Consider the following 57,671-nt stretch of genomic DNA (forward strand, 5'->3'; position numbering starts at 1 on the left):
GCTGGGTGAGGCACCGCTAAGCTATGCCGAAGCCTGTGAAATATCTGGGGTGAAGCCTATCTCAGCCTAGCCGAATAGCGACAAAATTTATGAATAAAACAAGGTTTATAGATAAACAGACGGCTTGCCTATCGGGTATATTGAATAAAAACTAAGAGATAAATAATGATTAAACCGAGTGAAAGATCGAGCGCCTGCCTCTGAAATTTCATGTCATCGTGTTTTATGGTTTTTACCTGATCTACCTGTAGGGGTTGAGTTTGGTGTTTATGATGTGAAGAATGTAAAAAAATTCGCACTCAAATCAGCTAGAGCGTCTGCAAGAATTTGTGGTGACACACAGTTAAAAACTCGGATCAATTAACGACTCGAAGGCAAAGAATAATGACTACTAATCGCTCAGAATATTATTTTTCAGGAATGCTTTCAGTGGAGTTTCAATATCCTGAGAGCTTTATAAAAGCTGTGAATGATGGTGTAGATGTATACCCTTGGTGGTTTATATATAAAAACCAAGAATTCGCAGATTTGTGTTATTCGACCATTAATAAAAAAATGCCAAAGGGAGTTCTAGTGGTTCCTTTTGCCAAGAATGATGATAGTGATGGGATTGCGTGTTTTGATGGGCGTTCCGTTAATATTGGTAATCCTAAAATATTTACATATAAAGGAGAAAGTTCTTTTGATCAGGGAAATATTAGATCCCGATTTAGGGTTGAATCATTTGATTATTGGCTTTCCGTTTTTAGAAGATCTACTTAGATAGGCATGTAAAAAATAAAGAGACACTAAATTTTATTGACCATCGTGTCGCCATGCCAAAATGATCGCTAATAACGTATTAATGCAATAAAAAGCATAACGCCCCCCAAACTAATAACGTGGTGTTATTGGGTTGGGTCGGGCTGATGGTGGGTAATGCGGGAAAAGTTTAGGGTGGTTGGATATTAGGCGGCGCGTTTTGGCTCTTGCCTATATTTAGCGAATAAAGCTGATGTGAAGGGATTCACTAATGTCGCAAACGCCGAGAGCGCTTAATGCCATTAATAAAAAAAACCGCCTAAAAGGCGGTTTTTAAAGCTGTGCAAGCTAAGGTGAGGCTAGCTCTACCTCATAAAGCCACCCACACAATCAGCAGCTTACATTTGCTCCATTACATCAATACCCAATAAGCCTAAGCCGGCTTTGAGTACTTCACTCACCTTTAGGCTTAAGCTTAAGCGGCTGAGCTTGTCTTCTTCGCTAACGCCATCTTTAAGTATGGGGCAGGCTTCGTAAAAGGTCATAAACAAGCTGGCTAGGTCGTAAAGGTAGGTGCATAACAAGTGAGGCAGTGCTTCGGCGGCCACTTGCTCTACGCAGTCGTTAAACTGTAATAGCTTCAGGGCTAGGGCTTTTTCTTGATCGGCTTTAATGTGAATGGTGTTATTGAGTTGGCTGGCCTCTATGTTTTTTTCTATGTTGGCTTTGCGCAAAATGCTGCGTATACGGGTATAAGCGTACTGCAAGTAAGGGCCAGTATTGCCTTCAAAGCTGAGCATGGAGTCCCAGTTGAAGATGTAATCGTTGGTGCGAGTTTTACATAAGTCGGCATATTTAACGGCGCCTATGCCCACTTTATTGGCAATGTTTTGCAGTGTTTGCGCATCGAGATCGGGGTTTTTGGCTTTCACGGTGGTTAGGGCGCGCTCGCAGGCTTCATCGAGTAATGAGGCGAGTTTCACGGTGCCGCCAGTCCGTGTTTTAAACGGTTTGCCGTCTTTGCCCATCATGGTGCCAAAAGAGTGATGCTCTAGGCTAATGTGCTCATCTACAAAGCCGGCCTTTTGAGCCACAATAAACACTTGCTGCATATGCAGTGATTGGCGGGCATCAATAAAGTACAAAATACGATCGGCTTTTAACGTGTTAACACGATAGCGTAAAGCGGCGAGGTCGGTGGTGGCATACAAATAACCGCCATCGGCTTTTTGAATGATAACCGGTGAAGGCTCACCGTCTTTGTTAGCGAGCTCGGGCAAAAATACCACTTGTGCACCGTTGTCGGTAACGGCAAGTTTTTGCTCTTGTAGGCCTTTAACCAATACCGCAAGGTCGTCGTTGTAGGCACTTTCGCCGCGCACATCATCGGCGGTGAGTGACACGTTTAGTTTTTGGTAGATGTCTTGGCTGTGTGTTAGCGAGATTTCTCTAAATTGACGCCACAGCTCAAGTATTTTTGCATCGCCGCCTTGCAGTTTTACCACGTACTCGCGTGCGGTATTGGCAAATTCAGGCTCTTGGTCAAAGCGCACTTTGGCTTGCTGGTAAAACACTTCTAAATCTTTAAGTGCGAGGGTTGGGTTTTCGCCTTTGGCCATTTGGCTTTGAAGATGTGCCAGCAACATACCAAACTGTGTGCCCCAATCGCCCACATGGTTTTGGCGAATCACTTTGTAGCCCAAATACTCTAGAGTTTGTACAACGGCATCGCCAATAATACTCGAACGCAAATGGCCCACGTGCATTTCTTTGGCGAGGTTAGGCGCCGAGTAGTCCACAACAATTGTTTTTTCGCTGTTGGCAGCGATGGCACCTAGGCTGGGTGTTAAGGCTACAGTTTGTGCGCCCAGCCATTGTGGCTCTAGGTGAATATTGATAAAGCCTGGGCCGGCAATTTCAATTTTATGGGCAATACCCTCGAGATCTAAATGCTCAATAATACTTTGGGCAATAGCGCGCGGGTTGCTTTTCATGGCTTTTGCAGCGCCCATGGCGCCGTTAGCTTGATAATCGCCAAAGTTGGCGTTTTTGCTGGGAGCAACATGGGGTTGACACTCAGCAGGAATGCCCGCAGCTTGCATGGCAAGACTCACGCGGTGCGATAATAAATGACGAAGGCTCATATTCACTACACTGTACATTAAGAAAATGGCTCGATTGTAGCGGCCACGTAATGGCATGCAAGCAAAATCATTCAGTTGACGACAAACAGGTATAAAATGACAAAATTATCGGATGTTTCATTAGATTCAGGCTTTATTCAAGCGCAGACTTTGCAAAATAATACAGTGTGGCAGGTAAGCTTTGAGCGTATTGCGAGCAAAAATGCACTCAATTTGGCTATGTATCAAGATTTGGCCAATGTACTGGCGGGCTTTGTTGCGCAGCCTGAAGCGCGTGCTTTGGTGGTCACAGGCAGTGAAGGCTGCTTTACCAGTGGCAACGATTTGGCCGATTTTGCCAGTGCAGGGGCTGATGGCGCACTATCGAGCGAGTCACCTTTGTGGCAATTTATGCTGGCGTTGCGCGATTGCCCAAAACCTGTAGTGATGGCGGTAGAGGGCGTGGCTGTGGGTATTGGCTCGACGATGCTACTACATGCCGATGCGGTATTTGCCGCACCAAGCGCCAGCTTTGCCATGCCTTTTGCCAAGCTAGGGTTGTGCCCTGAGTATGCCAGTAGTTTTATTCTTCCGCGTTTGGCTGGCTACTTGCAGGCTGCGCAGTGGTTAATGCTGGGCGAAACCTTTAGTGCCGAAGAGGCCTTGCACGGCCGGCTGATTAATGCTGTGGTGCAAGAGCCGCTAGCGGCTGCGCTTGAGCATGCGAGCAAATTAGCTGCTATGCCGCCACAGGCGTTAATCAATACTAAGCAATTATTAAAAGCCAGTGACAAGCAGGCGATTGATACTTGTATGACTCAAGAGGCTCAAGTATTTGCTAAGGCGTTATCGGGCAAAGAGTTTGCCGCGGCGATAGCGGCTTTTTTTACCCGTAAATAATCGGTGTGTTAGTATCACTCATTCAATTATTTTATGAATATGTTCATTGGTGATGTCAGTGAAGAGTATTTGTTAATGGCGCTATGCGCTAGCGTTAGGAGTTGACGGTATTGATCAATAGTATTGACGAATTGTGTGATTGAGTCTTGGTATTCAAGTTTTAAATTAAGCGACTTCATTCGGCTCTAGAGCCGGTATTGGAGTGTCGACCTGGGTGCATAAACCGCTTTTCGAATTGCGCGCATCAGTCAATATTCTCCATATGAGAATATTGACTGATAAGGTGCTGAGATAAAAAGCGTCGATAAAGCATATTGACAAAGTGCAGCATGGTTTTGAAGCTATGCTATTTTTACACGTTAAAATAAACCCAATAATCACGGGAACATAAAAATGATAACAATTGATTGCAGTGCATTAAATGTTGTAATAGTGGGTGGTACAAGTGGTATTAACCGTGGTATTGCCGAACTATTTGCAAGCCAAGGTGCCAGTGTTGTAGTAGCTAGCCGCAGCCAAGATAAGGTCGATGATACGGTGGCTGCGCTAACCGAATTAGGCGCTAAGAAGGCCTTAGGTTTTGCTGCCGATGTGCGCGATTACGACGCGCTAGAGCAAGGTTTAAAGGCCACAGCACAAGTTTTAGGTGGGTTTGATGTGGTAGTTTCTGGCGCTGCTGGTAATTTTCCTGCGTTGGTTAATGGCATGTCGCCTAATGCGTTTAAATCGGTGATTGATATTGATTTATTAGGCACCTTTCATGTGATGCGTGCGGTGTACCCGTTGTTGAATAAACCTGGCGCTAGCGTGATTAATATTTCGGCACCGCAGGCACAAATGCCTATGATTGCACAAGCCCATGTGTGTGCGGCCAAAGCCGGTGTTGATATGATTACCCGCAACCTCGCTAATGAGTGGGGCCCTAGTGGTGTGCGTGTTAATAGTATTATTCCTGGCCCTATTGCGGGTACTGAAGGGATGGCGCGTTTAGCGCCTACACCCGCTGCCATAAAGGCATGTGAAAACTCGGTGCCGCTTAAGCGCTTTGGCGAGCCTAGTGATATTGCGAATGCATGTGTGTTTTTATCGTCGCCGTTGGCCGGTTATATTAATGGCGCGATTATCCCTGTTGATGGCGGATGGTTACATGGTGGTATGGCGGTTGTAGCTGATGGTATAGGTAAAATGATGTTTCCTCAGCAGTAAGTGACGGCAGCTAAGCTGTGTATCTTATAGGCCGATAGTCTTTTATAGTCTATCGGCTTTTTTATGTTTGGTGTCTGTATCTTGCGCGATGCTCAAAAGTTGGCACGCATGAATCATTGACTGACTTCAATAGGCTGTAGTGCGTCCTTGTCTCTTCACTGCTTTTCGTATTGTCCCGATGCAGCTTTGTCATGCGTTAAGGGATTGTATTGGGGCGTTTATAGGGCATATTTTATAAAACTGTGAATGTTTAGTGTGCAAGATTAAGGTAGGCTAGCGGCCCTTTACACTCAGGTTATACCCTGCAAAAGTCTAAATATTAACCATTTAAAGAGAGTCATGTGAATTCGCCGTCATCGCCCAATAATTCTGCTGCGCCTGCCTCTGCTAGCGCCCAGCCTAAAGCCACTTCTTTTTTTGAGTTTTGGCCAACATGGCTGATGTATTTACCCGTATTATTTCAGTGGCTGGCTTTGGCTGTGCGTCATCGCTCACTGACACTGCCTTTAATTGCTAATCCGATTATTCCGCTCAGCGGTATGGTGGGTGGCTCCAAGCACGAGCTCATGAATTGTGCGCTTGGGCACTGTAAGGCGGCTATTTTACCTTGGTTGTATTGGGAGGTACGCGACGAGCCGGCAGCGCAGCAAGCCAAAGCGTGTATACAGCGTTCGGCTAAAAAGGGCATTCATTTGCCTTTTGTCTGTAAGCCCGATATTGGCTGTCGAGGCTCAGGCGTTAAGCTGATTCATACCTTGGCTCAGCTAGAAGCTGTGATATCGGTGTATCCGAAAGGGGCGGGTTTGTTATGTCAGCAATTGGCTAGTTATGAACCTGAAGTGGGTGTTTTTTATGTGCGACACCCACAAGCGTCCAAAGGTTATATTGCCTCGCTCACGTTTAAAACTACACCAACAGTCGTCGGCGATGGCGTTAAAACACTTGAGCAGCTAGTCAGTGACGACCCGCGTGCCGCGTTATTGCTTGAATTATATCGCGAGCGCAATCAAGCACGCTGGCAGCATGTGCTTAACGAGGGTGAGCGCCACCGGTTATTGTTTTCGGCCAGCCATTGCCGCGGTGCGATATTTACCGATGCTCGCGAGCATATTACCCCGGCGCTCACCGAGGCGTTAAACCGTATCATGGATGATTTACCCGATTTTTATTACGGTCGTTTAGATGTTAAGTTCTCGACCGTAGAGCGCTTGCGCGAAGGCTTAGATTTAGAAATTGTCGAAATTAATGGCGCCAGTAGCGAATCTATTCAAATATGGGATAAAAGTGCACGGCTACGTGATGCGATTAAAGCGCTATTATGGCAATACAGCACGTTGTTTAAACTCGGTGCTTATCAGCGTAAGCAAGGCGTTAAGCCACCGGGTCTGTTGGCGCTGATACGGGCTTGGCGTAAAGAGCGCGCTCTAACGCGTAATTACCCTGTCACAGATTAGATATAACCTGTGACTGAAATATAGCCTATGACTTTTACTTTAATTTGACGTGAGTACACCCATGACAAACCCTTTAGCGCTAACAGATGTATCGCCGCCTATCCGTTGGGTGATTAATCGATTATCGCGGCTAGACACCTTAAAGCAATGGTATGACGAATGGCTGGCAGGCAATGGCGGCGATGCGGCCGATTTTTTGGACTACACCCTCGACAAAACCGGCATCAATTTTGATGTACTGAATGAATCGCTTCTCAATAATGTTGCACAAGATAAGCCCATCGTGTTTGTTGCTAACCATCCGCTAGGAGGGTTAGAGGGCATGTTGTTAAGTCGTTTATTATTGCGCTACCGGCCAGACCTTAAAGTATTAACTAATCAAATGTTGCTATGTTTTAAGGAGTTTAACGAGTTATTTATTGGTGTTGATGTACTAAACCCCAATAAACAAGCCGAAAACGCGAAAGGCATGCGCTTAATTGCTAAGCACTTGGGGAAAGGCGGGGCTTTACTGGTGTTCCCGTCGGGGACTGTTGGTCATATTCAGGTGCCCCAAGTGTTTACTAAACATTGGATAGTTACTGATGCACCTTGGCAAGATATTGTCGGTCGCTTAGCCATGAAGTACAAGGCCGAATGCGTGCCTATTTATGTGTCAGGTAAAAATACACGCGCTTTTTATTTGACCGGCCTTATTCATGCTAGGCTGCGTACGCTACTGTTACCGCGAGCGATGATTGCCAAGCAAAATGAGAGTATTCAGGCAACGATTGGCGAGCCGATTATTCTCGAGAAAGGTAAAATGACACCCGAAGCGGCCACCGATTATTTGCGCTTAGCGTGTGAATTTTTAGCTGATGATAATGCGGCTTTTACAGTAGAGCAAGCGGCTAAAAAAAAAGTTAAGTCACTAGCCACGAGTACTTCCAGCCCTGAGGCTATTCAAAATCACTTAACCGCTATGGGCGAGTATTGTGTGCTAACACGCGGCGATTTTAAAGTGTATGTAGCACCTTATGCCGCATTGGGCCCTATTGCTCAGCTGCTGGCTGTAGAGCGTGAGCACACCTTTCGAGCTATTGGAGAAGGTACGGGGTTGGTGCGTGATGTTGATCGTTTTGATGAGGACTACGACCATATTTTTATTTGGGATACCCAGCAAAGCGCACTCGTTGGCGGTTATCGGGCGGCCAATGTTAAGCATTTGGTCGATAAAAAAGGTTTAAAAGGTTTATACAGTTATTCGCTATTTGCTTACGATAAACGCTTGCTCGCTACCTTGGGTGGCTCGATTGAGGTGGGTCGCTCATTTATTACACCCGTGTATCAGCGTGACGGTATTGCATTAGATACCTTGTGGTGTGGCTTGGGCCATTATTTATTACAGCACCCGCAGTGCCATACACTATTTGGTTGTGTGAGTATTTCGCAAACCTTTGCGCCTATTGCGCGGGCTGTGTTAGTGGATGCTTTATTAGAGGGGTATGGCGCCGATGATAAAACGCGGGCACTGGTAAAAGCACATAGCCCTTTTACCTTTAAAGCGCGCTTTTGGTCTAAAGAGCTGATCACTACGTTTGCTAATTTTTCGATTATTAATAAACTGCTCGGTCAAGGCGCTTATCAGCAGCGCGTGCCAGCATTGATTCGTCATTATGCGGCTTTAAAAGGCAAATTTATTGATTTCTCGGTGAATCATGGTTTTAGTCAGTCGTTAGATGGTTTGATTTATGTAGATTTAAGGCAAACCCCCGAGCGTTACCTAAAACGGTATTTGGGCGCCGATGGTGCCGAATTATTTAAAACACGTTGGCAGCAAAAAAATGCCGCTTAATTTAGCTCGCTTGAATATTATTGCTCAATGGAACTTAATATAATGTCGTGTAAAACTCTGGGCCAGATAGCTCATCATGGCGATGCCAATCAGGCCGATACTCAAACACCCGAAGTGGTGTTAGCCGCAGGTCTTGTATCGGGTTTATTACAAGTAGATACTATTTTAAAAGCATTGCAGCGCTTACCCCAAGGTCAAGCCCAAACCCATTTTGTCGAGCTGGGTGTGGGAAAGCATTTAAGGCATATTTACGACCATTTTTTAGCGGTGAAAAAAGGTATTGATAGTGGTTGTATTGATTACAATTTACGCAATCGCGGGGGTTTACTGGAAGCGGATATTACGGCTTCGGCTCAACAACTTGCAGTGTTATTAACATGGTGTCATCAATTGCCTCGCTACGCGGCTGTTTTTGATCAAACGCTGCGTGTCGAATCAGAAGTTGACTGCTTACAGCAAGCACTATTGCCTTTTGACTCGACCCTAGCGCGCGAGCTGCTGTATTTAATTAATCATACGATCCATCATGTGGCGTACGTCAAGCTTTTGTTAAGTACTCGGCAAATCGTGTTACCTGCGAGTGTGGGTTTGGCGCCGAGCACGGCAACCTTTGAGCGCGAGGCCGCTAGCGCACCGTAGTTCACGTATCGCATATCGTGGCCACAAGCATAAGCATGGGGAGGCAATAAGACAAAAAGGATAAAACGTGAAGGGCACTATGCTAGAGGCACAATGTTAAGGACACAATGTGAAAAGTATTGATTACACTCAATGTTTCAGTATCACTGGGTTTGTTGTATTTTTATGGTTTGCTGTAGGTTGTGATGGCGTGCGCAGTAATGCACAACCGCCGATCACACCAGCGCGAGTCAAGTTACAAGCATTAGCACTGCCTGCGCCGCAATTGCTGTTGGCTGATCATATATTTGTACACCCTGGGGCTTTAAATAATCAGGCTGATTTGAACTTTGTGAAACAGCAAATTGCCTTAGGGTACGACCCTTGGCTTAGGCAATTGGCACAGCTTAAGCACATGGCAACACCCGGTGTTTTTCATTTCACTTGGATTGATGCTAGCAATAAATACACCGCCGAAGCCGCACAGTACCAGGCCAAAAAAACTTACGCCAATGCTTTAGCATGGGTTTATTCCGGTGATGAAAAATTTGCCCAGCAAGGCGTTGCTCTGTTAGCAAGCTGGCAAAAACTAGAAGGCTTTAGCGCCGGTACCGATCAAGATAAATTACTAGCCGGTTGGCTAGGCGCGTTGATTGCCCCTGCTGCAGAGCTTTTAAGGTTGTACGGCGATTGGCCGCTTGCCGAGCAGGCGCAATTGCAGCAAATGCTGAAGCGTGTTTTTTATCCTCAGCTTTTACCGATGAGTGGCTGGAATGGCAATGTCGATTTAACGCAAATTGATGCGCTCTTAAATATTGCAGTGTTTAATGATGATGTGACAGCCTTTAATGCCGGCTTAAAGCGGCTACACCATCGCAGCGCGGCTTATTTTTATTATACAGCTGAGCCGACTAATGACGGTGCTATTACTGCGCTTGATGGTATTGCTGCGATTGATGGCGATTTTGAAAAGCTAGACATATTTTGGCATCAGCCGCTCACTTGGCAAAATGGCCTGACCCAAGAAACTTGCCGCGACAACAATCACCATGCGCAATATGCCTTAGCTTCGGCATTGCATGCGGCCGAAGTGGCTTGGAACCAAGGCGTAGATGTCTACGCTGAAAATGCACAACGCTACATGGCAGCGATGGAGCTTATGGCGCATCAGTTGCTTGCGCAAACTATGCTAGGGGTGTGCCGTATCGATAAGCCCACGCACAATGTGTTTAGTACTTGGGAAGTGGGTTATAACCATTATCATCATCGACAAGAATACCCCCTACCGAATACCCGCTTGCTGATTAAAGAGCGAGTGCGTCCGCGCGGCCATTCGGAGTGGAATATTTTTTACGAAACACTCAGCTTTGCCAAGTAATGTTGGGTAGTTGCTGTTATCGCAACGAAGGTATTACAGCCACGCGCCCAGTAGATAAACCCAGTAGACAACCCCAGTAGCTGCACGCTTAACGCAAACCAACAGCACCTCACTAATAGACACCTCACTATACGGATCATGATACCTCAATTATACGGAATGCATTAATAGCCTAAAGCGAATGCCTCGCGTCGGCTTCTTGCATTTAAAAGCTCCGATACCGTAACCAGCTCTATGCCTAGCGCTTTTAGCTCGGGTAGGCGCTGTTCGAGTACATCGAGGGTTTCGGGGTAGGGGTGGCCAATACCCAGGGCCATACCGGTTTTTTGGGTGGCGCGAATTAAGCGGTTGAGTTGCTGATTAATGGCTTTTTTGTCGCGGTTGTTGTCGAGAAAAATATCGCGTTGGTAGGTGGGTATGCCTCGTTTTTTGGCGGCCGTGTAAGCGGCGCTTTTGGCGCTGGTGCGGCTATCAATAAAATACAATCCGCGCTGAGGAAGCTCGGCCATTAACCAATCCATTACTTGTGCATTTTCGGTGAGCCCGCTGCCCATATGATTATTGACACCAATTAAATTAGGAATGTCATTGATCATGGCCACAAAGTCATTGCGTAACTCGGTTTCTGTCATAACCGCTGTTAAGCCTTCGCCCCAGTGTTGTAACGCCTTAGGCTCCATAGGTGCGTGGAGCATAACTTCTTTGCCAAGCTTGGGTGCCCGTTTGGCGAGTGTTTGAGCAAATGGGGTAAAAGGTAAAACGGCAATAGTGAGCTTGCCGGGTAAATGCAGCGTGCGCAGGCCTTCGCGACGCTGGTAACCGATATCATCAATTACAATGGCCATAATATTACTGCTTTGCGCTGGCGTGTACGATGAAAACTGCGCGGTGCTAAATACCGGTTGTTTGCGCTGTTGTTTTTTGGGTGGCTGACGCACGATGTCATCTTGAGTGACTGCTGGGGTTTCACGCTGCTCGGTGGCAGGAGGGGTGATATTGGGGGGGCGTGTAAATTGTGTCTGTTGTGCAAGCTTGGGCGCTTGCTCGGTGTGAGTGGGCGATGTGGTGCGGGTAGGTCGCGCCGCACCAGCAGCGGCTTGCGGTGTTTGTTTTGAGCCGGACGATACAGCCTTCTGTGGCGACTGTGTGCGCGCTAGTGCACGTGCTTGTACCTGCTGAGCTTCGCGAAGAGTGGCTTGTTTGGCGCGCTCGGCTGCCCATTGCCGTGCTTCACGCAGTTCTATGGCTTCTAGGTGCAATGTATATGTGCGACTAATCAAAAAGGCTCCCAGTGCAATACCCGCGCAAAAAAGTGCTGCAATACCTAACGCGGGTAGGTATTGCTTTTTGGCGGGGGCTTTTTGGGCGCGCCGCCCGCGGGGTGAGGTGCGCTTTTTTGAGCGTGTATTGGTCGGCCGTTTACGGCGCTGAGTAGTCATTTTAAGGTGTTGTTGATAAAGTTGATGCAGTGGGCTCGGAGCTACTGTGGGTATGCTCTAAGCGATTAAAAATACTCAGGCCTTTTAATAGGTTTAGGGCCTCATATAATTGGTTGTCTTGGTTTTGTAAACTGGTTTCGGTGGTTTTTTGTTCGGCTTGACGATCTTTACGGCTGACTTCGGCACTCTTTTTGTTGTTGAGGTGACCGCTTAATTCAGCTTCGCTTATGTGTACTCGGCCTTTAATGGCAGTGACTCTAACGCGCTCGACAATAATATCGGGCACGATGCCTTGTGCTTGAATACTACGGCCATTAGGTGTGTAGTATAAGGCGGTGGTTAGCTTGATAGCTTTCTCTTGAGTGATGGGCTGTACCGTTTGTACCGAGCCCTTACCAAAACTACGCGTACCTAATAAAACAGCGCGATTGTGATCTTGCAAGGCGCCACCGACAATTTCGCTGGCCGAGGCCGAACCGTCGTTGATCAGTACGACCAAAGGCATACCTTGAGTGACATCACCAGCACTAGCAAAAAGCTCTTCGTTCATGCCGGGGCTGCGGCCTTCGGTGTAGACCACTTTTTTGGCATCTAAAAAGGCGCCGGCCACCTCGACAGAGGCCTGCAGTACGCCGCCTGGATTATTGCGCAAGTCTAAAATCAAACCGTGAATGTCATGCTCTTTTTGCATGTCGTTGATGGCGGTGATCATGTCGGCGCCGGTGCGCGTTTGAAACTGTGCAATGCGAAGGTAACCGTAATGCTCTTCGATAATTTCGTGACGGATTGAGCGTACTTTAATGGTGTCGCGCGTGAGAGTAAGGTTAAAGGGAGCGTCTACGCCTTCGCGCACTAGTGTTAGGTTAATGTCGCTGCCTTTGATACCGCGCATTTTATCGATAGCTTCTTCAAGACTTAGGCCTTTGACTAAAATATCATCGAGTTTAATAATTTTATCGCCAGCTTCGATACCCGCAGCATCAGCGGGTGTACCATCGATGGGTGAAACAACAGTTAGCAGGCCGTCTTCTAGACTGACTTCTATACCGATACCGCCAAACTCACCAGTGGTATGCACTTGTAAGTCATCGAACGATGATTTGTCGAGATAGGCCGAGTGAGGGTCGAGCTTATCGAGCATGCCGCGAATGGCATATTCTAAAAGTGTTTTATCGTCAATCTCGTCGACATAGTTTTGACGAATTTGCTCATAGACTTGGGTAAAAACGCGCAAATCTTCGAGCGGTAGAGCGCCCTTGCTGTGCTCGCTTAGCGGCGGCGTTTGTGCTGGCGCTGTTGACGCTTGAGGGGTTTGCTGTGAAGAGGCCAGCATAATCGGTAATATGCGTGCAGGTGATGAGCGCTGGGGTTGAGTGGCGGGCTCGGCTATCGCAAAAGATAAGAGTTGAGCGGTAAAAATGGTGCTGCACGCAAATAACCAAAACCAAAGGCGTGGCATGGTGGCTCCTCGTTGTTTTTAGGGTAATAGGCTTAAGGCTAAGCCCAGTTAATCTCGCATTGTATGTTAGGCCGACTTTTTGAGCCAGCGGTGCGGATTAGTTGGGTTGCCTTTGTAGCGTAGTTCAAAATATAAACCGGCTTGTGTTTGGCCGCCGGTATTGCCGACAGCGGCAATAACTTCACCTGCATTGACCCACTCGCCCAGCGCTTTGTAGAGTGTTTTGTTGTGCGCGTACAGGCTAAGCATGCTGTGACCGTGATCGACAATCACCAGCAAGCCATGGCCGCGTAAATAATCAGAAAAAACAACGCGACCGTGATGGATGGCCTTGACGGGCGAATCGCTGGGCGCGCCAATAACCATGCCTTGCCAGCGCACTTTGCCACTAATACGCTGGCTGTTGTAGCTGTGGCGAATGGGGCCTTTGGTGGGCCAAGGTAGGCGACCTTTAAGGCTGTTGATGTTTTGGGCTTTGACGGGGTTTTCGAGATCGCCAGAGACCCTGACAACACGCTCGATTAAATGCTGTAAGCGCTTTTGGTTCTTTTCGCTGGCTTTTAATTGTTGGTCTTTGGTGATGATGGTCGCTTGCAGTTTTTTTAAGGTGCTTTGTCGCTCTTTGTATTGTGCGCGCAGTGCTTTTTGTTGGGCGCGCAAGCTGGTGCTGTTGCTGACTAAATTGCGTTGCTCGGCGGCTATTTCGGGTTCTATTTTTTCGATGCGCTCTAGCGTGTGGTTGGCTGCGGCTATTTGCTCGGCGCGGGCGGCAGCTACGTAATCAAAATACTTGAGGTTACGAGCAACCAGCGATGCATCTCGCTGGTTGAGGATTAATTTAAGGTGACTTTGCTGGCCAAGTCTGTAAGCAGTGTTAACCTGCTCGGCGACTTGACGCTGTTGTTGCTTTTTTACGCTGGCAAGGGCCTCCTTTTCCCTTTTTAGCTCAAGAAGCTGCGCTTGGTTGTTGTCAATTTTTGCTTCGAGCTCTTTGGCCTTTTTATTTAATTGGCCAATTTTGCTTTCACTTTCTTCGAGGGCTTTTAGCAGTGCATCGCGGTTGCCTTTTACCCCGTCTAGCTCGCTTTTAAGCTGCTCAATGGTTTGGCGCAGTTCATTGAGTTTGGTTTCGCGTGGGTCAATGTCGTCGTTGGCCCAAAGGGTGTTGGCTGTGCAAAAAAGCATTAGGCTGAGGCTAGCGAGTGCTATTTGCTTAGCGCGCTTCACAGTGGAGTGCATAGGGAAGTTCCTTGAGTGCAGTGGATGAAGGGGCGTTGGCCCGTGGATATGCGTAGCGCGCCTTTGGCGCGCTACAGTGATTTTAGCTGTTATCAGCCGTTATTGGCCATTTAATTAACGGGGATTATTTTAATTGCGCTAAATTTTTACCCGTCATCTCAGCCGGTTGATCAATATCCATTAGAGCTAGCATAGTGGGTGCAATGTCGGCCAAGCTGCCACCGCTTGCTAATGTGAGCGCAATAGGGCCCACATACGCTAAAGGCACAGGCAGTGTGGTGTGTTGGGTGTGTACTTGGTTTGATTGTTCATCAAACATTTCTTCGACGTTGCCGTGGTCGGCTGTCACCAATGCATGCCCCCCTACCTTTTGGAGGCTGGCAAAAATGCGACCCATACAAACATCGACCGTCTCGACGGCTTTAATGGCCGCGTCATAAACACCTGAGTGGCCCACTTGATCGCAATTGGCGTAGTTGCAAATAATGGTATCAAAGGTGTTGCTTTCGATAGCGGCGATAAGTTTATCGGTCACTTCTTCGGCGCTCATTTCGGGCTTGAGATCATAGGTGGCCACGTCGGGTGATGGGATAAGAATACGCTCTTCACCTTCATATAAAGACTCTTGCCCGCCACTAAAAAAGAAAGTGACATGGGCGTACTTTTCGGTTTCGGCAATGCGCAATTGCTTTTTGCCGGTGTTTTGTAGCACTTCGCCGAGGGAGTTAATCACTGGCACAGGCGGAAAGGCACACGGAGTGTTGATTTCGGCAGCGTACTCGGTAGTCATGACATAGTCGGCTAATTGTACTGTGCGCTTGCGCTCAAAGCCTTTAAAATCGGCATCAATAATAGCGTGAGTGATTTCGCGGGCGCGATCGGGGCGGAAGTTCATAAAGATGGCGCTATCGCCGTCTTCCATTTGTACAGCGCTTTGGCCCTGCGGGACAATAGTGGTTGCCGCGACAAATTCGTCATTTTCGTCACGTGCGTAAGCGTTATCAAGGGCTTGCTGGGCGCTGAGTGCGGTGTGCTGAGCTTGCCCATTAACCATCACATCGTAGGCTTGCTCTACACGGTCCCAGCGATTGTCGCGATCAAGTGCGTAAAAGCGACCAATCACAGAGGCTATACGGCCTACACCCAATGTTTCAAAAGTGGCCTCGGCCTTTGCGAGTGCAGTTTTTGCGCTGCGCGGTGGTGTATCGCGGCCATCTAAAAAGGCGTGTAAGTAGAGCTTTTTGGCGCCGCGCTCGGCAGCTAATTTTAAGGCAGCTAATAAATGATCTTCATGGCTATGCACGCCGCCGTCAGATAATAAGCCAAAAATGTGCACGGCTTTATTGTTACTTATGGCTTTATCAACAGCTTGGGTATAGGCGGGGTTGGTAAAAAAATCACCATCGCTAATCGCTTTATTAATGCGGGTAAAATTTTGGTAAATAACACGGCCTGCACCTAGGGTCATATGGCCGACTTCTGAGTTGCCCATTTGGCCCTCGGGCAAGCCCACTGCCAAACCTGATGTGGCAATAGTGGTGTATGGTGATGTCGCGCAGACATCGTTCCAAACGGGTGTGTTTGCATTGGCAATAGCGTTGTATTTGCTGACTTCGGAGTAACCAAAACCATCAAGAATTAATAACACTAAAGGCTTTTTTGTACTGCCAGATAGGGGCTTGTTGATCTCACTCATACTTAAACCTTTTGAATGTTTGTTAATCAGGTGGGTTATTTTAACCTTTTTGTCTTTTTTTGCGAGGCTCGTATCAAACGACGCAATAGCGATAAGCTCGAAGGCGAAACAATCATCGATTGTTCAATGAGAGGCAGGAGTCTGTTTTCTCAGTGAGCGCTTGAAGAGGTGCATGCCTACTATGTTACGCATCAAGTAATGCCGCTGAGGGAGTAGAAAACAAGTCTTATGGAATAAAAGATTGCTGCCTCGTCCCTTGACGTCTTAAATGTGCAGCAATTTCATCAACGGACTCACTATAAGTCGGTGACTCTGATGCCTGTGTTTTAGCAGTGTATATGATAGGCTTGCTGCTATCTTGAGTTTGCTATGCTGAGCTTGCTGTAGTTAAGCTTGCTGTAGTTGAGCTTCCTGTAGTTGTTTGCCTGCGTTGAGGGTGTCTAGTTGTTCTAATCTAAACAAATGATGGCGGTTGTGGCCGTGGGGCGTATCGGCCAATACTGCAATTATCGTACTCCAAGTGCTCAGTGCTTGCATAATATCCTCGTTTTTAACGATGTACGGGGTAATGATAGAAAGAATAATGTGAGCTGGCTACTTGTGATAATGCCAGAAAGGCTCCTTGAGCCATAGTTATTATTACTAAGTTAATCGCTTCTGAGTGAAGTTTGCCGGAGTTATACCTGAGTGTGCGGTGTTATCGCGACGTTGAGAGAATATTAAATGTTAGGTAAGTTTTTTGTGTTGATGATCGGGGTGTTAGGTTTGGTCAGTTGCTCTAACCCCAATACCCCTGCAGGCTTTGAAGGTTATGTTTTTGAAGAGCCGCGTATTTTTGGTGCCGGAGGCTATCGCAGTGCATTGGTTGGGCCCAGTAATTATGGTGTTTCTTTGTGGCGTAATCGTGTGATTAATATCGATACGCGCCCCAATACTTACACCGAGCTGTTTAACATACTGGCTAAGGATGATTTGAAGATTAGTTTTAACTTTCACGCCGTTATTGCTATCAAACCTAATACGGTTAAGGCGGTGGTAGAAAATTACGGCGGTGATCATTGGTATAAACGCTATGTCAAAGAGACCTTCCGCACTTATGTGCGCGATGCCGTGCAGCGCTATGATAGCCGCGCGCTTAAAACGCACCGCGAAGATATTGCTACTGAGGTTACGCAAAAGTTACAGCTGTTATTAGATCAAACCCCTTTTGATGTGACGCAAGTGGTGGTGGGCAATATTCATTACCCTGCAATTGTGGCCACTGCCGTTGAAAAAAAGCTCGCTGCGCAACAGCTTTTGGCCGAAAAAGAAACTCAAAAAGAGATCGCCCGCAAAGATGCTGAAATAAGAGTGGAAGAGGCCAAAGGTATTGCCCAAGCGCAACAGATTATCAACACCACACTCACGCCTAATTATTTACAGCACGAGGCTATTAATGCGCAGCTTAAAATGGCCGAGTCACCTAACCACACCACGGTGTATATTCCCGTCGGTAATAATGGTATTCCTATGGTGAAAGGTACACGCTAACGTTTGAACTATTTGCTGTTATTTTTGAGTGCCTTGGGCGCTGCTACGGTATTGCCCTTTTCATCAGAGGCGACGCTTTTATGGCTGTTGAGCGACGATTACGCGCCAGGGTGGTTATGGGGTATGGCGACTTTGGGCAATACGTTGGGCTCAGTCATTAATGCGCTGCTGGGCCGCTATTGTTTGCATTTTAAAGATCGGCGTTGGTTTCCGGTGAATAAGCGCCAGTTGGTGCGTAGCCAGCAGTGGTTTGCGCGCTATGGGTATTGGAGTTTGTTACTCGCGTGGCTGCCGGTTATAGGTGATGCATTAACACTGGCTGCAGGAGTGATGCGTGTGCGGTGGTGGCCCTTTATTGTTTTAGTCGCAGTGGGTAAGGGCGGGCGTTATGCGGCGGTAATTTTTGCTTGGCAGCAGATGTAATTGGCACCCCTCTGCGCCTATGCTCTTACACCATCGCTTATACAAATGTATGCAGACCCAGTGGTTTCATACATGGTACGCCACCTTGTGATCAGGCATAATGCCGCCTTTATACATTAAAGACCGCTTATTATGAAAAACAACGATATTCTACGCCGCTTGCGTTACACCTTTGACTTTAGTGATGACAAAGTCATGCGCTTATTCGCACTGGGCGGTTTAGAAGTAACGCGTGAGCAAATTAGTAACTGGCTCAAAAAAGACGACGACCCTCAGTACGTTACCCTTAACGATAAGCCTATGGCCACGTTTTTAAATGGCTTAATTATCGATAAGCGCGGTGCCCGCGAAGAGCAACCGCCAAAACCCGAACAGCGCTTAAATAACAATATGGTGTTGGTAAAGCTTAAAATTGCACTGAGCTTTAAAGCTGAAGATGTACTAGAAGTCTTAGCTTTAGCCGGTTTTAAATTGGGTAAACATGAGCTAAGTGCTTTTTTTAGAAAGGCCGGCCACAAGCAATATCGCGAATGTTTAGACCAAGTTTTACGTAATTTTTTACAAGGTATTCAAATCAAATACCGCGATAAAACGCACGAAAAAGCGTTTGATTGGGGTGAGTTTGGAGAGTCATAATTGAGCGTCTTTTAATAGCCTGTATTCAGGCTATGTGAGAGTGTAAACAGCTTGGCGTGAGTGTGGCTGGTTACAATGCCGAGAGCGAATATGTCCTTCTGTTTTTTTGGAGTTGTCTGCCCTTTGCTGCACTGAGTGACTGTCGCCCTCCTTGTGCGTCCATGCTGGGCTGGGCGTTATTTAGCGCTCTTGGTTTCTGCTTTGCTTGCCTTGCTGTTGTTATCGCTCTTAGCGGGTCATGCTGGCCACTTTGCGTTTAACCTTTCGGGCCATGCTAACCATAGGTTTAAACATGGCGTAGTTGTCAAAAAATGAAAGATTGTGTAAATCGGTTTTTGAGGCTCGCTGGTAACCTAAATTTACAGAGTAATAATACGCCTTGATATCACTATTTTGATGCATGATAGTATTGAGCGCGCCGTCATAATGCATGGGGCCGCCATCGGGGTGGCCTGCGGGCCTATTTTTAATGTCTGTCAGGCATTGTATAAATTTACCGATAGCCTTGCCGTTAATGGCATAAAAGTGAGACAGTTGCATAGGTTCGCTAACGGACTTCCACTTTAAATCATTGGGCGTACTTTTGAGCGTGTGGCCAAAGTAAGCAATATCCCAATCCATTTTTTTTAAAGACTCAATCGCCTGATTGCCATAAGTATTAATGTGTTTAGAAAACTGTATGTCATCTTCTAAAATTAACACGTTACTGGCTTTTAAGTGTGCGGCTTCTTGTAATACCGTTAAGTGACTTAAAAAGCACCCTTGTACACCCGGGTTGGGGAACCCGTTAGCTTCTTTAGGTGCAATAGCATCAAAAAACTTTACCGTGTTGGCGTTGATCTGGAAACCTTTTGCGCTGAATTCTGCGAGAGTCTCTTCGCGCCGGTCTTTTCTTGTTAGCATACTGATGATTCTTGCTTGATCAAAGTAGTCAATAACATTCATTGGTATGAGTCCTTATCGATTGCGGGCGTCGCCAAGACGGCGATGGTTTAAGTGCTTAGATTTTAAGTGCTTAGATTCAGGTGATTAGGTTTAGGTACTTAATGTGGTACTAGCGAAAGCGACCTGTAAAACACAAGTCCAGTACGGTGCATGTTATACAATTGTCTACTATCGCTTGTTAATGTGAAGTCGTTTAGTGGCTACACTATAAAGCGACACTCAGTAAACTCCAAGTGACACTCAAAAAACTATTACAGAGTAAAAGTATTTATTGCAATCGCTCGCTTGGAATGGAGGAGCAGGGGTGGCTTATGTTTAACGTGTTTGTCTGCATTGTGGGTCTTGATGAGGTTTTTACGTCGCTTGTTTTATTGTATTCTCCAGCAATTATTCATACACTTGATGGAGCAAGCAGCCGTATGGCCCTTCTTTTATGTCCCCAAAAAATATTTTTAAAACAAGGCTTATTCGCCTTTAAAGCACCGGCGGCTTTGGCGAGCAGGTGATTAGCACCGCGGCCGATGGGGCTTACTCTGTGGCGGTGGCAGATGGTGATGGTAATGGTATTGAGAGGTGTTCTCGGTCTCTAGACTTTTAGTGCAAACACGTGTGGCGATACACACCGTGGCACTAACCGCCGGTGCGCAAAATATGATTCCGAGGTCACGCCTTTCACGACTACTGATAAAACGCCGCTCAATTTATGGTATCTGTCGATTGCACTCATATATTACATCTACATATTCATCTATAGCCCTTAAAGCCGCTAAAGCATCGATGAAATACCTGCCCTGCTACTGTGGCTGTTAGAATGCCTGGGTTTTGGTCTGTGATGATGGTTATACAATGATGGTTATACAATGCAACAACGTCTATTAAACCTACCGGTTAACCTACACATAAGCCCGCGTAGTGTTCAGCAGTATTGGCCTTGGCTGATTGGCTTGGCGTGTGCGCTGCTGGCCATCTTGATATTGCTTGCGTTAACGGTGGGGGCCGTGGCGATTGAGCCTGCTAGTTTGTGGCAGTGGCTGCAAGCGCGTATACGTGGCCTTGCGGTGCAAGATAGTCAAACACAATTAATTGTAGAGTCTTTGCGCTTGCCCAGAGCCCTGCTGGCTGCTGGCGTGGGGGCACTATTGGCTATTTGTGGCGCGGCAGCGCAAGGCTTATTTCGCAACCCTTTGGCCGATCCGGCGTTAATTGGCGTTAGCGCCGGTGCGGCCGCAGGCGCCAGTTTAGTGATTGTGTTTTTAGGCAATACCTTGGTGGCAGGCTGGTTTGGCGTGTCGCTGATTTCGCTGGGAGCGTTTGCGGGGGCCATTGTGGTGGTGGTGGCGGTTTATCGGTTAGCGACCGACCGGCGCGGCGGCGCGACCTCGGTGGCAACAATGCTACTGGCTGGCGTAGCGTTTTCGTATTTGGCTGGCAGTTTATCTAACGTGCTTAAATTTATTTCTAATAATGACCAGCTGCGACAATTAAGCTTGTGGCACATGGGCGGCTTGGAGGCGGCTAATTTTACCCAAGTGGCTTTGGTGGCCAGCGTACTAGCGCTAGTGGGCGTTAGCTTGTACCGGCAGCACAAAGCACTCAATGCTTTATTGCTGGGTGAGTCTGAGGCGCGGCATTTAGGGATCAATGTTAAGCGTGTTAAGAGCCGTATTATTGTGTGTATTGCAGCGGGCGTGGGTGTGGCGGTGGCGCTAAGCGGTGTGGTGGCTTTTATTGGTTTGGTGGTGCCGCATATTGTGCGCATGCTTTTGGGGCCTAATCATAAATATTTGCTGCCGATGAGTGCCTGCGTGGGCGCTATGTTGCTGGTGTTGGCCGATACGCTCGCCAGAACCCTTATTGCCCCCACCGAACTGCCAGTTGGTTTGATGACAGCGGTATTGGGTGCGCCAGTCTTTATCTCACTTTTGCGCCACCGCAAAGATTACCAATAACAGAACACTGCAAGACAAAGGCTAAAGAGGTTGTGTGTTAGAGCTTAAAAATATTAGCGTTAAAAAAGGGGAGGCATTTATTGTCAGTGATGTAAGCCTTACCCTTAAAGCGGGTGAAATACTCAGTATTATTGGGCCCAATGGCGCAGGCAAAAGTACGCTGATAAGTGCGATATTGGGTGATGTGTCGCTTGCGGCAGGGCAGATTCATTTTGCGCGCTCGCCGATACAGCGCTGGCCCTTGCAAACGCGCGCATGCCATATGGCATGCTTGCCGCAAACCAGTGCGTTGAGCTTTCCTTTTACCGTAGAAGAGGTGGTGATGCTAGGCCGTGTACCGCATAGCAGTGGCGCTAAAGCAGACCGTATCATTGTTGAGCAAGCCATGGCACTTATGGATATAGGCTATTTGTATGGCCGCCCTTACACTGCACTGTCGGGGGGCGAAAAGCAACGCACGCAATTGGCGCGTGTTATGACACAAATATGGCGAACAGGCGATGCCGACCCACGGTTACTCATTTTGGATGAGCCGACGAGCAGTTTAGATTTAGGTCACAAGCAGCAGTTGATGGCAGCCGTTAAGTATTTTGCCGAGCAAGGGGTTGCGGTGTTGATGATCGAGCATGATTTAGCGATGGTGGCCAACTACGCGCATCAATTGTTAGCGCTACAGTGCGGCCATACCGTGGCTTATGGTGCTGTAGAGTCACACCTTAGCGCAGCTTTAATTAAAAAACTATTTGATGCCGATACGCAGGTGATTCGCCATGGTGGCGTGCTTAATGTTGTGAATTGTGAATTGTGAATTTTTAAATAAGGAGGCCATGTGTCTTGTGCGTTAATTTTAGGCGGAGCTCGCAGTGGTAAAAGCCGAATTGCCGAGGCGCGTGCCTTGGCTACCGGCGGGCAACCGTGGTATATCGCGACAGCTTGGGGCGCCGATACTCACGATGGCGATATCGAGATGCAGCAGCGGGTCGCTCAGCATAAAAAAGACCGTGGTGACGCGTGGCAGTTAATTGAAGAGCAAACCGCTTTGAGTGGCGCGCTGCGCAGTATTGATCAGCCTGGGCGCATTATTTTGGTCGATTGCTTAACACTGTGGCTAAATAACTGTTTGCATCACAAATGCTGGCTAGAACAGCGGCAGGCGCTACTGGATTGTTTACCAGCGTTAACGGCGGATGTGATTTTTGTGAGCAACGAAGTCGGCTCGGGCATTGTGCCGCTAGGCGCGCTAAGCCGTACATTTGCCGACGAGGCGGGCTGGTTAAATCAGCGGGTTGCCGAGCATTGTGAGCGCGTTGATTTGGTGGTTGCTGGGCTCGAAATGCGATTAAAGTCGCCCTAAAAAAGCACAATATAAAAAGCAGAATTTTGGCGTACGCTGAATGGTTTGAGTGCTAAGGGACAAGGAAAAAATACATTATCCAATAATACTTGTTTTCTGCTTCCTCTGCTCGACATTATGCTCCTGCAATGTCTAGTAAGGGGCTCCTGCCCCGATGCGTTGCTCAAAGCGTTACATGCCCCGGCATGCGCCCCTTCGAGCGCCTTGCCGAGAAAACAGAATCCTACGCCTAATTGGACAAACTATTATTGCCTCGCCCCTAAGGCTTGATACTTTGCCGGCTTGTTAAACGCAATATTGATGATAAAAAAGGTATAACTTTAAAATGAAACGAATGATCTTTTTGCGCGGCATAAGTGCGGTGCTCATACTGGGCTTGAGCTTTTTAGGTATGAGTGTAGCGCTGCAAGCGGCCGAAGCCGATACTGAAGCGAGTACCCCAGCGAGTGCCAAAGTCAGTGCGGGCATATCCGTGGTGGATTATGCCGGCCGCAAGGTAGCCTTAAAAGCACCGGCGGCGCGCATTGTGGCATTGGCGCCGCATATTGTTGAAAACCTATTTGCTGCGGATGCAGGCAGCCGAGTTGTGGGGGTTGTCGATTATTGTGATTACCCCGAGCAAGCCAAAAAAATACCCAAAGTCGGCGCCATTAGTACCCACAGTCTAGAGGCCATTATTGCACTTAAACCTGACTTGGTGGTGGTGTGGGGCTCGCTAGGTGGCGCTAAAATACTGCCAAAACTCGAGGCACTGGGTTTAACCGCCTATGTAAGCGACCCGCATACGTTACCTGATGTAGCACGCTCAATACGTGATTATGGGCTGTTGGCGGGTACATTGGCACAAGCTGAACAAGCGGCCAGCGCTTACGAGCAGCAGCTGCGCACTTTAACCGTTGATTACCAGCAAAAAAAGCCGGTCAGCGTGCTGTACCAGGTGTGGTATCAGCCTTTGCAAACCTTAAATGACAAGCACATTATTAGCGATGTTATTAGGTTGTGCGGTGGGCGCAATGCCTTTGGTGATGCGCCAACACTAGCGCCTAAAATTAGTATTGAGTCGGTAATTGCGCGCAACCCTGATGCCATTATTGCCAGTGGCATGGGCGAGGCCAGACCAGATTGGCTAGATAATTGGCTGGCGTGGTCGAGCTTGACGGCGGTTAAAAATAAGCATTTGTTTTTTGTGCCCCCCGATCTTATTCAGCGGCACACACCACGTATACTGCAAGGTGCCCAATTAATGTGTGATCAGCTAGAGCAAGTAAGGCTTGAATAAATTGATGGCGGCTTGCTAGGTGGGGCGACTATTTATAGTGTTTGATGTGCTGCAAGGTGGATGTGAGCGCTCACTTACTGCTGGCGCTTTAAAGGTATTCACACACCGACGATGCTTGGATATAAATGGCGGCTGGTGAGTTAACGACGACTTTGGCGAGCTAGTTAGTGCTCTTGTGAGTTAACAAGCGGAGTGCTGTGTCGATACATCGAGTCAATAAAGGCGTAATAGCGCGAATTGTTGGCGATGTTTTCTTGGTGGTTATGGCTAATACTGCCGCCAGTCCACTCAATAATCGCCCTTGAAAATACCTGCTGGGTATCTTCTGACTCAGCCATGCAAATTACTTGTAAGCGTTCGAGTTCAAGGCCAAATGCACAGCTAAGCTCGGTAATGAAGCGTGTCATAGAGTATGACGGGCCAAAGGCCTGATAAACAAAGTTGGGAATAAAGACGTAGTCAGTGCCCGACATGGGGGTAATACGCAGTTCCTGCCATAGGCTTAAAGGGTTGTTGAGTTCGTCTTGGAGTGCTTGCAGTTGGTCGGGGAGTGGCTCGGTTTGATTTAACAAGCCACCGGTGGTGTAAAGCTGCGGATTGTAGGTGTCTTGTTCTTGCGGAGTGGATGAGTCAGCGGTTAACGAGTGATCAGCGGTGGTGCGAGTAAAGCGTGAGTTCATGGCACTGGCCTCTATATTCTTTATCAATGAGCGTTTTGTTGAGATGCATAACCGCTAAAGGGTACTTCGTATGGGGTGCTATTTAAGTGTGACATCTTAAGTGGGTATGTCTAGGTGCTTTTGGCGATGTAGTTGCGATAGAGTACTCAAAATTGTATGTTTTTTGAATGGGCAAAAGACGGTTATCCAGTCGGCCAGATTAATGGTAATAACACGCTAACCCGTTATGACGTTCGCTCATCAAGGTGCCCGCGATCAACAGCAACGATTGAGTGCATGCTGAGGCTATAGAGGCTAAAATGCCTTTCCTTTTCCGTAAGAGATACCGATTGTATGGCTACTTACCAACGCCCACTTCAAGCCCCAGAATCGATGACCGAAAAATTGTGGTCTTTATTAACATCGGTACCTGTATTACAGGGCTTTGATGCCAATTGTGCCGATATTTGTATCGCTGCGACACAGGAGGGCAGCCGTTGCTCTTTAGTATTGCAATTGCCACACTGGCTTAAAAACCAAGAGTCGCGTATTCAGGCGGCACTCAATACGGCTTTTGCGAGTGATTATAGCGCCGTTAATATCCAGTACGAGTGGCTTGAAATGACACCGGCCCTAACCGCTGGGCGCGAGCCTATTGCTGGGGTTAAGCATATTCTTGCGATCGCCTCGGGCAAAGGTGGGGTAGGCAAGTCGACAACGGCAGTTAACTTAGCGTTGGCACTGCAAACGCTTGGCGCTAAAGTGGGTATGTTAGATGCCGATGTGTATGGCCCTAGCCAAACGGTTATGCTTAATATTGAAGGCGCACGCCCCGAAATGCTCGAAGGCAAGCGCATGAACCCGGTTATGTCACCTTATGGTATTGCGGCCATTGGGATGGGCAATTTGGTGAGTGAGAATACACCCATGGCATGGCGCGGTCCCATGGCAACTGGCGCGCTGCAGCAAATGCTAAGACACACGCAGTGGAGTGACTTAGATTTTTTAATCATTGATATGCCGCCAGGCACCGGCGATATCCAGCTAACCTTGGCGCAAACTGTCCCAGTAAGTGGCAGTGTAATTGTGACTACGCCACAAGATATCGCTTTACTTGATGCCAAAAAAGGTATTGAGCTGTTTCGCAAAGTAAATATTGATGTATTAGGTGTTATTGAAAATATGGCGACACATACGTGTACGCAATGTGGTCATCAAGAGGCCATATTTGGTGAAGCTGGCGGCGCGTTATTGGCTGAGCAATACGACACGTGCGTGCTGGGCCGCTTGCCATTAAAACTGGCTATTCGCCACGATGCCGATAGCGGCAAGCCTTCGGTTGCGGCCGACCCTAACAGTGTAGAAAGCCGAGCTTATATTGCTGCGGCGCAGGCCACGGTTTTGCAATTATTTTTAAATCATGTGGTTGCTGGCAATGCTAGCGGCCCCTCAATTACAGCAAGCGATGATTAATTGCTTGGCTGAGTAGGGGTTTCAATTATTATGGCAGTCTTAAAATTAAGTGGAGTAAAAAATGTCGATTAAGTCCGATAAGTGGATTCGCCGAATGGCACAAGAGCAAGATATGATCAGCCCCTTCGAGGCTGAGCAAGTGCGCTACGGTAAAAAAGGCGACCGCTTAGTGTCTTACGGTACCTCGAGTTATGGGTACGATGTACGCTGTGCCGATGAGTTTAAAATATTTACCAATGTGCACTCGGTCACCGTTGACCCTAAAAACTTTGATGAAGGCAGCTTTGTTGATATTAAAAGTGATGTGTGCATTATTCCGCCTAACTCTTTTGCGCTGGCGCGTACGGTGGAGTATTTTAAAATTCCACGCAGTGTATTAACGGTATGTTTAGGTAAGTCGACCTATGCGCGTTGTGGCATTATTGTGAATGTCACACCGCTAGAGCCTGAGTGGGAAGGTCATGTTACATTAGAGTTTTCGAATACCACCCCTTTGCCGGCCAAAATTTACGCCAACGAAGGCGTGGCGCAAATGCTGTTTTTTGAAAGCGATGAGCAGTGTGAAACCAGTTATAAAGATCGTGGAGGTAAATACCAAGGTCAAACGGGCGTTACGCTACCACAAACTTAATGCCAGCTGCGCTACTGGCTATTTGTAGGGCTTTTTATGGATTATTCTCGTTATATTGTTATCGCGATAGTGCCTTTTTTGGCGGCGGCGGTTATGCCGTGGGTGGCACCTGATGCGGTGGCACGAGTATTACTGGTTACTTTGGGGTGGACGGCACTGACAGTGGTATTTATTGCCGGACTCTGTGTCGGCGATGCGCTTGCTGCACCCGTCGATAAAGCTCGCTTGAGTGTGTTATCGGCTTTGGGGTGTTGCGCCTTGAGTATTTTGGCGCTGGGTGCTTATCGTATTGTATCGCCTTTAATGGCGTTAGCGCTTATGACAGTGGCCTTTTTTTTAGCCATGAAATTAGTGCAAGCGACGGGGGTGTGGCAGCGGCTCAATAGTCAAAAAATGATCTTTTATCGCAAGCTAATTTGGATGGTATTAGGCTGCTTATTGATGCTATGTTTGAGTTATTACCGTGAGCTAATTGTCCGTTAGTGTGAGTATGTGTGTCTTAGAGCAGCTTTTTCTTGACTCTATATTGCTCTGCGACTTGCTCTATAGCATTAATAGAAGGGGTAATGCGATTTAATAAGCCGTCGTGGATATCGTAAATCCAGCCATGAATACTCAGCTCGTGGCCAGCTTCCCAAGCGTTTTGGACTGAGGGGATATGGCTCACATTGGCCACTTGCTGTGCGACATTTAATTCGCATAGCAAGTTGACACGGGCTTTATCGTCAAGGTCGGCGCCAAAGGCATTCTTTTTATTAAAATAAACATCACGAATGTTACGCAACCAATGATCAACCAGCCCCACTTGAGTGTCGCCCATCGCCGCTTGTACACCACCGCAACCATAGTGCCCACATACAATAATATGTTTGACTTTAAGCACTGCAACCGCGTAGTAAATAACCGACAAACAATTAAGATCCGTATGGACAACGGTATTAGCAATATTGCGATGGACAAACAATTCGCCGGGCAATAAACCAACAATTTCATTAGCCGGTACGCGGCTGTCAGAGCAGCCAATCCATAGGTACTCAGGTTTTTGTTGGGCGGCGAGCTTTTCAAAAAAGTGCGGATCTTCGGCTTTAATGTTGTCAGCCCAGCGAATATTGTTATCAAAAAGTGAGTCGAGATTGCTCATTGGTGTGCCCATTGCTTTGCTTTAACTTTAAGTGGTATGAGTATACCGATTTGAAGAAAGATAAAATACAATTAAACATGAAGGTTGTTCAATGTCTGAGCCGACGCTGTATTGGCATGATTATGAAACGTGGGGCGCCAACCCCGCAATCGATAGACCTAGCCAATTTGCTGGGATACGCACCAATGGCGACCTAGAGCCCGTTGCCGACCCTGACGTTTGGTATTGTAAACCTACTCTCGATGTACTGCCGCATCCTGATGCGGTACTGGTGACAGGTATTACGCCAGAGCATGCGGAGGCTAACGGTGTACCCGAGCCTGATTTTATGGCACGTATTTATGCCGAGCTTGCAGCCCCAAATACTTGTGGGGTGGGGTATAACAGTATTCGCTTTGATGATGAAGTGAGCCGGTACAGTTTTTACCGTCATTTTTACGACCCTTATGCCCGCGAATGGCAAAAGGGTAATAGCCGATGGGATATCATTGATATGGTACGCACATGCTATGCCTTGCGCCCAGCCGGTATAGAGTGGCCCGAGGTGGACGGTAAAGTAAGCTTTAAGCTTGAGCTTTTAACCGTGGCAAACAACTTAGTGCACGCCCGTGCGCATGATGCATTAAGTGATGTCGAGGCGACTATCGCTATGGCTAAGCTTGTTAAAACAAAGCAGCCCGAGCTATATCGGCATTTATTTGAGTTGCGGTTAAAAAACACAGTAGCCATGCATATTAATATTAAGCAGCGTAAGCCTTTTTTGCATATATCATCGCGGTTCTCTGTCGAGCAAGGCTGCGCCGGGCTTGTGGTTCCTTTGGCGTTCCATCCTAAAAATAAAAATGCAGTTTTAGTCTTTAATTTAAGCCAAGACCCTAGTGATTTAATTCATCTAACGGCTGAGCAAATTGCGCAGCGAGTATTTGTTGCCGCCGCCGACTTGCCGGCCGGTCAAGAGCGCATCGCTTTAAAGGCGGTACACCTTAATAAAAGCCCTGTTGTATTAACGCCTAAATTGCTGACTAACGAGAATGCGAAGCGGCTAGGTATTGATAAGGCTTTGTGCGAAAAGCATTGGCAACAATTATTGCAATACGATATTGGCGCTAAAATAGCGCAAGTGTTTGCGCAGGCCACCTTTGAGGCAAAGCCCGATGCTGAGCAGCAATTGTATGACGGCTTTTTAGCTCCTCAAGATAGGCCACTTTTAGAAAAAATACGTGCAGCAAAGCCTGAGCAATTGGCGAGTGAAGCGTTTTATTTTAATGACAAACGATACAACGATTTACTGTTGCGTTATAAAGGAAGGTTCTACCCCAAAGCGTTAACCGAGCCAGAATATGCGCAGTGGCAAGAGCTATGTCATAGGCGTTGGTATGATGGTGTTGACGGTTACTTAACCTTAGAGCAATTTAATGAGCGTGTGAACGAGCTGCTAGCTACTGATATTGCGGCGTCAAAAAGACATCTATTGCGCGCTACGCAGCGCTGGGTATCCGATAAAATAGCCAAAGAGCATTTTTTGGGTGACATGATTTGATATTAAGCGCCGTTAAAATATTTATTGCGACTACGGTGGTTGAAATCATGTGTCGAGCCTGCTAAAACAAAGGTATAGGCCTTTTTATTGCTAATGGTCACAGTGAGTTTAACGATAGTATGGGGTTTTATTTGTTATTAAGCGCGATAACCCATACTGCTGAGTTTGTTTGATCTGACACCACAGGTAACAAACATGTTGGTTGATTCCCAAAAGGATGCCATTTTATACGGTGATACCGCACTGCCTGGCCGAGAAGAAGCAATTACCGGTTTTGAGCCTCATGCTGTTTTAGGTACTCCGATTGAGCCCCCTTACCCGCCACACTATGAGCGAGCTATTTTTGGTATGGGGTGTTTTTGGGGGGCAGAGAAACTCTTTTGGCAAGTAAAAGGCGTACATACTACCGCAGTAGGTTATGGGGCCGGAGTAACGCCAAACCCCTTATATAAAGAGGTGTGTTCGGGGTTAACAGGCCATAACGAGTTGGTGGTGATCGTATATAACCCAAAAAAAATTTGGTATCGCGATCTATTGCAATTGTTTTGGGAAAATCATAACCCCACCCAAGGGTTGCGTCAGGGTAATGATGTTGGTCCGCAGTATCGCTCAGGTATTTACCCCTTAACACCTGAGCAACACTTTTTAGCTAAGCAAAGCTTTGATCTCTACCGGATGAAATTAAAATCGTGCCCTGACCCAGTAGCATTGACGACCGAAATTGTGAACAACCCGCCTTTTTATTTTGCCGAAGAGTATCATCAGCAATATTTAGTGAAAAACCCTGACGGTTATTGCGATATGCAAAATTTAACCGTAACGGGTTTACCGCGCTTTCCTTAAATCTTGTATCATTTCTATTTTAGCGGCCTCTGATGAGGCCGTTTTACTTTGCTTTGGCATCGCTGCGCGGGTCAATAGCTTAATGATTAATAATAAAAGGTTTTTATGATTTCCGTGAATACTATCCATGCGCTGTTGGCGCAGCACCACATTAAAGGTTTTTTACCCGAGCATGAAGCGGAGGCACTTTATCGCATGGCGTGTGAGCAAGCGCAAAAAGGCTTGCTTTTAGAGGTGGGGAGTTTTTGTGGACGCTCGGCGGTTTATTTAGGTCATGCCGCTAAAGCTGCGGGGCAAAAAGTGTTTTCGGTCGATCATCACACAGGCTCTGAAGAGCATCAAAAAGGCGAGGGTTATCATGATGCTGCGCATTATGATGCCGAGGCTGAAAGGGTTGACACACTCCCTGACTTTCGACGCACGCTGCGTGTATGCGGTATGGATGATACGGTGATACCGATTGTTGCGCGCTCGGAAGCGTTGGCGCAAATATGGACAACGCCATTAGCCTTTATGTTTATCGATGGCGGTCATAGTTTAGAGCAGGCCACCGCTGATTGTTTGGGTTGGGCTCAGCATTTAGCTGCTGATGGGGTGTTGGCCATTCATGATATTTTTGAAAATCCAGAAGATGGCGGCCAAGCGCCTTTTTTGGCGATGCAAGCGGCCATCGAGGCCTTTGGGTTAGTGCAAATTGAGCGCGAGGGTTCGCTGGTTTTTTTGAAGCGCCGAGTGAGTTGATGTGTCAGTGCGAGCACAGTTGCAGACGCTGAGCGAATCCGTAAAGACTAGAATCCGTAAAGACTAAGATAACCTTAATACTAAGATAGCCTTAATGCTAGGGTGAATAGTGGGTAGCCATAGTGCTTATACATATTAAATCGTAACTATTTAGCTAAGCTGACAAGCCTCACCTTATCTTATGTAGCGCCCAGCCCCAGCATGGATGCATGGGGTAGGCGTTGCGCCTGCATAAGGGTATGCAAGGTTAGACTTTGCATCAGCTAAAGCCACCACGGCTTGATTAGCCAGTCAATGATTTATTGCGCCCAATGTGGGTATCTCTGAATAGTGGCATTAAATTAAGAGGTGCTCACCTAAGTCTCGATGGTGATTTTAAGCTTAGGTAGTTTTGCAACCTAGGAAATTATTGGCAATATACGCGGCTATTTTTGCACTATATGCGACTGTTTTGCAGTACACGTGACTATTTGACATCTTAAAACATCGCTGCGTGGCCTAAAGCAGGATGTGACTCGACCCACCTTTGGTTATTTTTGCCGTTATAGCGGCAATGGCTTATAAACTGGTGTGATATTGACCCCACTTATGTCACCTAAGGTGGGTTGTATCAATAATATTTTGTGTTGTTTTTGAGGCGAAGTATGGCGCCCATGTCGTTATTTTGCTTGGTCATATTCAACGCTATTCCACAATAAACATTAAAGGGCATAAATAATGATAATACTCTCTTTATTTCACGGTGGTTTGCGCCACGGGTTATTAGTCACTAAAGGGCTACGCTGTTGTGCTGCGGCGCTGGCCGTCTCGCTATGTACGGTCCCACTCGCTTGGGCAAGCCCAGAGTCGCTGCTTGCAAAAATGACTTTAAGTCAAAAAATTGGTCAGCTACAGCAATCGCACTTAGAAGCGGTAACCGCTGAAGATATTCCAAAAGAAGTCAAAGAGGCTATTCGACAGGGGCGCGTGGGTTCTTATTTGAATATTAATACAGTCGCCGTGGCCAATGAGCTGCAGCGTTTGGCGGTTGAAGAAGGGCCGCATGGCGTACCTTTATTGGTGGCTCGCGATGTGATTCACGGTTACAAAACGATCTTCCCTATCCCGTTAGGGCAAGCGGCAACATGGAACCCTGATGCGGTTGAGCAAGGTGCGCGAATTGCGGCCATTGAGGCTTCGGCTGACGGCATTCGCTGGACTTTTGCGCCTATGCTCGATATTTCGCGTGACGCACGTTGGGGTCGAATTGCCGAGTCATTTGGTGAAGACCCTTATTTGACTAGTGTGATGGGAGTAGCTTCGGTTATGGGTTATCAAGGTAAAGACTTGAGTCAAGGTGATAGCACCCATATTGCGGCTACCGCTAAGCATTTTTTAGGGTATGGCGCAGCCGAGGCGGGGCGTGATTACAATACAACGTATATCCCCGAACCCCTATTACACAATCAATATTTACCACCGTTTAGTGCAGCGGTCGCTGCTGGTAGCGCATCTATCATGACCGCGTTTAATGATTTAAACGGTGTACCTGCCTCTATCAGTTCGTACCTTATGGATACCATTTTGCGTCAAGAGTTGGCCTATAAAGGGGTGATTGTCAGCGACTGGGATTCGGTGGTTGAGACGGTTGTACACGGGGGCGCTGAAGATAATAAAGATGCAGCTTATAAAGCCGCAAAAGCGGGCTTGGACATGGAAATGGTCAGCACGAGCTATGCCGATCATTTAGCTGCATTAATTCAAGAAGGTAAAATAAGCGAGCTCGAGATTGATCAAAAAGTATTACGTATTTTACGTCTTAAAGCGCAGCTAGGATTGTTTGAGCAGCCCTACACTGATATCGCACGCCAAGCCGAGAAAAAACACCCTAAATTTCACCAAACGGCTAAAGAGGTGGCTGCTCAAAGTTTAGTATTGCTAAAAAATGACGTGCCCAGTCATAAAAAAGCCGCCAAATTGGGCAAGGTATTACCACTTAAGCCCGGCCAAAAAGTGGCCTTGATTGGCCCTATGGTCGATGCAGCGCATGACCAAATGGGCACTTGGGCTATGGATGGTGAAAAACAAGACTCGATAACTGTATTGCAGGCTTTTGAGCAGGCCAAGGTTAAAGGTTCGGTGCAGTACCGCTATGTGCCAGGGTTGGACTTCTCGCGAGATAAAAGCACCAAAGGCTTCAAAAAAGCGATAAAAGCGGCGAAATGGGCCGACGTGATTGTGTATGTTGGGGGCGAAGAAGCCGCGCTATCGGGCGAGGCGCATAGCCGCGCAAACATTCGCTTGCCGGGTGCTCAAGAAGCGTTGCTAGCAGCACTTAAGCAAACCGGCACACCATTGGTAGTTGTGTTGATGGCCGGCCGTCAAATAGAGCTGCACGATGTGCTGGAGTCATTTGATAGTTTGGTAATGGCTTGGCATCCGGGCACAATGGGTGGCCCCGCTATTGTCGATGTACTGACAGGCGTGAGCGAGCCTGTTGGGCGTTTACCCGTGACTTGGCCTAAGATGGGTGGTCAGTTGCCTATGTATTATAATCACAAAAATACTGGTCGTCCCCCGCAGTCGCGTCCGTTTATTATGATGGATGATTACCCGCTTGAAGCGCATCAGCACTCACTGGGCCATGCTGCAACTCATATGGATGCCGGTTATTTGCCTCAGTATCCTTTTGGCTTTGGCTTGTCGTACTCTGAGGTACACTATAGTGACTTAGCCATGGCCAAGCGTGTACTGGCGCGCGATGAAGCGATACGTGTGAGTGCGGTGGTTAAAAACACAGGCTTGCGACCGGTCACTGAAGTTGTGCAATTCTATGTTCAAGATATTGCAGGCTCGGTAACTCGGCCAGTCAAAGAGCTCAAACAATTTCAGCGCGTAGTGCTAGCGCCAGGCGAGGCAAAAACGGTAACCTTCGAGCTTAGCCATAAAGATTTAATGTTTTTTAATGCTAAGACGCAGCATGTTTTTGAGCCCGGCGCCTTCCGTGCGTGGATAGCACCGCATGCGGCAGCCGGTAAGCCATTAACGTTTACCGTTCGCTAAAGTGCTGTAAATAGTGTAATACACACAAGATAAGTTACAATTGCCGCTAAGTGTATTAGCGGTTTAAAGGCTGTAGTGTTGACTACAGCCTTTTGTGTATTTTAAGCCTTAAAAATGAATGACCCAAAAGAGATTTACGATGATTGTATGTGGCGTAGAGTTAAAGTCTAATGAAGCAATTGTATGTTTGTTAACCTTGAAAGATGGCGTTTTTAGCCTGCCCGACTGCCGCTCAACGCGCGTTGTACTACAAAGCACTACAGGCAGTAGCGCACTTAAGCATTTTCAAAATACCTTTGCCAAGCTGATGGAAGATTATGGCGTCAGTCGTGTGGTAATTCGCGAGCGCCCCCAAAAGGGTAAGTTTGCTGGCAGTGCTGTGGGCTTCAAGTGTGAAGCCGTGCTAGAGCTGCTTGATGGTGAGGAGGATTTAAGTGTTGAGGTGATGACAGCGGCGGCCATCAAAGCCGCTATTGCCGAGCATCCTGTACCGGTGAAGTTTTCGGATACTGGTTTGAAGGTGTTCCAGGAGGTGGCTTTTAATACCGCCTATGCGGCGCTTGCCGCAAGTGAGTTGAGTTAACTGCTTTGGTGCAACTCTTGCCGTGCTACTCTTGCTCGGTAGATGTCGGAATGGGGAGGGGATGTTTGGGTGCTTGATGAATCAAATGGCGTGAGTTTTTACGTTGTTTCTTAACTTTTTTGAAGGCTTTGTAGCGTGGATCGTCTAACCATTGAACCAGTGATAGGTTGCCTTCAAAGTCTTCAACAATAGCTGTACATGACTCGACCCAGTCCCCGGTATTGTAATAAGCCACACCATCAATTGTGCGGGCGCAGGCTTGATGGATATGCCCGCATACAACACCGTCATAACCTTGTTTTTGTGCGCCATAAGCCACCGCGTGCTCGTAGTCATTGATATAGCGCTGCGCACGCTGTAAGTGCGTTTTTAAAAACCCTGAAAATGACCAGTAGCCCAAATCAAATTGGGCGCGCAAACGGTTAAATTGCCGGTTTAAAAACATTAGTAGCTCGTAGCCGTGATCGCCGATAAAGCGCAATAAGCCACTGGCGCGGGCGACGCCTTCAAATTGATCACCATGAATGATTAACAAGCGTCGATTGTTAGCGGTAATGTGAGTGGCTTTGTTAACTAGGTTGATATTGTCAAAGCGATTATTGGCGTATTTGCGTAAAAATTCGTCGTGATTACCGGTGATGTAAGTGATTTTGACGCCCATTTTTGATAACTTAAAAATACGTTTGACCACGCGGCTAAAGGCCGGCTTCCAGTAAACGCCATCGCGCATTTTCCAACCATCTAAAATGTCACCCACCATATAAAGATTTTGAGTCGGGTGGTGCTTTAAAAACTGATTTAAGGCGCTAGCTTTACAGTTTTTGGTGCCTAAATGTACATCTGAAATAAAAACGCTGCGCCACTGCGCCTTGGATGGCTTATTGTCAGAGCGATATTGTGATGCATGTTGTTTTTGCGTGTCTTGATTCTGCCGGTTTGCTTCGTCATGCAAAGGCGCGCCCTTTTGTCTTTGTGCGTCAGTTGTTACATTGGCTGCTGGGTGAGCGCAGGCGTTAATAGATCGCGAGTTGATTGGGTCTTTTTTATTCATGCGGTCAGTATCTTTGTGTGTGATGACGAATCAATGACAGTTTGTTTAAGGGTTTGTGACGCAATATTTAGCTATGCGATACCTTATGGATGCTGGGTAATAGCAGGTTCATGGTAAGTTTTTGATGGGGTGAAAGTGGGAAATATTGGTGGTTGTACTGAGAGATCGCGGCTCTGATTGCGAGGATGCGGCCTTTATTTGTGCGTGCCTTTATGGTATAAAGCGCGCCCAGCTTTTTGCTGGGTGAAGTACAGCGTATTTTTCATGCGCTGTATCAAATACTTAACTCTTATTGTCACACATATACCGACACGTTTGCCTGGGTGCTTTTTAGTCTATACACGCTTATTTATACACACTGTGTATCGATATAAAAGGTTGGTAATCGGGGTGTATGGAGGCCTAACCCAATACATTTTAGGAATTATATTTATGCCTACAGTAAGCATGCGCGATATGCTCCAGGCTGGTGTTCACTTCGGTCACCAAACTCGTTACTGGAACCCCAAAATGGGCCAATATATTTTTGGTGCCCGTAACAAGATTCATATCATTAACCTTGAGCAAACCACTCCTGCGTTTAATGAAGCCTTAGAAATTGTTCGTGTTATGGCAACACAAAAGAAGAAAGTTCTTTTTGTTGGCACAAAACGCGCTGCGCAAAAATCGATTGCTGAGCAAGCGGCCCGTGCTGGTCAGCCGTTTGTTAATCACCGCTGGTTAGGCGGTATGTTAACCAACTACAAAACAATCCGTACTTCTATTCGTCGCTACCGCGATCTAGAGGCGCAAAGCCAAGACGGTACTTTTGATAAGTTAACTAAAAAAGAAGCGTTAATGCGCACCCGTATGATGGAAAAGCTTGAGCGTTCTATCGGTGGTATTAAAGATATGGGTGGCTTGCCTGACGCGTTATTTGTTGTGGATGTTGAGCATGAGCGTATTGCTGTTCAAGAAGCCAACAAATTAGGTATTCCGGTTATTGCAATCGTTGATACTAACTCGAATCCTGCCGGCGTTGATTACGTGATTCCTGGTAACGATGATGCGATTCGCGCGATCAAACTTTATACTACAGCTATGGCTGATGCGTGTTTAGAAGGCGTAGGATCACATGGTCAAGACGAGTTTGTAGAAGAAGTTGAAGGCGACGAGCAAGCTCAAGCCTAGCTTTGAATAACCGCTGCTGAGTGTGTTCATGCGGTGGTAATATCTTGATGTTAAAAGGGGGTTTTTGCCCCCCTTTTTTTAATTATTTTTTCTTCTTGAGGATAGTAATCATGGCAATTTCTGCTTCTATGGTTAAAGAGTTGCGCGAGCGCACAGGCCTTGGCATGCTCGAGTGCAAAAAAGCACTGAAAGAAACCGATGGCAACGTTGATCAAGCAATTGAGAACTTACGTAAATTAAGTGGCTTAAAAGCGGCTAAAAAAGCGGGTCGTACAGCGGCTGATGGCGTTGTGGGCGTTAAAGTTGCGGAAGATGGTTCTTACGGTACATTGATTGAGCTTAACAGCGAAACCGACTTTGTTGCGCGCGATGAAGTCTTTTTAGGTTTTGCTGAAAAAGTATTAACAGCTGCTTTCGATGCGAAAGAAACAGACGTTGCAACTGTTATGGCTGGCGATTTAGAATCTGAGCGCGAAGCCATGGTTCAAAAAATTGGCGAAAACATTGGCGTGCGTCGTTTAGCGGCAATTGCTACTGAGGGTGTTGTGGGTGCATATAAGCATTCAAATAACCGTATTGCAGTATTGGTTGAATTAAAAGGCGGGACGACTGAATTGGCGCGTGATATTGCTATGCATGTTGCAGCGGTCAATCCACAGGTAGTTTCACCTGATCAAATGCCACAAGAGTTAGTCGAAAAAGAAAAAGAAATCATTGCCTCTCAGCCAGATATGGCCGGTAAGCCAGAAGCTATCGTAGAAAAAATGGTTATGGGTCGTATTTCTAAGTTTCTTAAAGAAAGCAGCTTGATCGAGCAGCCTTTTGTTAAAAACCCCGAGTTAACTGTGGGAGCTTTGGCTAAACAAGCGGGCGCAGAAGTTGTGAGCTTTATCCGTTTAGAAGTGGGTGAAGGTATTGAGATAGAAGAGACTGACTTTGCATCAGAAGTTGCTGCGCAAGTTGCGGCGGCAGGCAAGTAAATCGCCATTTGGGTTGGTTGTTAGTGAGGTAAATAAGGCGATGTTGATCAATCTTCATGGCGTTTTACGGTAAATAGTATTGCTAATAGCCAGTCCTAAGGCGCATCCTGCGCCTTAAACCTTTCTATTTAAAAGGCGGGAGTCACACCTCCCGCCTTTTTGCTGTTAAACTGCCGCCAAATTTTTTTGGAGACTGGTTATGCCAACGACACGCGATCGCAAGTATAAGCGCATATTGCTCAAGCTAAGTGGCGAGCAGCTCATGGGTGAAGAAGGGTTTGGTATCGACCCTAAAGTATTAGATAAGATGGCCCTAGAAATTGGTCAGCTTGTAGGTATTGGCGTGCAGGTGGGCTTGGTTATTGGCGGAGGCAATTTGTTCCGAGGCTCGGCATTGAGTCGTGCAGGCCTTGATCGTGTGACAGGCGATCATATGGGAATGTTAGCCACAGTGATGAATGCCCTGGCCATGCGTGACGCTCTAGAGCGCTCTAATATCTCTTCGACTGTCATGTCCTCCATCCCGATGAGTGGTGTTGTTGAGCACTATGATCGCCGCCGTGCTATTCGCTTGCTGGGCGATGGCGAAGTGGTGATATTCTCAGCGGGCACGGGTAACCCGTTTTTTACAACAGACTCTGCCGCGTGTTTGCGAGGCATCGAAGTCGAGGCTGAGATTGTTCTTAAAGCCACCAAAGTTGACGGTGTTTATACCGCTGACCCAGTATTAGATCCCACTGCAACTCGTTATAACCGCTTAAGTTACGATACGGTATTGGCCGATAAACTCGGTGTAATGGACTTAACGGCCATCTGTCTGTGCGATGAGCACGATATGCCTGTCAGGGTTTTTAAAATGGATAAGCCTGGTGCATTACTTAATATTGTTGTGGGCGGTGACGAAGGCACTTTAATTGTGGCCGAAGGGGCTTAACCTACAGGTTTATTGTGATAAAACCACAGGTTACTAATAATCATATTTAAACATTCAATTGTTATTCCTATAAAGCATTAGGTGAAACCATGATCAATGAAATTAAAAAAGATGCCGAAGAGCGCATGAAAAAAGCAATATCGGCTTTAGGTACTAACTTTAATAAAATCCGCACAGGTCGCGCCCACCCCAGTATTTTAGACAGCGTAATGGTGTCTTATTATGGCTCTGCTACGCCTTTGGCGCAGGTTGCTAATGTGAGCGTATTAGATGCTCGCACTCTGTCGATTAGTGCTTGGGAAAAAAATATGGTCCCTGAAATTGAAAAAGCCATTATGAAATCAGATTTGGGTCTAAATCCTTCTTCGATGGGTGAGCTGATTCGTGTTCCCATGCCAGCACTAACCGAAGAAACCCGTAAAAATTATATTAAGCAAGCCAAAACAGAAGCCGAAAATGCACGTATTTCGGTCCGAAATGTACGTCGTGATGCCAACGCGGCATTAAAAGACTTGGTGAAAGATAAAGAAATTAGTGAAGATGATGAGCGTCGTGCACAAGATGAAGTTCAAAAAATCACGAATAAATATATTGCCGAAGTTGATGCTGGTTTTGCGGCAAAAGAAAAAGACTTAATGGAAATCTAAGACCCTGACGGTTCTTTGTAAAAGGGTTAGTGTGTGAATTCTCTTCGTCATGTTGCCATCATTATGGATGGTAATAATCGCTGGGCAAAACAGCAGGGCAAAAAAGGTATCGCCGGCCATAAGGTCGGTGTTGAGCGTATTCGTGATGTGCTAGCGGCTAGCCGTAAGCGCGGGGTCGAAGCACTGACTTTATTTGCTTTTAGTAGTGAAAATTGGAAGCGCCCCCCTAAAGAGGTTGAGGCGTTAATGGGCCTTTTTTATAACTATTTAAAAAAGGAAGCCAAAAAGCTAGCCGATGACGGTGTGCGTTTAAAGGTGATTGGGAGCCGTGAGCGCTTTAGCCCTAAATTGTACGATGCGATTTTAGAAGCGGAGGCGATTGCCAAAGGCGCCGAAAGCACATTGGTTATCGCTGCCGACTACGGCGGTAAGTGGGATATTACGCATGCTGCCAAACAGCTAGCGCTACAGGTTGAAGCTGGTACTTTGGCCGCTAGCGCGATTACCGAACACAGTTTGGATGCATTTATATCAACGGCAGATCTACCCCCGCTAGATCTATTAGTGCGCACAGGAGGTGAGTTACGAATTAGTAACTATCTGTTGTGGCAAGCGGCCTATGCGGAGCTGTATTTTAGCCCTCTATTATGGCCAGATTTTGATGCTGCAGCGATGAATGCTGTCGTCGACGACTTCCATGCTCGCCAACGCCGCTTTGGCCAAACGAGCGAGCAAATAGAAGCCGGTTTAGGAGATTAAAGTGTTAAAGCAACGCGTCATCACCGCCATAGTTTTAGTGATTGTTTTTTTGAGCTGTTTATTTGTTTTGCCGCCTGTTGCTTTCCAAGGTTTTGTGCTTCTCATGTTTGCGATAGCCGCTTGGGAGTTTTCTTTGCTGGCGGGCTTACAGCAGCCTGTTGTGCGCATTACTTTTAGTGCATTACTCACCCTTAGCGTGGCAGCCACAGGGTATTTTTTGCCGCTCATCGGTCAAGGCGCAGTCAAAACTTTTTTTAGTGCCGCAGCACTGTGGTGGGCACTGGCTTTATTGTGGGTGCAAGGTTATCCCTCTAGTGTGCTTTTTTGGCGCAGTATTTTGGCGAGGGTGATTATGGGTTTTTTGACCTTGGTCCCAGCGGGTGTGGGCGTATTAATGCTGCATAGTGCTGATAATGGCCAGTGGCTGGTCTTAGCGCTGCTGGCATTGGTTGCAGCGGCTGATACAGGCGCGTATTTTAGTGGTAAGGCTTTGGGGCGGCGTAAGTTGGCGCCTAATGTTAGCCCTGGTAAGTCGTGGGAAGGCGTAATGGGCGGGCTGATCTTTGTTGCATGTTTAGCTCTAGCCTACAGTAGCTGGGTCGGTAATCATTGGTACTTAGGGTTGGCTATCGCATTACCTGCCGCGGCAGTCTCTGTGTTAGGTGATTTGTTTGAAAGCATGCTTAAGCGCCATTGTGGAGTGAAAGATTCAGGCGTTATTTTACCGGGGCACGGCGGTGTTTTAGATCGTATTGATGGTGTGACCGCTGCAGCGCCGGTTTTTGTGTTGGCATTATTGGCAACAGGCTGGGCACTGTGATGGCGACAATGTATGGCGACACACGTGGTAATCGGTATGATAATAGTCAGCCAGAGTCTGTGGTTGTTTTAGGGGCTACAGGCTCAATTGGCGTGAATACGCTAGATATTATTGCTCGGCATCACGAGCGCTACCGTATTTTTGCCTTAACCGGTTATTCACAAATTGAACGCTTAAAACAGCAGTGTCTCGTGTTCAAGCCAGTGTATGCTGTTGTTGGACAGGAGCAAGAGGCCAAGCTATTGCGTGCGGCTTTACAAGATCAAGGTTCTAAAACGCAAGTACTGTTTGGTCCGCAAGCATTAATTGATGTGTGCGAGGCGCCAGCAGTGAGCACTGTTGTGGCTGCTATTGTGGGGGCTGCAGGGTTGTTGCCAACAATGGCTGCAGTGAAACAGGGCAAAAAAGTACTATTGGCCAATAAAGAGTCATTGGTGATGGCTGGTAGCTTGTTTATGCAGGCGGTGCAAAAACACAAAGCCAAACTCTTACCTGTTGACAGCGAGCACAATGCGATTTTTCAATGCTTACCTGAGCATTTTGAGTCTTTGGATGATGCGGGTATTTCACGCATATTATTGACCGGCTCAGGCGGCCCTTTTCGTTTGCATGATCATGCAGCGTTACAATCTATTACACCTGCCCAGGCGTGCGCCCATCCTAACTGGGATATGGGTAAAAAAATCTCGGTAGATTCCGCCACCATGATGAATAAAGGCTTGGAGTTTATTGAAGCGTGCTGGTTGTTTGGTGCACGTAGCGAACAAATTGAGATTGTTGTACACCCGCAAAGCATTGTGCATTCTATGGTGGAGTACAATGACGGTTCAGTGTTATGTCAAATGGGTATGCCTGATATGCGTACACCTATTGCTAATTGTTTAAGTTGGCCTCGGCGTATTGAGTCGGGGGTTGAGCGCTTAGATTTTACACGTCTAGCCCATTTAGAGTTTCATGCGCCTGATTTTGAGCGTTTTCCTTGTTTACAGTTGGCTATCGAGGCGATTAACTGCGGCGGTACGGCTCCGGCGATTGTCAATGCAGCCAATGAAGTGGCAGTAGCAGCTTTTTTAGACAATAAAATTCGCTTTTTAGATATTGCGCGCGTTGTAGCTGAGGTTGTGAGTGTGCAAAGTTCTTCAGAACCAACGTGTATCGATGAGGTCATAGCGGCCGACTCTGAAGCGCGAGAGCGATCTAGCCACTTTATTGCGAGCATTCATTAGTATGCTGGTATTTTACTCGCGCCATTACTGTTAAGGCTTAGTTGTGTTTCTCATTCAAACCGTATTAGCATTTTTGTTTATATTATTGGTGTTAGTCTCTATTCATGAGTGGGGGCATTTTATTGTTGCTCGCAAGTGCGGTGTAAAAGTTTTGCGCTTTTCTGTCGGTTTTGGTAAGCCCTTTTGGAAAACGACAGATAAGTACGGTACTGAGTTTGCTGTAGCACCCATTCCGCTGGGCGGCTACGTCAAAATGTTAGATGCCTCAGAAGACAATATTGCACCAGAAGATAAAAACAGAACCTTTGAAAGTTGTAATACTTGGCAGCAAGTCGCTATTTTGGCGGCTGGACCGGTGGCCAATTTTGTGCTCGCCTTTTTTGTTTTTTGGTGGTTAGCTATTCAAGAGGTTACAATCCCGAGTGCTGTGATTGGACAGGTGCAGCCTAATTCGCCAGCCGCTTTTGCCGGTGTTGATGCTGGACAGCAAATTATTGCTGTAGACGGTGTCGCAACGCCCGGTCGCAAAGAAGTGTTTGATCGACTAGCGAGGCGCCTAGGTGAGACCGGTAGTATTATGCTCACGGTGCAATACCCTGAAACAAAAGGTTTAACATACGATATGGAGGTTGTCATTAATGATTGGCTGCAAGGCACCGAGGCTCCCAACCCTTTAGAGGGGATAGGGCTAAGTTTTTATGTTCCTACAATACCTGCCACAATAGGGGCGGTATCGCCAGGCAGTGCTGCTGATATCGCAGGCTTGAAGGCCGGCGATGAAATTACGGCGATTGATGATGTGGTTGTCAAGCGCTGGCAAGATTGGGCCGAATATATACAGGCGCGCCCCAATCAAACGATTGTATTGAAGGTGTTACGCGAGCAAAATCATTTGATATTGCCCATTGTCCCAAGCATAGTAGAGGACGAGCAGGGCAATCAAGTGGGCCGTGTGGGTGTGAGTGCAACGCGGGTTACTTGGCCAGAGCAGATGTTAGTGACACGCAAGTTAGGCTTAGTAATGGGCATGCAGCACGCGCTGAGCGAAACTTGGAATACGTCTGCCATGATTGTGGTATCCATCAAAAAACTATTATTAGGGCAAATTTCGACAAAGAATTTAAGCGGCCCTATTGGCATTGCGCAGGTTGCAGGTGACTCGGCTCGGGCTGGGTTGTCATACTATTTAGGTGTTATGGCACTCATTAGTGTGTCGTTAGGCGTTTTTAATTTATTGCCTATTCCTATTTTAGATGGAGGGCGAATTGTATTTAGTGTTATTGAGGGTATACAAGGTAAGCCGGTATCTGATCGTTTAAAAATGTGGGGCATGCAGTTGGGTTTGGCATTTTTAGCGGTCATGATGGTGATGTCCTTTTACAACGATATATTAAGGCTGATAAATACATAAACAGCCTAAACACGAAATTTTAATGCAGTCTTTTAGATTGCATTAACGTTATAACAACAATTATTAGTAAGAGCATATTAGCGAGTGAAATACATTTTACGTTTTAGACGGTCTTTGCCAGCGTTATCCGCTGTTATTTTGTTGAGCTTTTGTATGGATGCGTTGGCGAATTCTTTTCGCATTGCCGATATTCAAATTGAAGGTTTACAGCGGGTATCGCCTTCTCCGGTGTTTGCGGCGCTGCCTATCCAGGCTGGTGACTATGCCGACGCTCAAGCGCTAGCGTCGGTTATGCAGTCATTATTTGCGACCGGCTTTTTTGCCGACATTAAGTTATTACACGAGGGCAACGTGCTTATTGTGCGCGTTTTTGAACGACCAGCCATTAGTGCAATAAACCTTGATGGCAACAAAGCTATTAAAAGTGAACAGCTTGAACAGGTCATGACCGAAAACGGTTTAAAACAAGGTGAGATTTTAAAGCGAGAAGTCTTGGATGGCTTGGTACGTGAGCTTGAGCGTCAATATGTTTCTCAGGGCCGCTACTCAGCAGCAGTAGAGCCTGAAATAATCCCCAAGCCTAATAATCAAGTCGAAGTGAATATTAATATCGACGAAGGCGATGTTGCTGGTATTAAGCATATTAATATTGTAGGCAATGAAAAGTTTAGTGACGATGACTTGGTGGGTCTATTTGAATCAAAAGAGGCGGGTTGGTTATCGTGGTTGACCAGTAATAACCGCTATGCCAAAGAGCGTTTAACAGGCGATATTGAAAAACTGGAATCCTTTTACTTGGATAGAGGGTATTTAGATTTTAATGTTGTCTCGAGTCAGGTGTCTTTAAGTGCTGATAAGAAAGCTATTTTTATTACTTTGAATATATCGGAAGGTGATGTGTACACCGTGACCGATATTGAAATTGCCGGTGACCCTATTTTACCAGAAGACACTATTAAGCGTATGGTGCTGCTGAAAAAGGGTGAAACATTTGCACAAAATTTAATGACAAATACCAGTGAGTACGTTACCAGTCTTTTAGGTAATGCCGGTTATACCAATGCCGAGGTACAGGGTATTCCTGAAAAAAATACCGAAGATAAGACTGTAAAAGTCACTTTTTTTGTAGATCCTCAAAAACGTGTCTATGTGCGTAGAGTTTTATTTAAGGGCAACTCGCGGACCAGTGATGAAGTCTTGCGCCGTGAAATGCGTCAAATGGAATCAGCTTCGGCATCTAACGCACGTATTGAACAAGGTAAAGTACGCTTAGAGCGCTTAGGCTTCTTTAAAGGCGTGACTGTTGAAAATATCCCTGTTCCAGGCACTGAAGATCAGGTGGATGTGCAATATACCGTAGAAGAGCAGCACTCAGATTCTATCAGTGCAAGCTTGGGCTATTCGCAAGGTTATGGCGCTACCATTGGTGCTAATTTGGCGGTGAATAACTGGTTAGGCACCGGTAAGCAGGTAGGTATTAATGTCAATTACAGTAAATATCAAACGGTTTATAGCTTCTCTTATACTGACCCTTATTTTACGCCCGATGGCGTAAGTCGCGGTATTAGCGTGTATTATCAGACGCGTGATAATGCCACTATTGGGGCTGCCGACTACGGCACCAATGCTTACGGTGTGAACTTAACGTTTGGTTATCCGGTGACTGAGGTGCAGCGTGTTAATTTTGGTGTGGGCTTGAGCCACTTAGAAATTGTACCAGGTCGTTTTGCATTACAAGAAATTCGCTCTAGCTTTAGGCAGCTTGATCTAGACCAGTACCCTTACGTTTATGTGAGAAATGAAGATCTTCCCAGTCCGTCTGACCCTGATGGTGATGGCATTATTGATAGTTATTCTTTGCCTACTGATTTCGTCACGGAATCTATGTTGGTAAACCATGTTGAGCCAGGTTTCGTTGACTTATACGGTGATAAATTTGATACCGCGAGTGCGAACCTGAGTTGGGTACGCAGCACATTAAACCGTGGTATTTTAGCGACGCGTGGTAATTTTCAATCGGTGAGTTTGGAGATGACTGCCCCAGGAAGTGATTTACAATATTATAAAGTCGAAATGAAAGGGCAGTACTTTCAGCCCCTTACTCGACATTTCACACTGCGCTTTAAAGGTAACGTAGGTTACGGTGATGGTTACGGTGAAATGAAACGCCTGCCTTTCTTTGAAAACTTTTATGCTGGTGGCTTTGGCTCAGTGCGTGGCTTTGAGCGTAGCTCGTTAGGGCCTCGCCAAGCTTCGCAAGTGACTTATCTTGAGGGCTTTTCAGATTATAATGCGATCGATATTGATAATGATGGTATTGCTGATAATGTTCGAGGTAGTGGTAGTGTACCTGTGTTATGCAGCACAACTGAACGCACTGGCTCGACTGAGTGTAGCGAGAACCAACTGGCTTTAAATGTTATCAATAATTATCGACGTAGCCGTTCAATTGGTGGTAATTTATTGGTTGAAATGTCAACGGAGTTGATTTTCCCGTTACCCTTTATTGATGATCAGCGTTCAATGCAGATTGCTGCGTTTGTTGATGCAGGTAATGTTTTTGATACCAATTGTGGCCGCTATCAAGCCGATTGCTTTGGGTATGATATTACCAAGCTCAGTGCAGCTTACGGGTTAGGAATGACATGGATTTCACCCATGGGGCCGTTGACGTTTAGTATTTCTAAGCCTTTTCAGCAAAATGAATTCGATGAACGAGAGGCTTTTCAGTTTTCGTTCGGTTCAGGATTTTAATTATTTAACGTAAGTATTACGTGATTAGGAGTAACAATGAAACTTAATAATCTATTAGCTACTGTCGTTTTAATGGCTGCCGCACCTTTGGCATTTGCAGGTAAAACGGTTGTGTTTAACCCTCAAATGGCTATTTTAGCGACAGATGCCGCTAAAAAACGCGATGCAGAATTAAAAGCCGATAAAGATTTTGCAGCGTTGGTTGCCAGTATTGAAAACACCCGTTCAGAATTGATTGCCTTGCAAAAAGAAGCTGAAAAAAACGGCATGACCTGGAGCGCAGATCAGCAAGCTGATCATAAAAAGAAAATGTCTTACTTGAGTGAAGACTTTCAATTAGCGCAAAAGAAAGCACAGGCCGAGCAAAATGCTGCTGTTACCAAGCTGATGCAAGAAGCTGAATCGAAATTAGAGCCTATCTTAAAAGCTTATATGGAAGAAAAAGATATTGACCTTATTTTGCACTCTCAGGCGGCGGTGATCTTTAAGCCTGTGGCTGATATTACAGCGGATATTACCAGCCGTTTGAATAAAGCTAAGTAATCTCATTAGGTTACACATATTGGCGTAGGAGTAAGATATGGCCATTAAACAATACAGTCTGTACGACTTAGCGATCTTACTCGATGCGCAACTTTTGGGTGATGGTAATTGCTTGGTGCTAGGCGTTGGTGATACGGCGACTGCAGCACCAGGGCAAATCACCTTCATTGCTCATAAAAAATATATACCTCAGTTGGCCACTAGTGCTGCTAGCGCTGTACTACTTAAGGCCCCTTTACCCGATTGCCCGATTGCTAACCAGCTTATTGTGGCTGATCCGTATTTAGCCTATGCCAAGTTGACAAAGGTTTTTGATAACCGTCCACAAACAGTCGTAGGTGTACATCCGTCGGCCGTTGTTGATGCTACGGCCACGCTTGGCGAGAACGTAAAAATTGCCGCTGGCTGTGTTATCGAAGCTGGAGCTATTATTGGTAGCGGTACAGAGCTTTGTGCTGGGGTTATTGTAGGGGCGCAGGCTGTTTTGGGAGACAACTGTTTATTGCATGCCAATACAACGATTGCACATCACTGTGTATTGGGTCGTCATGTCAAGGTGCATAGTGGTACAACGATTGGCTCTGACGGTTTCGGTTATGCGCCCTCGGCAACACAGGGTTGGGTGAAGATTCATCAATTAGGCCGTGTGGTTATTGGTGATAACGTTGAGATTGGCGCAAATTGCGCTATTGATCGAGGTGCTATTAAAGATACACAAATTGCGAATGGCGTCATTATTGATAACTTGGTACATATTGCCCATAACGTGACCATTGGAGAGCAAACGGCGATTGCAGGTTGCGTCGGAATTGCTGGTAGCACAAATATAGGTGCTAGATGTACAATAGGCGGCTTTGTTGCTGTTAGTGGGCACTTAAATATTTGTAATGATGTACATTTTAATGGCGCCACTGTAGTGATTAAGTCTATTGATCAGCCAGGTCATTATGCTTCAGGCTCGCCAATGCAAGATGTACGCTCTTGGCGGCGCTATATGGTTCGTTCTACGCAGCTTGATGAAATGGCCGGACGTATTAAAAAACTAGAAAAGTGAATACACGATATCGCCATTTAAACATGCCTGTTAGCGAAGATGTGGCATGGTTTCAATGATTCATATGATATTCAATGGTCATCATACAGCGCCCTAAAGGGCGCTATTTTTTTTTGCCTTTTTGCTCTGGAGAGTGTCCTGCATGTTGGACGTGAATGAAATTCGTAAATATTTGCCACATCGTTATCCTTTTTTGTTAATTGACCGTGTTACGGAGTTAACAGAAGGAGAGTCTATTGTGGCTTATAAAAACATCACTATTAATGAAGGCATTTTTGAAGGTCATTTCCCTCATTATCCGGTATTTCCAGGTGTTATGATTTTGGAGGCTATGGCGCAAGCTTGTGGGGTGTTGGGTTTTAAAACCATGGGCAAAACCCCTGAAGACGGCTCGATTTATTTGTATGCCGGTGCCGATCGTGTACGCTTTAAGCGTCAGGTGGTACCTGGCGATCAAATGTATATTAAGGCAAGTATTGTGTCTGAAAAGCGTGGTATTTGGAAATTTCAGTGCGAAGCTAAAGTCGATGGTCAACTCGCAGCACAAGCGACTATCATGTGCGCTGATCGCAGTGTTGATTAATATTAAGCACGATTAACCGAATATAAAAGAGGAGGCGGGGATGACTGCATCGCAAACATCGGGGTTAATTGACTCCCGAGCTATCATTGATCCAAGCGCTATTATTCACGATAAGGTGAGTATTGGTCCTTTTTGTATTATTGGCGCAGATGTCGTGATCGGCGAAGGCTCAATTATTGAATCGCATGTTGTGATTAAAGGGCCTACGACAATTGGCCAAAATAATCATATTTATCAGTTTTCATCTATTGGTGAAGATACACCTGATTTAAAATATAAAGGTGAGCCAACAACATTAACCATTGGTGATAACAATGTGATCCGCGAAGGCGTCACTATTCATCGTGGTACGGTACAAGATCGCGGTGACACCTTGATTGGCGATAATAATTTATTGATGGCTTATGCTCATGTCGGGCACGATAGCGTGATCGGCAGCCATTGTATTTTGGTAAATAATGCAGCCTTGGCAGGTCATGTAACAGTCGGTGATTGGGCCATTTTAGGAGGCTTTACGTTGGTGCATCAACATTGCCATATTGGTGCTCATTGCTTTACCGGTATGGGCAGCGCTATTGGCAAAGATGTGCCTGCCTTTATGATGGTTGCTGGTGCCCCCGCTGAAACCCGAACAATCAATGCCGAAGGTTTACGGCGTCGAGGTTTTACCGACACCGATGTCAGTACATTAATGAAAGCCTATAAGATAATTTTTAGGCGTGGTTTAACGCTAGAGCAAGCAATTGCACAATTAGAGCCTCTGGTGAGTCTATCGCTGCATATTCAAACGCTCATTGATTCGCTCAAGTCTTCGACTCGCGGTATCGTACGTTAATGCTTGAGGCTCCTTTAGCTGTGACGGGTGAGCGCAGGTTGCGTGTAGGCATTGTTGTCGGTGAGGCTTCGGGTGACATTTTAGGAGCGGGCCTCATTCGGGCTATTCAATATCACCACCCCAATGCCATTATTGAGGGTATTGCTGGTCCGCTAATGTTAGAGCAAGGTGCAACGTCCTTTTTTCCTCAGGATCGATTAGCTGTGATGGGTTTTGTTGAGCCTCTTAAGCGCTTACCTGAATTGTTGCGTATTCGAAAATTTTTAAAACAACACTTTATCGCAAACCCGCCCGATGTTTTTATTGGTATTGATTCACCTGACTTTACCTTGGACTTGGAGTTGGCCCTAAAAAATGCTGGCATTAAAACAGTGCATTATGTCAGCCCCTCGGTTTGGGCATGGCGCCAAAATCGGGTTAAAAAAATAGCCAAAGCGGTCGATGTGATGCTGACACTCTTCCCGTTTGAGCAAGAGTTTTATTTGCAGCGTAACATTAAAGCTATTTGTGTCGGTCATACATTGGCTGACCAAATACCTTTGCAGCCTAATACTGAGCAGGCACGTGTTGAGTTGGGGCTTGAGATACCCGCGACGCATCAAGTATTAGCTATTTTGCCGGGGAGTCGAGCGGGTGAGGTTGAGCGTATGTTGCCAGTGTTTTTAGAGTCGGCCATATTATGTCTACAACAAAATCCAAATCTGTGCCTTGTGATTCCGGCTGCAAGCGAGGCTAGGCAGCAACAAATCGAAAATATACTTCAGAGGTTCCCTCGCTTGCCTATACGTGTGTTTTTAAAACACTCGCATACCGTAATGCAGGCGAGTGATGCTGTGGTAATGGCCTCTGGCACAACGACACTTGAAGCGATGTTATTAAAAAAACCAATGGTTATTGCTTATAAAGTAGCGGCTTTATCTTATTTTATTTTTGCGCGTATGGTTAAAGTAAAATTTATCGGCTTGCCTAATTTGTTGGCTCAAAAAGAGTTAGCAAAAGAGTTTATTCAGCAGGCTGCTGTAGCGGAAAATATCGCCCCTCAAATACTTAAAATATTAAATAAGCATGAGCAAGCATCTTTGCAGCAAGAGTATTTAAAATTACATAAAATGCTCAAGCTCAATGCGAGCGAAAAAGCCGCTCAAGCTGTATTAAATCTGATTGATCAACCGGTTAAATCAATTCATTAAGAGTATCGCAATGTTAGTGGCAGGTGTAGATGAGGCAGGGCGCGGCCCCTTAATTGGTAATGTTGTTGCGGCGGCGGTGATATTGGATCCAGCCAAGCCTATTAAAGGTTTGGCTGACTCTAAAAAGCTATCTGAAAAAAGGCGTAACGCATTATATGAAGAGATTATTGAGAAAGCATTAGCTTATCATATTGCAGTAGCCAGCCCCGCCGAAATTGATGATATTAATATTTTACATGCAAGTTTGCTGGCTATGAAACGTGCCGTAGAAGGTTTGGGGGTTGCGCCTGAGCATGTATTAGTTGATGGTAACCGTTTACCTGTGTGGCATTATAGTGCCGAGGCCATTGTTAAAGGTGATGCTAAGGAAGCTTGCATTAGTGCGGCCTCAATTTTGGCGAAAGTTACCCGAGACCAAGAAATGGGGGTGTTGGATGCGAAGTTCCCAGGTTATGGTTTTGCAAAACACAAAGGTTATCCGACCAAAATGCATATGGAACAGCTTAAAATATTGGGCGTACTTCCTGAGCACCGTCGCTCTTTTGGGCCTGTTCGAGCCTTATGCGAGTTGAACTCAGGTGAATAAGCCGTTTTAATAAGAGCGGTTTCGACGTCAAAAACACTCACAGACATACGCTGCTACCAGCATCAGCGTTGCACCAAAAGCCAAATTAACGCTTAATGTGTAAAAACTGCACTTTCAAAGAAAAAAAGTGGCGCAAAAACCCTTTTTGTGGATGTTAAAATCCCTTCTCGCCGGTGGACCTAGCACATTGAGCTATACCTAGTCTATTCGCACTGTCATGCTATTTAGATTGCCCCTGAATTGTCATGAATCAATACTTTTACTGCATATGCATACGTCACACTTAGCAAGTGTCTGTGAGTCGATGAGCTGCCAGCTTAGAAAAGGAGGTACTTATGGCGACCGTTAAGAGGCCGAACGTATCTGTACAGGCATCAGAGGCCTGGTTGGCTTATAGTTGCCGTTGGGTAGAAGATTTAGCGACGGAAGTTTGTCATTTCGAGGGGTTTATTAAGCATCCAAGAGATATCCCACTCGATTTCACTATCGATAATCCACCAGCTTATGTGGCGGCTAATAAACTCAAAGTCCACGAGGGAGGTATGGTCTTTGAGTCGAGCGCCTCCCTGCCTGTCGGTGTCAGGATTCACTTAACCGTTAATCTTAAAGGTAATCATTTTATACTCACAGGTATAGTGGCGCATTGCATTGATATTGACGGTGCTCGTTATCATATTGGTGTGCAATTTGAACAAGATAACGAGCATCACTCGATGCGTATGATTGAGCAGGCTTGCCATATCGAACACTATCGCAAGCAGGCGTGTCAATACGGTCGCCCCATCACAGAAGACGAGGCTGCAAGAGAGTGGATTTCGCGTTTTGCGGCACACTTTCCGCGTTAAAAGTATCTGCTTAAGTCGTATTTTGGTTAAGCGACGCCGGCTTAAGAGTGTGTTTATAGGTGTGAGCCGATCACACAGCTAGTAGGCGATCATAACGCCGACTCAGTAGGTCATAAAACTGCTCGCGTAAGGTTAAAATAGTCGCTTTTAAATCAGAAATTTCTTGTTCGCTAATATCCTGCCTGCCCACATACACTTGCTTGCGAAAAAGAGCGATTTTAGCGGCGTATAAACGTAATGTTTTTTCCATGGTCTTTTCACCTAACATGAGCAGCTTAGCTTCAGCATCCGCGAGTTTTTTAAATTCCTCAACCAGCTCGGCATTGACGCGCTCAAGTTCTAACTTACGAGCCCCCGGCCATGTTTGACCAAAGCGGGTTGATTCAATGACCAGTGATGAATATCGGGCAAAACAGTGGTTAACATAGCCGACCTCACGCGAGACCTCCTCTAATATCATAAGGCGTCGCTCACCTGGACTTGTGCTGTGATCTTTGTGTTTAAAGCGTAGTACGCACCACGCGGTAGCCAAAGCGATTGCGCCTCCTAGGGCAATTTGGAGGGTGTTTTGTAACAGTGGCCAAAAAAAATCTGCTGGCATGATCTACCTCGGTCGTCAAATTATTAAGTATCATTACGCTGTCAAAAAGCTGGCAATACAGTCATATTGCTGAACGATACACAGGTAGAGCAAAGATCAAACCAGTTTCGTTTTCTTGATGTACTGAGCTGCATGCTGAGCTTAGTCATAGATTATTTAGCTGCCTGCAATTTTAACGATGTAGCCTTTTTTCTCGAGAGTGACTTTTAGCTTGTCGCGTTGCTCGCCTTGTATCTCTATAATGCCATCTTTAACCGTACCGCCTGTGCCACAGATTTGTTTCAGTTCTTTACTGAGCTTTTTGAGGTCGGCCTCATTTAAAGGGACCCCCTTAATTAAGGTGACCCCTTTACCGCCACGGCCTTTACTTTCGCGGTGTAAGCGTACAATGCCGTCACCTGGTGTAATGTGCGTGTTTGTGGTTGGGGTTTGTTTGATGCGCCCTTGCTCAGTAGAGTAGACAAGGCGTGAGTTTTTGCTCATTGTTGGCTCCTAAAAAGTGGCTATTATACAATAGGCTGTCATTTATCGAGCTGTATGCTCCAATCTATTTTTTTAAAACTTATGAGCCCATTCAGACAGAAACTGTACGATGTGATTTTTGGCACAGAAACGCCAGCCGGTAAGCTCTTTGATCTCGTTTTAATTTACGCCATTGTATTCAGTGTGGTGGCTTTAATGCTAGATACTGTAGTGGCACTTAATGAGCGCTGGGGACTGGTATTGCGCTATGTTGAATGGACGTTTACGTTCTTTTTTACCGTGGAATATTTAGCGCGTCTCTATTGTTCGCCTAGTCGCATTTTGTATGTCCGCAGCTTTTATGGTGTGATCGATTTGTTATCGATCTTACCTGCGTATATTAGCCTATTGGTACCTGGTACCAATTACTTATTAATGCTACGTTTATTTAGGGTATTGCGTGTTTTTCGCGTACTTAAGTTAATGCGGTATATAGTGGAGGCTAATTTATTAGTCCGTTCAATGTTACAGGCGCGCCATAAAATATTTGTATTTTTTATGGTGGTCCTGGTCTTTGCGACTATTTTCGGGTCGATTATGTATTTAGTTGAAGGCCCCAGTAATGGTTTTACGAGTATTCCACGCAGTATTTACTGGACCATCGTCACTATTACGACTGTGGGCTATGGTGACATTACTCCGCAAACCGTTTTTGGCCAAATCGTAGCATCGCTTGCGATGTTAACAGGCTACTCTATTATTGTGGTCCCTACAGGTATCTTAACGGCTGAGTTCTCACAAGAAATTCAACGCGATCGTAGCTTAATTAATTGCCCTAACTGCGGTAAAGCCGGCCACGATAAAGACGCAGGCTTTTGTAATCGTTGCGGCGGCGCATTAAATAATCCGCACAAATAAAAACCTGCGTGCCTAAATTCAGAGATCTTAATTTAAGTGCTTACAATTAGAAGCCTTGATCTAATTGTAAGCGACGTTTGGTTTTAGCTGTTGCCTGCATGCTCAACGGGTCATCCGGCCACGGGTGGCGCGGGTAGCGGCCTTTCATTTCCTTTTTTACCTCTTGATACCCGCCAGCCCAAAAAGCGGCCAAATCTTGAGTGATTTGCAGTGGTTTTTGCGCAGGTGACAACAAGTGCACGGTCAGTTTTATTTGGCCATTAGCAATACTGGGTGTTTGCGCACAACCAAACATTTCTTGTAGCTTTACCGCGAGTATCGGCGGGGTGTTGTTGTAGTCTATGGCAGCATTTCGCCCGCTAGGTATTGCGATGCTTATGGGTGCAAGGATGTCTAGCTCTTGCGGAAGCGGCCAAGGCAGCAAGCTGTGTAATTGCTGAAGTAAATGTAATTTTTTAAAGTCAGCTAATGTATTAATATTACTGAGATAAGGCGCTAGCCAGTCATCAAGTGTATTGAGCAATGCTGTATGACTAAAGCTTGGCCAAGGTTCGCCTATTGTAGTGTGCAGTAAATTAACGCGGGCAATAAATTGAGTGGCCTCATGCGACCAAGGTAAAAAGTCTAATCCTTTATTTTTGATCAGCTCTAGCAGCGCTTTTGTTTTAACCTCTTTTGGGAGTGAGGTTTGTGTTTGCTGTTGAATAATAATTTTGCCAAGTTGTGTCCTTTGTTCGGCAATAAAGCGACCGGCTTTGTCATCCCACTGGGCAAGGGTGTTTTGCTTAGTCAGATATTTAAGCTCATCATTAAAAAATGTGTTATTTAATGGGCAAGCGGCATAAATGGTATCGGTGTTTTTACCTGCAATACCTCCGGCTTCGGCAATGCTTAACCACGGTGTATGCGCTAAATGTTCATGTGTTGAAATTTGTACTGCGCGCCCATTAGCTAGCTGAAATACTGTATTTTGAGTATTCGTATTTTTGAGTTTTGCAATGCGCTCAGGAAAGGCGTGGGCCAGTAATAAGCCAATCAAATCGCTTTCGTCGTAATCAGCAGTGACTTTTTTTGCACTCAAGCCTTGTGCAAATTGCCGAGCTAATTGTTGTACGCGCTGCTGCCAGCCTTTGTGCGCTGGGTTTATAGTGTCTAAGCCTGTGGCTGCACGGTAAATAGTGGCAAGGTTAGCATCCATGTGCTTAGGCGTGCGCTCGCTCAATATAGCCGCCAATGTACTGCCGAGCTTGTTGGCACCGTAGTGCTCGGCTTTTAGGAGTAAGAGTGCTAGGCGAGGGTGGCAGGCAAAATTGGCCAGTCGTTTTCCGGTGGGGGTTAATTGCTGGTTGTCGTCAATAGTACCTAATAACTGTAAGGTGTTGAGTGCTTGCTGCCAGTTTGCGCTAGGCGGCGCATCTAGCCAAGTGAGTTCACTGGGGTTATTGCAACCCCAGTGAAGTAATGTGATACATAAAGGGGTTAAATCGGCGGCTAAAATTTCGGGGGTAGCGTGTTTGGCGCGTTGATGTTGCGCCGCTTCGCTCCACAGTCGGTAGCAAATGCCAGGCTCCATACGGCCGGCGCGGCCGGCGCGTTGCTCCGTTGAAGATTGCGCATTGTTATGGGTGTGTAAGCGGGTAAGGCCCGTATTGGGGTCAAAGCTCGGGCTGCGACATAAGCCGGCATCAATCACAATACGCACGCCCTCGATGGTTAAGCTGGTTTCTGCAATATCGGTGGCTAATACTATTTTGCGCTTGCCATGATCAGTTTGGGTGATAGCCGCTTGCTGCTCTTTTAAAGGTAAGTTGCCGTGTAGGGGTTGGCAGTGTGTGTTATTGGGTAAAGTATTATGTAGGTGCTTAAGGGTGCGGTTAATTTCGCCTACGCCCGGTAAAAAGACCAATACGCTGCCGGTTTGTTCGGCAACAGCCTTTTGAATAGTATGACTAACATGCACGGTGATATCATTAAAGGCTTGCCCGTGCTGCTTTTTAGGTGGTGGGTAATAAATTGTATCAACGGGGTAGCTGCGGCCTTGACTGGTAATAATAGGCGCATCATCTAAAAGTGTGGCAATCGCGGCGCCATCTAAAGTGGCCGACATAACCAGTAGCTTGAGCGGGTTGTGGCTGTCCCTAAAAAGCTCGCGCGCTTGCAAGCTTAAAGCAAGCCCGGTATCTGTGTTAATACTGCGCTCATGAAATTCATCAAAAATAATAATACCAATATCGCTAAGCTCGGGATCATCTTGTAGCCAGCGAGTTAATAAACCTTCGGTAATGACCTCTATGCGGGTGTGCGGGCTAACGTTAACCGCTTGGCGCATGCGGTAGCCAACTGTTTGACCCACTGGCTCGCCAAGCATTTTAGCCATGCGGTTGGCGGCATTAATGGCTGCAACACGGCGCGGCTCTAGCATAATAATTTTTTTGCCCTTAAGCCAAGGTTGCTCCAATAAACTTAAAGGTACTTGAGTTGTTTTACCGGCCCCCGGCGGTGCTTGTAGTACGGCTTGATCATGTTGCGCCAGTGCATCGAGTAGCTTGGGTAGGCAATCAAAAATGGGTAAGTTATTTTTTGGCATAAATTAGGGCGACTTGGGTCATATTGATGAGTTAGCATTGTACCGCGTTGCGGTTATTGAGTAAGCTAGCGGCCTTTTATAAATATGACTCCCTACCCATAAGTTACACTATCAATAAGTAATCAATAAGTAATCAATAAGGCTGCAACTTGTGCAACGGTTAGATAAAGTACTAGTAGAGCAAAGTTTGGCGGCAACGCGAACGCAAGCGCAAAAATTGATAGAGGCTGGGCTAGTTGAGTTAATGACCGCTGGCCAGTGGCGCGTTCAAAACAAAGCCTCCCTTAAATTACCTGTCGACAGTGTATTAAAAGTGGGCGAGCACCCCGATATGCGTTATGTCTCACGTGCAGGCTTAAAGTTAGAGGGCGCTTTGGCATTAAGCGGCATTGATGTGGTGGGTATGGCTGCCATTGATATTGGTCAGTCGACCGGTGGTTTTACCGATTGTTTACTCAAGCACGGGGCCGCTCAAGTCACCGGTATTGAAGTGGGGCGCGATCAATTAGTGGCATCACTAAAAGTAGATGAGCGTGTGGTATGTCTAGAGGGTGTCAATGCTCGGCACCTTACTACCGATGTGCTCCGTTATGCCCCAGCAGGGTTTGATATTGCCGTTATGGATGTCTCTTTTATTTCACAAACATTAATATTGCCTAATATTGCACAGCTTCTAACGCCCAATGGCTATTTAATAACACTCATTAAACCTCAATTCGAGCTTGGCCCAGAAGCTTTAGGTAAAGGCGGTTTAGTGCAGGACACCCGTTTATATAAAGGGCTAGAAGAAAAATTTAAGACGCTATTAAATACTTTAGGTTTTACCGTATTGTTTTATACACCAAGCGCTATTAAGGGT

General features: G+C 46.4%; 54 protein-coding genes (1 of these 54 running past the window's edge). 41 read left to right on the forward strand and 13 right to left on the reverse strand.

Annotated features, from left to right (window positions below; genetic code table 11):
• Positions 1 to 384: 384 nt before the first annotated feature.
• Positions 385 to 762 carry a hypothetical protein gene (locus tag AC438_RS05370; RefSeq protein WP_053980221.1) on the forward strand — a complete coding sequence of 126 codons (378 nt, stop codon included), beginning with the start codon at positions 385 to 387 and terminating at the stop codon, positions 760 to 762.
• A gap of 377 nt (positions 763 to 1,139) precedes the next feature.
• Here the strand turns inward: AC438_RS05370 and argS are convergent, their stop codons facing one another.
• The gene (gene argS / locus AC438_RS05375) at positions 1,140 to 2,885 is read right to left on the reverse strand and encodes an arginine--tRNA ligase (RefSeq protein ID WP_053980278.1); all 1,746 of its coding nucleotides are present in this window, start codon (positions 2,883 to 2,885) and stop codon (positions 1,140 to 1,142) included.
• 96 nt (positions 2,886 to 2,981) lie between these two features.
• Here argS and AC438_RS05380 point away from each other — a divergent pair, with 96 nt between their 5' ends.
• The 6 genes from AC438_RS05380 (at position 2,982) to AC438_RS05405 (ending at position 10,254) form a co-directional block, all read left to right on the forward strand.
• On the forward strand, positions 2,982 to 3,764 hold the full coding sequence (locus AC438_RS05380) for an enoyl-CoA hydratase-related protein (protein WP_053980222.1): 783 nt from the start codon (positions 2,982 to 2,984) through the stop codon (positions 3,762 to 3,764).
• Between the two features lie 393 nt (positions 3,765 to 4,157).
• Complete coding sequence (locus AC438_RS05385; protein ID WP_053980223.1) at positions 4,158 to 4,970, forward strand: SDR family oxidoreductase; 813 nt, start codon at positions 4,158 to 4,160, stop codon at positions 4,968 to 4,970.
• A 341-nt stretch (positions 4,971 to 5,311) separates the two neighbouring features.
• Positions 5,312 to 6,424: a D-alanine--D-alanine ligase gene (locus AC438_RS05390; RefSeq protein ID WP_202904712.1), complete on the forward strand. Its 1,113-nt coding sequence runs from the start codon at positions 5,312 to 5,314 to the stop codon at positions 6,422 to 6,424.
• A gap of 61 nt (positions 6,425 to 6,485) precedes the next feature.
• On the forward strand, positions 6,486 to 8,258 hold the full coding sequence (locus tag AC438_RS05395) for a lysophospholipid acyltransferase family protein (RefSeq protein WP_053980224.1): 1,773 nt from the start codon (positions 6,486 to 6,488) through the stop codon (positions 8,256 to 8,258).
• A 42-nt stretch (positions 8,259 to 8,300) separates the two neighbouring features.
• On the forward strand, positions 8,301 to 8,897 hold the full coding sequence (locus tag AC438_RS05400; RefSeq protein ID WP_053980225.1) for a hypothetical protein: 597 nt from the start codon (positions 8,301 to 8,303) through the stop codon (positions 8,895 to 8,897).
• Positions 8,898 to 9,006: 109 nt separating this feature from the next.
• Positions 9,007 to 10,254 (forward strand): alginate lyase family protein, encoded by a 1,248-nt coding sequence (locus AC438_RS05405; RefSeq protein ID WP_053980226.1) that lies wholly within the window; start codon positions 9,007 to 9,009, stop codon positions 10,252 to 10,254.
• 164 nt (positions 10,255 to 10,418) lie between these two features.
• Here AC438_RS05405 and AC438_RS05410 read toward each other — a convergent pair whose 3' ends face one another.
• The 5 genes from AC438_RS05410 to AC438_RS16790 all read right to left on the reverse strand — a co-directional run bounded on the left by AC438_RS05410 (position 10,419) and on the right by AC438_RS16790 (position 16,624).
• Positions 10,419 to 11,693 carry a divergent polysaccharide deacetylase family protein gene (locus AC438_RS05410; protein WP_053980227.1) on the reverse strand — a complete coding sequence of 425 codons (1,275 nt, stop codon included), beginning with the start codon at positions 11,691 to 11,693 and terminating at the stop codon, positions 10,419 to 10,421.
• 1 nt (position 11,694) lies between these two features.
• Complete coding sequence (locus AC438_RS05415; protein ID WP_238376328.1) at positions 11,695 to 13,152, reverse strand: S41 family peptidase; 1,458 nt, start codon at positions 13,150 to 13,152, stop codon at positions 11,695 to 11,697.
• A gap of 66 nt (positions 13,153 to 13,218) precedes the next feature.
• Complete coding sequence (locus AC438_RS05420; RefSeq protein ID WP_053980228.1) at positions 13,219 to 14,391, reverse strand: murein hydrolase activator EnvC family protein; 1,173 nt, start codon at positions 14,389 to 14,391, stop codon at positions 13,219 to 13,221.
• A gap of 124 nt (positions 14,392 to 14,515) precedes the next feature.
• On the reverse strand, positions 14,516 to 16,087 hold the full coding sequence (gpmI, locus tag AC438_RS05425; RefSeq protein ID WP_053980229.1) for a 2,3-bisphosphoglycerate-independent phosphoglycerate mutase: 1,572 nt from the start codon (positions 16,085 to 16,087) through the stop codon (positions 14,516 to 14,518).
• A 387-nt stretch (positions 16,088 to 16,474) separates the two neighbouring features.
• Positions 16,475 to 16,624, reverse strand: a complete 150-nt coding sequence (locus AC438_RS16790) for a hypothetical protein (protein ID WP_156312498.1) — start codon at positions 16,622 to 16,624, stop codon at positions 16,475 to 16,477.
• A 186-nt stretch (positions 16,625 to 16,810) separates the two neighbouring features.
• On the opposite strand from AC438_RS16790, the gene AC438_RS05430 reads away from it, so the two are divergent.
• The 3 genes from AC438_RS05430 to AC438_RS05440 all read left to right on the forward strand — a co-directional run bounded on the left by AC438_RS05430 (position 16,811) and on the right by AC438_RS05440 (position 18,676).
• Positions 16,811 to 17,617, forward strand: a complete 807-nt coding sequence (locus AC438_RS05430) for an SPFH domain-containing protein (RefSeq protein WP_053980230.1) — start codon at positions 16,811 to 16,813, stop codon at positions 17,615 to 17,617.
• A 3-nt stretch (positions 17,618 to 17,620) separates the two neighbouring features.
• A complete protein-coding gene (locus AC438_RS05435) occupies positions 17,621 to 18,040 on the forward strand; it encodes a YqaA family protein (protein WP_053980231.1) in 420 nt (139 codons plus the stop codon).
• 132 nt (positions 18,041 to 18,172) lie between these two features.
• Positions 18,173 to 18,676, forward strand: coding sequence for a YehS family protein (locus AC438_RS05440; RefSeq protein WP_053980232.1), 504 nt, complete (start codon positions 18,173 to 18,175; stop codon positions 18,674 to 18,676).
• 228 nt (positions 18,677 to 18,904) lie between these two features.
• Here the strand turns inward: AC438_RS05440 and AC438_RS05445 are convergent, their stop codons facing one another.
• Positions 18,905 to 19,621 (reverse strand): glycosyltransferase family 25 protein, encoded by a 717-nt coding sequence (locus tag AC438_RS05445; protein ID WP_053980233.1) that lies wholly within the window; start codon positions 19,619 to 19,621, stop codon positions 18,905 to 18,907.
• Positions 19,622 to 19,932: 311 nt separating this feature from the next.
• On the opposite strand from AC438_RS05445, the gene AC438_RS05450 reads away from it, so the two are divergent.
• The 5 genes from AC438_RS05450 (at position 19,933) to AC438_RS05470 (ending at position 24,203) form a co-directional block, all read left to right on the forward strand.
• Positions 19,933 to 20,127: a hypothetical protein gene (locus AC438_RS05450; protein WP_156312499.1), complete on the forward strand. Its 195-nt coding sequence runs from the start codon at positions 19,933 to 19,935 to the stop codon at positions 20,125 to 20,127.
• 354 nt (positions 20,128 to 20,481) lie between these two features.
• Positions 20,482 to 21,570 (forward strand): FecCD family ABC transporter permease, encoded by a 1,089-nt coding sequence (locus AC438_RS05455; protein ID WP_053980235.1) that lies wholly within the window; start codon positions 20,482 to 20,484, stop codon positions 21,568 to 21,570.
• A 34-nt stretch (positions 21,571 to 21,604) separates the two neighbouring features.
• Complete coding sequence (locus AC438_RS05460; RefSeq protein ID WP_053980236.1) at positions 21,605 to 22,378, forward strand: heme ABC transporter ATP-binding protein; 774 nt, start codon at positions 21,605 to 21,607, stop codon at positions 22,376 to 22,378.
• Between the two features lie 21 nt (positions 22,379 to 22,399).
• Complete coding sequence (gene cobU, locus AC438_RS05465; RefSeq protein WP_053980237.1) at positions 22,400 to 22,924, forward strand: bifunctional adenosylcobinamide kinase/adenosylcobinamide-phosphate guanylyltransferase; 525 nt, start codon at positions 22,400 to 22,402, stop codon at positions 22,922 to 22,924.
• 325 nt (positions 22,925 to 23,249) lie between these two features.
• A complete protein-coding gene (locus AC438_RS05470; RefSeq protein WP_053980238.1) occupies positions 23,250 to 24,203 on the forward strand; it encodes a cobalamin-binding protein in 954 nt (317 codons plus the stop codon).
• A 164-nt stretch (positions 24,204 to 24,367) separates the two neighbouring features.
• On the opposite strand, the gene AC438_RS05475 is transcribed toward AC438_RS05470, so the two are convergent.
• Positions 24,368 to 24,883: a hypothetical protein gene (locus tag AC438_RS05475; RefSeq protein ID WP_053980239.1), complete on the reverse strand. Its 516-nt coding sequence runs from the start codon at positions 24,881 to 24,883 to the stop codon at positions 24,368 to 24,370.
• A gap of 333 nt (positions 24,884 to 25,216) precedes the next feature.
• Here AC438_RS05475 and apbC point away from each other — a divergent pair, with 333 nt between their 5' ends.
• From apbC to AC438_RS05490, 3 genes are all read left to right on the forward strand, one after another.
• Positions 25,217 to 26,335, forward strand: coding sequence for an iron-sulfur cluster carrier protein ApbC (apbC, locus tag AC438_RS05480; RefSeq protein WP_053980240.1), 1,119 nt, complete (start codon positions 25,217 to 25,219; stop codon positions 26,333 to 26,335).
• Between the two features lie 61 nt (positions 26,336 to 26,396).
• Complete coding sequence (dcd, locus tag AC438_RS05485; RefSeq protein ID WP_053980241.1) at positions 26,397 to 26,966, forward strand: dCTP deaminase; 570 nt, start codon at positions 26,397 to 26,399, stop codon at positions 26,964 to 26,966.
• Positions 26,967 to 27,002: 36 nt separating this feature from the next.
• Positions 27,003 to 27,449, forward strand: a complete 447-nt coding sequence (locus AC438_RS05490; RefSeq protein ID WP_053980242.1) for a hypothetical protein — start codon at positions 27,003 to 27,005, stop codon at positions 27,447 to 27,449.
• 16 nt (positions 27,450 to 27,465) lie between these two features.
• Here AC438_RS05490 and can read toward each other — a convergent pair whose 3' ends face one another.
• Entirely contained in the window at positions 27,466 to 28,107 is a 642-nt protein-coding gene (can, locus tag AC438_RS05495; protein ID WP_053980280.1) for a carbonate dehydratase, read from the reverse strand.
• 91 nt (positions 28,108 to 28,198) lie between these two features.
• On the opposite strand from can, the gene sbcB reads away from it, so the two are divergent.
• From sbcB to AC438_RS05520, 5 genes are all read left to right on the forward strand, one after another.
• Entirely contained in the window at positions 28,199 to 29,647 is a 1,449-nt protein-coding gene (sbcB, locus tag AC438_RS05500) for an exodeoxyribonuclease I (protein ID WP_053980243.1), read from the forward strand.
• Between the two features lie 195 nt (positions 29,648 to 29,842).
• Entirely contained in the window at positions 29,843 to 30,490 is a 648-nt protein-coding gene (msrA, locus tag AC438_RS05505) for a peptide-methionine (S)-S-oxide reductase MsrA (protein ID WP_053980244.1), read from the forward strand.
• Between the two features lie 105 nt (positions 30,491 to 30,595).
• Positions 30,596 to 31,231 (forward strand): class I SAM-dependent methyltransferase, encoded by a 636-nt coding sequence (locus tag AC438_RS05510; RefSeq protein ID WP_053980245.1) that lies wholly within the window; start codon positions 30,596 to 30,598, stop codon positions 31,229 to 31,231.
• A gap of 717 nt (positions 31,232 to 31,948) precedes the next feature.
• Complete coding sequence (locus AC438_RS05515) at positions 31,949 to 34,273, forward strand: glycoside hydrolase family 3 N-terminal domain-containing protein (RefSeq protein WP_156317006.1); 2,325 nt, start codon at positions 31,949 to 31,951, stop codon at positions 34,271 to 34,273.
• A gap of 118 nt (positions 34,274 to 34,391) precedes the next feature.
• On the forward strand, positions 34,392 to 34,856 hold the full coding sequence (locus tag AC438_RS05520) for a DUF3010 family protein (RefSeq protein ID WP_202904713.1): 465 nt from the start codon (positions 34,392 to 34,394) through the stop codon (positions 34,854 to 34,856).
• A gap of 25 nt (positions 34,857 to 34,881) precedes the next feature.
• Here AC438_RS05520 and AC438_RS05525 read toward each other — a convergent pair whose 3' ends face one another.
• Positions 34,882 to 35,907, reverse strand: coding sequence for a UDP-2,3-diacylglucosamine diphosphatase (locus AC438_RS05525; protein ID WP_053980247.1), 1,026 nt, complete (start codon positions 35,905 to 35,907; stop codon positions 34,882 to 34,884).
• A 432-nt stretch (positions 35,908 to 36,339) separates the two neighbouring features.
• Between AC438_RS05525 and rpsB the strand changes: the two genes are divergently transcribed.
• From rpsB to AC438_RS05605, 16 genes are all read left to right on the forward strand, one after another.
• Positions 36,340 to 37,077, forward strand: coding sequence for a 30S ribosomal protein S2 (rpsB, locus tag AC438_RS05530; protein ID WP_053980248.1), 738 nt, complete (start codon positions 36,340 to 36,342; stop codon positions 37,075 to 37,077).
• 110 nt (positions 37,078 to 37,187) lie between these two features.
• Positions 37,188 to 38,057, forward strand: a complete 870-nt coding sequence (gene tsf / locus AC438_RS05535; protein WP_053980249.1) for a translation elongation factor Ts — start codon at positions 37,188 to 37,190, stop codon at positions 38,055 to 38,057.
• Positions 38,058 to 38,256: 199 nt separating this feature from the next.
• A complete protein-coding gene (gene pyrH / locus AC438_RS05540; RefSeq protein ID WP_053980250.1) occupies positions 38,257 to 38,991 on the forward strand; it encodes a UMP kinase in 735 nt (244 codons plus the stop codon).
• Positions 38,992 to 39,080: 89 nt separating this feature from the next.
• Positions 39,081 to 39,638 (forward strand): ribosome recycling factor, encoded by a 558-nt coding sequence (gene frr / locus AC438_RS05545; RefSeq protein WP_053980251.1) that lies wholly within the window; start codon positions 39,081 to 39,083, stop codon positions 39,636 to 39,638.
• A 33-nt stretch (positions 39,639 to 39,671) separates the two neighbouring features.
• Positions 39,672 to 40,397, forward strand: coding sequence for a polyprenyl diphosphate synthase (gene uppS / locus AC438_RS05550; RefSeq protein ID WP_274377604.1), 726 nt, complete (start codon positions 39,672 to 39,674; stop codon positions 40,395 to 40,397).
• A 1-nt stretch (position 40,398) separates the two neighbouring features.
• On the forward strand, positions 40,399 to 41,217 hold the full coding sequence (locus tag AC438_RS05555) for a phosphatidate cytidylyltransferase (protein ID WP_053980252.1): 819 nt from the start codon (positions 40,399 to 40,401) through the stop codon (positions 41,215 to 41,217).
• Positions 41,217 to 42,443 carry a 1-deoxy-D-xylulose-5-phosphate reductoisomerase gene (gene ispC, locus AC438_RS05560; RefSeq protein WP_238376329.1) on the forward strand — a complete coding sequence of 409 codons (1,227 nt, stop codon included), beginning with the start codon at positions 41,217 to 41,219 and terminating at the stop codon, positions 42,441 to 42,443. Before AC438_RS05555 ends, ispC begins: the two co-directional genes overlap by 1 nt.
• Before the next feature lie 43 nt (positions 42,444 to 42,486).
• Positions 42,487 to 43,854: an RIP metalloprotease RseP gene (gene rseP / locus AC438_RS05565; RefSeq protein ID WP_053980253.1), complete on the forward strand. Its 1,368-nt coding sequence runs from the start codon at positions 42,487 to 42,489 to the stop codon at positions 43,852 to 43,854.
• 153 nt (positions 43,855 to 44,007) lie between these two features.
• A complete protein-coding gene (bamA, locus tag AC438_RS05570; RefSeq protein WP_053980254.1) occupies positions 44,008 to 46,608 on the forward strand; it encodes an outer membrane protein assembly factor BamA in 2,601 nt (866 codons plus the stop codon).
• 36 nt (positions 46,609 to 46,644) lie between these two features.
• A complete protein-coding gene (locus AC438_RS05575; RefSeq protein ID WP_053980255.1) occupies positions 46,645 to 47,151 on the forward strand; it encodes an OmpH/Skp family outer membrane protein in 507 nt (168 codons plus the stop codon).
• Between the two features lie 37 nt (positions 47,152 to 47,188).
• Complete coding sequence (gene lpxD, locus AC438_RS05580; RefSeq protein ID WP_053980256.1) at positions 47,189 to 48,205, forward strand: UDP-3-O-(3-hydroxymyristoyl)glucosamine N-acyltransferase; 1,017 nt, start codon at positions 47,189 to 47,191, stop codon at positions 48,203 to 48,205.
• A gap of 142 nt (positions 48,206 to 48,347) precedes the next feature.
• Complete coding sequence (gene fabZ, locus AC438_RS05585; RefSeq protein ID WP_053980257.1) at positions 48,348 to 48,788, forward strand: 3-hydroxyacyl-ACP dehydratase FabZ; 441 nt, start codon at positions 48,348 to 48,350, stop codon at positions 48,786 to 48,788.
• 40 nt (positions 48,789 to 48,828) lie between these two features.
• A complete protein-coding gene (gene lpxA / locus AC438_RS05590) occupies positions 48,829 to 49,623 on the forward strand; it encodes an acyl-ACP--UDP-N-acetylglucosamine O-acyltransferase (protein ID WP_053980258.1) in 795 nt (264 codons plus the stop codon).
• Positions 49,623 to 50,813, forward strand: coding sequence for a lipid-A-disaccharide synthase (gene lpxB, locus AC438_RS05595; RefSeq protein ID WP_053980259.1), 1,191 nt, complete (start codon positions 49,623 to 49,625; stop codon positions 50,811 to 50,813). Before lpxA ends, lpxB begins: the two co-directional genes overlap by 1 nt.
• A 10-nt stretch (positions 50,814 to 50,823) precedes the next feature.
• Positions 50,824 to 51,399, forward strand: coding sequence for a ribonuclease HII (gene rnhB, locus AC438_RS05600; protein ID WP_053980260.1), 576 nt, complete (start codon positions 50,824 to 50,826; stop codon positions 51,397 to 51,399).
• Positions 51,400 to 51,734: 335 nt separating this feature from the next.
• Positions 51,735 to 52,244, forward strand: a complete 510-nt coding sequence (locus AC438_RS05605; protein WP_053980261.1) for a PilZ domain-containing protein — start codon at positions 51,735 to 51,737, stop codon at positions 52,242 to 52,244.
• Between the two features lie 70 nt (positions 52,245 to 52,314).
• Here AC438_RS05605 and AC438_RS05610 read toward each other — a convergent pair whose 3' ends face one another.
• A complete protein-coding gene (locus AC438_RS05610) occupies positions 52,315 to 52,845 on the reverse strand; it encodes a hypothetical protein (RefSeq protein ID WP_053980262.1) in 531 nt (176 codons plus the stop codon).
• A 156-nt stretch (positions 52,846 to 53,001) separates the two neighbouring features.
• Positions 53,002 to 53,328, reverse strand: coding sequence for a stress response translation initiation inhibitor YciH (gene yciH, locus AC438_RS05615; protein ID WP_053980263.1), 327 nt, complete (start codon positions 53,326 to 53,328; stop codon positions 53,002 to 53,004).
• Between the two features lie 81 nt (positions 53,329 to 53,409).
• Here yciH and AC438_RS05620 point away from each other — a divergent pair, with 81 nt between their 5' ends.
• The gene (locus tag AC438_RS05620; protein WP_053980284.1) at positions 53,410 to 54,225 is read left to right on the forward strand and encodes an ion transporter; all 816 of its coding nucleotides are present in this window, start codon (positions 53,410 to 53,412) and stop codon (positions 54,223 to 54,225) included.
• 46 nt (positions 54,226 to 54,271) lie between these two features.
• Here the strand turns inward: AC438_RS05620 and hrpB are convergent, their stop codons facing one another.
• Complete coding sequence (gene hrpB, locus AC438_RS05625) at positions 54,272 to 56,812, reverse strand: ATP-dependent helicase HrpB (protein WP_053980264.1); 2,541 nt, start codon at positions 56,810 to 56,812, stop codon at positions 54,272 to 54,274.
• Between the two features lie 151 nt (positions 56,813 to 56,963).
• Between hrpB and AC438_RS05630 the strand changes: the two genes are divergently transcribed.
• Positions 56,964 to 57,671, forward strand: the 5' portion of a protein-coding gene (locus AC438_RS05630) for a TlyA family RNA methyltransferase (protein ID WP_053980265.1). 54 nt of this gene lie beyond the right edge of the window; only the first 708 of its 762 coding nucleotides appear in the window; its start codon is at positions 56,964 to 56,966; its stop codon lies off the right edge, out of view.

The organism is Marinagarivorans algicola, assembly GCF_001292705.1.
In the GTDB taxonomy this organism is placed as follows: Bacteria; Pseudomonadota; Gammaproteobacteria; order Pseudomonadales; family Cellvibrionaceae; genus Marinagarivorans; species Marinagarivorans algicola.

What these genes read in the sequence shown, in the direction of transcription:
- AC438_RS05450 (WP_156312499.1), top strand. Translation starts at nt 19,933, where the DNA reads ATGTTTAACGTGTTTGTCTGCATTGTGGGTCTTGATGAGGTTTTTACG.
- gpmI (WP_053980229.1), bottom strand. Translation starts at nt 16,087, where the DNA reads ATGAGTGAGATCAACAAGCCCCTATCTGGCAGTACAAAAAAGCCTTTA.
- AC438_RS05445 (WP_053980233.1), bottom strand. Translation starts at nt 19,621, where the DNA reads ATGAATGTTATTGACTACTTTGATCAAGCAAGAATCATCAGTATGCTA.
- AC438_RS05475 (WP_053980239.1), bottom strand. Translation starts at nt 24,883, where the DNA reads ATGAACTCACGCTTTACTCGCACCACCGCTGATCACTCGTTAACCGCT.
- AC438_RS05380 (WP_053980222.1), top strand. Translation starts at nt 2,982, where the DNA reads ATGACAAAATTATCGGATGTTTCATTAGATTCAGGCTTTATTCAAGCG.
- AC438_RS05490 (WP_053980242.1), top strand. Translation starts at nt 27,003, where the DNA reads ATGGATTATTCTCGTTATATTGTTATCGCGATAGTGCCTTTTTTGGCG.
- AC438_RS05410 (WP_053980227.1), bottom strand. Translation starts at nt 11,693, where the DNA reads ATGACTACTCAGCGCCGTAAACGGCCGACCAATACACGCTCAAAAAAG.
- fabZ (WP_053980257.1), top strand. Translation starts at nt 48,348, where the DNA reads ATGTTGGACGTGAATGAAATTCGTAAATATTTGCCACATCGTTATCCT.
- AC438_RS05385 (WP_053980223.1), top strand. Translation starts at nt 4,158, where the DNA reads ATGATAACAATTGATTGCAGTGCATTAAATGTTGTAATAGTGGGTGGT.
- ispC (WP_238376329.1), top strand. Translation starts at nt 41,217, where the DNA reads ATGGCGACAATGTATGGCGACACACGTGGTAATCGGTATGATAATAGT.
- AC438_RS05420 (WP_053980228.1), bottom strand. Translation starts at nt 14,391, where the DNA reads ATGCACTCCACTGTGAAGCGCGCTAAGCAAATAGCACTCGCTAGCCTC.
- AC438_RS05415 (WP_238376328.1), bottom strand. Translation starts at nt 13,152, where the DNA reads ATGCCACGCCTTTGGTTTTGGTTATTTGCGTGCAGCACCATTTTTACC.
- lpxD (WP_053980256.1), top strand. Translation starts at nt 47,189, where the DNA reads ATGGCCATTAAACAATACAGTCTGTACGACTTAGCGATCTTACTCGAT.
- AC438_RS05525 (WP_053980247.1), bottom strand. Translation starts at nt 35,907, where the DNA reads ATGAATAAAAAAGACCCAATCAACTCGCGATCTATTAACGCCTGCGCT.
- AC438_RS05400 (WP_053980225.1), top strand. Translation starts at nt 8,301, where the DNA reads ATGTCGTGTAAAACTCTGGGCCAGATAGCTCATCATGGCGATGCCAAT.
- AC438_RS05430 (WP_053980230.1), top strand. Translation starts at nt 16,811, where the DNA reads ATGTTAGGTAAGTTTTTTGTGTTGATGATCGGGGTGTTAGGTTTGGTC.
- hrpB (WP_053980264.1), bottom strand. Translation starts at nt 56,812, where the DNA reads ATGCCAAAAAATAACTTACCCATTTTTGATTGCCTACCCAAGCTACTC.
- tsf (WP_053980249.1), top strand. Translation starts at nt 37,188, where the DNA reads ATGGCAATTTCTGCTTCTATGGTTAAAGAGTTGCGCGAGCGCACAGGC.
- pyrH (WP_053980250.1), top strand. Translation starts at nt 38,257, where the DNA reads ATGCCAACGACACGCGATCGCAAGTATAAGCGCATATTGCTCAAGCTA.
- yciH (WP_053980263.1), bottom strand. Translation starts at nt 53,328, where the DNA reads ATGAGCAAAAACTCACGCCTTGTCTACTCTACTGAGCAAGGGCGCATC.
- frr (WP_053980251.1), top strand. Translation starts at nt 39,081, where the DNA reads ATGATCAATGAAATTAAAAAAGATGCCGAAGAGCGCATGAAAAAAGCA.
- AC438_RS05575 (WP_053980255.1), top strand. Translation starts at nt 46,645, where the DNA reads ATGAAACTTAATAATCTATTAGCTACTGTCGTTTTAATGGCTGCCGCA.
- AC438_RS05605 (WP_053980261.1), top strand. Translation starts at nt 51,735, where the DNA reads ATGGCGACCGTTAAGAGGCCGAACGTATCTGTACAGGCATCAGAGGCC.
- AC438_RS05470 (WP_053980238.1), top strand. Translation starts at nt 23,250, where the DNA reads ATGAAACGAATGATCTTTTTGCGCGGCATAAGTGCGGTGCTCATACTG.
- lpxA (WP_053980258.1), top strand. Translation starts at nt 48,829, where the DNA reads ATGACTGCATCGCAAACATCGGGGTTAATTGACTCCCGAGCTATCATT.
- AC438_RS05440 (WP_053980232.1), top strand. Translation starts at nt 18,173, where the DNA reads ATGAAAAACAACGATATTCTACGCCGCTTGCGTTACACCTTTGACTTT.
- rnhB (WP_053980260.1), top strand. Translation starts at nt 50,824, where the DNA reads ATGTTAGTGGCAGGTGTAGATGAGGCAGGGCGCGGCCCCTTAATTGGT.
- AC438_RS05610 (WP_053980262.1), bottom strand. Translation starts at nt 52,845, where the DNA reads ATGCCAGCAGATTTTTTTTGGCCACTGTTACAAAACACCCTCCAAATT.
- can (WP_053980280.1), bottom strand. Translation starts at nt 28,107, where the DNA reads ATGAGCAATCTCGACTCACTTTTTGATAACAATATTCGCTGGGCTGAC.
- AC438_RS05510 (WP_053980245.1), top strand. Translation starts at nt 30,596, where the DNA reads ATGATTTCCGTGAATACTATCCATGCGCTGTTGGCGCAGCACCACATT.
- bamA (WP_053980254.1), top strand. Translation starts at nt 44,008, where the DNA reads ATGGATGCGTTGGCGAATTCTTTTCGCATTGCCGATATTCAAATTGAA.
- argS (WP_053980278.1), bottom strand. Translation starts at nt 2,885, where the DNA reads ATGAGCCTTCGTCATTTATTATCGCACCGCGTGAGTCTTGCCATGCAA.
- msrA (WP_053980244.1), top strand. Translation starts at nt 29,843, where the DNA reads ATGTTGGTTGATTCCCAAAAGGATGCCATTTTATACGGTGATACCGCA.
- AC438_RS05395 (WP_053980224.1), top strand. Translation starts at nt 6,486, where the DNA reads ATGACAAACCCTTTAGCGCTAACAGATGTATCGCCGCCTATCCGTTGG.
- rpsB (WP_053980248.1), top strand. Translation starts at nt 36,340, where the DNA reads ATGCCTACAGTAAGCATGCGCGATATGCTCCAGGCTGGTGTTCACTTC.
- lpxB (WP_053980259.1), top strand. Translation starts at nt 49,623, where the DNA reads ATGCTTGAGGCTCCTTTAGCTGTGACGGGTGAGCGCAGGTTGCGTGTA.
- AC438_RS05370 (WP_053980221.1), top strand. Translation starts at nt 385, where the DNA reads ATGACTACTAATCGCTCAGAATATTATTTTTCAGGAATGCTTTCAGTG.
- dcd (WP_053980241.1), top strand. Translation starts at nt 26,397, where the DNA reads ATGTCGATTAAGTCCGATAAGTGGATTCGCCGAATGGCACAAGAGCAA.
- AC438_RS05520 (WP_202904713.1), top strand. Translation starts at nt 34,392, where the DNA reads ATGACCCAAAAGAGATTTACGATGATTGTATGTGGCGTAGAGTTAAAG.
- apbC (WP_053980240.1), top strand. Translation starts at nt 25,217, where the DNA reads ATGGCTACTTACCAACGCCCACTTCAAGCCCCAGAATCGATGACCGAA.
- AC438_RS05620 (WP_053980284.1), top strand. Translation starts at nt 53,410, where the DNA reads ATGAGCCCATTCAGACAGAAACTGTACGATGTGATTTTTGGCACAGAA.
- AC438_RS05515 (WP_156317006.1), top strand. Translation starts at nt 31,949, where the DNA reads ATGATAATACTCTCTTTATTTCACGGTGGTTTGCGCCACGGGTTATTA.
- AC438_RS05455 (WP_053980235.1), top strand. Translation starts at nt 20,482, where the DNA reads ATGCAACAACGTCTATTAAACCTACCGGTTAACCTACACATAAGCCCG.
- sbcB (WP_053980243.1), top strand. Translation starts at nt 28,199, where the DNA reads ATGTCTGAGCCGACGCTGTATTGGCATGATTATGAAACGTGGGGCGCC.
- AC438_RS16790 (WP_156312498.1), bottom strand. Translation starts at nt 16,624, where the DNA reads ATGCAAGCACTGAGCACTTGGAGTACGATAATTGCAGTATTGGCCGAT.